The 52,061-nt window shown below is 63.0% G+C and carries 42 protein-coding genes and 5 pseudogenes; 28 read left to right on the plus strand and 19 right to left on the minus strand.

Annotated elements, in window-relative coordinates:
* Window positions 1-555: 555 nt before the first annotated feature.
* The 4 genes from AC1RMY_RS25425 to AC1RMY_RS25440 all read right to left on the minus strand — a co-directional run bounded on the left by AC1RMY_RS25425 (window position 556) and on the right by AC1RMY_RS25440 (window position 4,835).
* Complete coding sequence (locus AC1RMY_RS25425; protein WP_492869372.1) at window positions 556-1,827, minus strand: YeeE/YedE family protein; 1,272 nt, start codon at window positions 1,825-1,827, stop codon at window positions 556-558.
* Window positions 1,828-1,847: 20 nt separating this feature from the next.
* Window positions 1,848-2,783, minus strand: a complete 936-nt coding sequence (locus AC1RMY_RS25430; RefSeq protein WP_492869373.1) for a sulfurtransferase — start codon at window positions 2,781-2,783, stop codon at window positions 1,848-1,850.
* Window positions 2,784-3,064: 281 nt separating this feature from the next.
* Window positions 3,065-3,715 carry an SCO family protein gene (locus tag AC1RMY_RS25435; protein WP_492869375.1) on the minus strand — a complete coding sequence of 217 codons (651 nt, stop codon included), beginning with the start codon at window positions 3,713-3,715 and terminating at the stop codon, window positions 3,065-3,067.
* Window position 3,716: 1 nt separating this feature from the next.
* Window positions 3,717-4,835, minus strand: coding sequence for an MBL fold metallo-hydrolase (locus AC1RMY_RS25440; RefSeq protein ID WP_492869377.1), 1,119 nt, complete (start codon window positions 4,833-4,835; stop codon window positions 3,717-3,719).
* Window positions 4,836-5,279: 444 nt separating this feature from the next.
* On the opposite strand from AC1RMY_RS25440, the gene AC1RMY_RS25445 reads away from it, so the two are divergent.
* Genes AC1RMY_RS25445 through AC1RMY_RS25460 form a run of 4 tightly spaced genes read left to right on the plus strand, consistent with a single transcriptional unit; the run spans window position 5,280 to window position 9,331 of the window.
* Entirely contained in the window at window positions 5,280-6,323 is a 1,044-nt protein-coding gene (locus AC1RMY_RS25445) for a PhnD/SsuA/transferrin family substrate-binding protein (protein ID WP_492869379.1), read from the plus strand.
* 22 nt (window positions 6,324-6,345) lie between these two features.
* On the plus strand, window positions 6,346-7,212 hold the full coding sequence (locus tag AC1RMY_RS25450; protein WP_492869380.1) for an ABC transporter permease: 867 nt from the start codon (window positions 6,346-6,348) through the stop codon (window positions 7,210-7,212).
* Window positions 7,209-7,955: an ABC transporter ATP-binding protein gene (locus AC1RMY_RS25455; RefSeq protein WP_492869382.1), complete on the plus strand. Its 747-nt coding sequence runs from the start codon at window positions 7,209-7,211 to the stop codon at window positions 7,953-7,955. Before AC1RMY_RS25450 ends, AC1RMY_RS25455 begins: the two co-directional genes overlap by 4 nt.
* A 26-nt stretch (window positions 7,956-7,981) precedes the next feature.
* Entirely contained in the window at window positions 7,982-9,331 is a 1,350-nt protein-coding gene (locus AC1RMY_RS25460; RefSeq protein WP_492869384.1) for an LLM class flavin-dependent oxidoreductase, read from the plus strand.
* Between the two features lie 29 nt (window positions 9,332-9,360).
* Here the strand turns inward: AC1RMY_RS25460 and AC1RMY_RS25465 are convergent, their stop codons facing one another.
* The 3 genes and pseudogenes from AC1RMY_RS25465 to AC1RMY_RS25475 all read right to left on the minus strand — a co-directional run.
* On the minus strand, window positions 9,361-10,380 hold the full coding sequence (locus AC1RMY_RS25465) for a GlxA family transcriptional regulator (protein WP_492869385.1): 1,020 nt from the start codon (window positions 10,378-10,380) through the stop codon (window positions 9,361-9,363).
* Window positions 10,377-10,943, minus strand: a complete 567-nt coding sequence (locus AC1RMY_RS25470) for an isochorismatase family protein (protein WP_492869387.1) — start codon at window positions 10,941-10,943, stop codon at window positions 10,377-10,379. The genes AC1RMY_RS25465 and AC1RMY_RS25470 overlap by 4 nt, the downstream gene beginning before the upstream one ends.
* Before the next feature lie 213 nt (window positions 10,944-11,156).
* Window positions 11,157-11,486, minus strand: a pseudogene (locus tag AC1RMY_RS25475) (carboxymuconolactone decarboxylase family protein); the annotation flags it as partial.
* Here AC1RMY_RS25475 and AC1RMY_RS25480 point away from each other — a divergent pair.
* The 3 genes and pseudogenes from AC1RMY_RS25480 to AC1RMY_RS25490 all read left to right on the plus strand — a co-directional run.
* A pseudogene (locus tag AC1RMY_RS25480) lies at window positions 11,446-11,734 on the plus strand (transposase); the annotation flags it as partial. The pseudogenes AC1RMY_RS25475 and AC1RMY_RS25480 overlap by 41 nt on opposite strands.
* Before the next feature lie 224 nt (window positions 11,735-11,958).
* Complete coding sequence (locus tag AC1RMY_RS25485; protein WP_492869388.1) at window positions 11,959-13,086, plus strand: alpha/beta hydrolase; 1,128 nt, start codon at window positions 11,959-11,961, stop codon at window positions 13,084-13,086.
* Window positions 13,087-13,140: 54 nt separating this feature from the next.
* Complete coding sequence (locus AC1RMY_RS25490; RefSeq protein WP_492869390.1) at window positions 13,141-14,034, plus strand: LysR family transcriptional regulator; 894 nt, start codon at window positions 13,141-13,143, stop codon at window positions 14,032-14,034.
* Window positions 14,035-14,122: 88 nt separating this feature from the next.
* On the opposite strand, the gene AC1RMY_RS25495 is transcribed toward AC1RMY_RS25490, so the two are convergent.
* The 4 genes from AC1RMY_RS25495 to AC1RMY_RS25510 form a co-directional block, all read right to left on the minus strand.
* Window positions 14,123-14,884: a carboxymuconolactone decarboxylase family protein gene (locus AC1RMY_RS25495; protein WP_492869391.1), complete on the minus strand. Its 762-nt coding sequence runs from the start codon at window positions 14,882-14,884 to the stop codon at window positions 14,123-14,125.
* Between the two features lie 59 nt (window positions 14,885-14,943).
* Window positions 14,944-15,372, minus strand: coding sequence for a (R)-mandelonitrile lyase (locus tag AC1RMY_RS25500; protein ID WP_492869435.1), 429 nt, complete (start codon window positions 15,370-15,372; stop codon window positions 14,944-14,946).
* A gap of 219 nt (window positions 15,373-15,591) precedes the next feature.
* Entirely contained in the window at window positions 15,592-16,485 is an 894-nt protein-coding gene (locus tag AC1RMY_RS25505; protein WP_492869437.1) for a LysR family transcriptional regulator, read from the minus strand.
* A 178-nt stretch (window positions 16,486-16,663) separates the two neighbouring features.
* Window positions 16,664-17,377 carry a dihydrofolate reductase family protein gene (locus tag AC1RMY_RS25510; protein WP_492869392.1) on the minus strand — a complete coding sequence of 238 codons (714 nt, stop codon included), beginning with the start codon at window positions 17,375-17,377 and terminating at the stop codon, window positions 16,664-16,666.
* Window positions 17,378-17,710: 333 nt separating this feature from the next.
* Between AC1RMY_RS25510 and AC1RMY_RS25515 the strand changes: the two genes are divergently transcribed.
* From AC1RMY_RS25515 to AC1RMY_RS25530, 4 genes are all read left to right on the plus strand, one after another.
* Entirely contained in the window at window positions 17,711-18,760 is a 1,050-nt protein-coding gene (locus AC1RMY_RS25515; protein WP_492869439.1) for an NAD(P)-dependent alcohol dehydrogenase, read from the plus strand.
* Between the two features lie 262 nt (window positions 18,761-19,022).
* Window positions 19,023-19,484, plus strand: coding sequence for a (2Fe-2S)-binding protein (locus tag AC1RMY_RS25520; RefSeq protein ID WP_492869393.1), 462 nt, complete (start codon window positions 19,023-19,025; stop codon window positions 19,482-19,484).
* On the plus strand, window positions 19,481-21,742 hold the full coding sequence (locus tag AC1RMY_RS25525) for a xanthine dehydrogenase family protein molybdopterin-binding subunit (RefSeq protein WP_492869395.1): 2,262 nt from the start codon (window positions 19,481-19,483) through the stop codon (window positions 21,740-21,742). The genes AC1RMY_RS25520 and AC1RMY_RS25525 overlap by 4 nt, the downstream gene beginning before the upstream one ends.
* A 143-nt stretch (window positions 21,743-21,885) precedes the next feature.
* Window positions 21,886-23,214, plus strand: a complete 1,329-nt coding sequence (locus AC1RMY_RS25530) for a c-type cytochrome (protein WP_492869397.1) — start codon at window positions 21,886-21,888, stop codon at window positions 23,212-23,214.
* Window positions 23,215-23,638: 424 nt separating this feature from the next.
* On the opposite strand, the gene AC1RMY_RS25535 is transcribed toward AC1RMY_RS25530, so the two are convergent.
* Complete coding sequence (locus tag AC1RMY_RS25535) at window positions 23,639-24,463, minus strand: SDR family NAD(P)-dependent oxidoreductase (RefSeq protein WP_492869398.1); 825 nt, start codon at window positions 24,461-24,463, stop codon at window positions 23,639-23,641.
* Window positions 24,464-24,704: 241 nt separating this feature from the next.
* On the opposite strand from AC1RMY_RS25535, the gene AC1RMY_RS25540 reads away from it, so the two are divergent.
* A complete protein-coding gene (locus AC1RMY_RS25540; protein ID WP_492869400.1) occupies window positions 24,705-25,634 on the plus strand; it encodes an NAD(P)-dependent oxidoreductase in 930 nt (309 codons plus the stop codon).
* 544 nt (window positions 25,635-26,178) lie between these two features.
* Here the strand turns inward: AC1RMY_RS25540 and AC1RMY_RS25545 are convergent.
* Both AC1RMY_RS25545 and AC1RMY_RS25550 read right to left on the minus strand, forming a co-directional pair.
* Window positions 26,179-27,630: an aldehyde dehydrogenase family protein gene (locus AC1RMY_RS25545; protein ID WP_492869401.1), complete on the minus strand. Its 1,452-nt coding sequence runs from the start codon at window positions 27,628-27,630 to the stop codon at window positions 26,179-26,181.
* Window positions 27,631-27,650: 20 nt separating this feature from the next.
* Entirely contained in the window at window positions 27,651-28,439 is a 789-nt protein-coding gene (locus AC1RMY_RS25550) for an HpcH/HpaI aldolase family protein (protein WP_492869403.1), read from the minus strand.
* 239 nt (window positions 28,440-28,678) lie between these two features.
* Between AC1RMY_RS25550 and AC1RMY_RS25555 the strand changes: the two genes are divergently transcribed.
* A complete protein-coding gene (locus tag AC1RMY_RS25555; RefSeq protein WP_492869405.1) occupies window positions 28,679-29,518 on the plus strand; it encodes a hypothetical protein in 840 nt (279 codons plus the stop codon).
* Window positions 29,519-30,636: 1,118 nt separating this feature from the next.
* On the opposite strand, the pseudogene AC1RMY_RS25560 reads toward AC1RMY_RS25555, so the two are convergent.
* Together AC1RMY_RS25560 and AC1RMY_RS25565 are read right to left on the minus strand one after the other, a co-directional pair.
* Window positions 30,637-31,313, minus strand: a pseudogene (locus AC1RMY_RS25560) (IS3 family transposase); the annotation flags it as partial.
* Window positions 31,314-31,432: 119 nt separating this feature from the next.
* Window positions 31,433-32,941: an NAD-dependent succinate-semialdehyde dehydrogenase gene (locus AC1RMY_RS25565; protein ID WP_492869407.1), complete on the minus strand. Its 1,509-nt coding sequence runs from the start codon at window positions 32,939-32,941 to the stop codon at window positions 31,433-31,435.
* A gap of 595 nt (window positions 32,942-33,536) precedes the next feature.
* Between AC1RMY_RS25565 and AC1RMY_RS25570 the strand changes: the two genes are divergently transcribed.
* Window positions 33,537-34,481 carry a LysR family transcriptional regulator gene (locus tag AC1RMY_RS25570; RefSeq protein WP_492869408.1) on the plus strand — a complete coding sequence of 315 codons (945 nt, stop codon included), beginning with the start codon at window positions 33,537-33,539 and terminating at the stop codon, window positions 34,479-34,481.
* Between the two features lie 315 nt (window positions 34,482-34,796).
* On the opposite strand, the gene AC1RMY_RS25575 is transcribed toward AC1RMY_RS25570, so the two are convergent.
* Together AC1RMY_RS25575 and AC1RMY_RS25580 are read right to left on the minus strand one after the other, a co-directional pair.
* Window positions 34,797-35,576 carry an SDR family NAD(P)-dependent oxidoreductase gene (locus tag AC1RMY_RS25575; RefSeq protein WP_492869410.1) on the minus strand — a complete coding sequence of 260 codons (780 nt, stop codon included), beginning with the start codon at window positions 35,574-35,576 and terminating at the stop codon, window positions 34,797-34,799.
* 63 nt (window positions 35,577-35,639) lie between these two features.
* Complete coding sequence (locus tag AC1RMY_RS25580; RefSeq protein ID WP_492869412.1) at window positions 35,640-36,623, minus strand: Bug family tripartite tricarboxylate transporter substrate binding protein; 984 nt, start codon at window positions 36,621-36,623, stop codon at window positions 35,640-35,642.
* Window positions 36,624-36,950: 327 nt separating this feature from the next.
* Between AC1RMY_RS25580 and AC1RMY_RS25585 the strand changes: the two genes are divergently transcribed.
* The 7 genes and pseudogenes from AC1RMY_RS25585 to AC1RMY_RS25615 form a co-directional block, all read left to right on the plus strand.
* Window positions 36,951-37,250, plus strand: coding sequence for a YciI family protein (locus tag AC1RMY_RS25585; protein WP_492869414.1), 300 nt, complete (start codon window positions 36,951-36,953; stop codon window positions 37,248-37,250).
* A 416-nt stretch (window positions 37,251-37,666) separates the two neighbouring features.
* Complete coding sequence (locus AC1RMY_RS25590) at window positions 37,667-38,647, plus strand: tripartite tricarboxylate transporter substrate binding protein (protein WP_492869416.1); 981 nt, start codon at window positions 37,667-37,669, stop codon at window positions 38,645-38,647.
* Between the two features lie 236 nt (window positions 38,648-38,883).
* Complete coding sequence (locus AC1RMY_RS25595; RefSeq protein ID WP_492869417.1) at window positions 38,884-40,365, plus strand: aldehyde dehydrogenase; 1,482 nt, start codon at window positions 38,884-38,886, stop codon at window positions 40,363-40,365.
* A gap of 46 nt (window positions 40,366-40,411) precedes the next feature.
* A complete protein-coding gene (locus tag AC1RMY_RS25600) occupies window positions 40,412-41,128 on the plus strand; it encodes an SDR family NAD(P)-dependent oxidoreductase (protein ID WP_492869418.1) in 717 nt (238 codons plus the stop codon).
* A gap of 36 nt (window positions 41,129-41,164) precedes the next feature.
* Complete coding sequence (locus AC1RMY_RS25605; protein ID WP_492869420.1) at window positions 41,165-41,641, plus strand: tripartite tricarboxylate transporter TctB family protein; 477 nt, start codon at window positions 41,165-41,167, stop codon at window positions 41,639-41,641.
* Between the two features lie 10 nt (window positions 41,642-41,651).
* Complete coding sequence (locus AC1RMY_RS25610) at window positions 41,652-43,145, plus strand: tripartite tricarboxylate transporter permease (protein ID WP_492869421.1); 1,494 nt, start codon at window positions 41,652-41,654, stop codon at window positions 43,143-43,145.
* Window positions 43,146-43,302: 157 nt separating this feature from the next.
* Window positions 43,303-43,545 (plus strand): annotated as a pseudogene (locus AC1RMY_RS25615) (sugar phosphate isomerase/epimerase); the annotation flags it as partial.
* A 9-nt stretch (window positions 43,546-43,554) separates the two neighbouring features.
* Here AC1RMY_RS25615 and AC1RMY_RS25620 read toward each other — a convergent pair.
* Window positions 43,555-44,319, minus strand: a complete 765-nt coding sequence (locus tag AC1RMY_RS25620) for a peroxiredoxin (RefSeq protein ID WP_492869423.1) — start codon at window positions 44,317-44,319, stop codon at window positions 43,555-43,557.
* Between the two features lie 983 nt (window positions 44,320-45,302).
* Between AC1RMY_RS25620 and AC1RMY_RS25625 the strand changes: the two genes are divergently transcribed.
* From AC1RMY_RS25625 to AC1RMY_RS25655, 7 genes and pseudogenes are all read left to right on the plus strand, one after another.
* Window positions 45,303-46,508 carry an MFS transporter gene (locus AC1RMY_RS25625; protein WP_492869424.1) on the plus strand — a complete coding sequence of 402 codons (1,206 nt, stop codon included), beginning with the start codon at window positions 45,303-45,305 and terminating at the stop codon, window positions 46,506-46,508.
* A 244-nt stretch (window positions 46,509-46,752) separates the two neighbouring features.
* A complete protein-coding gene (locus tag AC1RMY_RS25630; protein WP_492869425.1) occupies window positions 46,753-47,094 on the plus strand; it encodes a cyclophilin-like fold protein in 342 nt (113 codons plus the stop codon).
* Between the two features lie 107 nt (window positions 47,095-47,201).
* Window positions 47,202-47,963 (plus strand): annotated as a pseudogene (locus AC1RMY_RS25635) (SDR family NAD(P)-dependent oxidoreductase).
* Between the two features lie 494 nt (window positions 47,964-48,457).
* On the plus strand, window positions 48,458-49,432 hold the full coding sequence (locus AC1RMY_RS25640; protein WP_492869427.1) for a Bug family tripartite tricarboxylate transporter substrate binding protein: 975 nt from the start codon (window positions 48,458-48,460) through the stop codon (window positions 49,430-49,432).
* A gap of 295 nt (window positions 49,433-49,727) precedes the next feature.
* Window positions 49,728-50,189 (plus strand): iron response transcriptional regulator IrrA, encoded by a 462-nt coding sequence (irrA, locus tag AC1RMY_RS25645; RefSeq protein WP_492869429.1) that lies wholly within the window; start codon window positions 49,728-49,730, stop codon window positions 50,187-50,189.
* Between the two features lie 645 nt (window positions 50,190-50,834).
* Window positions 50,835-51,374, plus strand: coding sequence for a hypothetical protein (locus AC1RMY_RS25650; RefSeq protein WP_492869431.1), 540 nt, complete (start codon window positions 50,835-50,837; stop codon window positions 51,372-51,374).
* Between the two features lie 8 nt (window positions 51,375-51,382).
* A complete protein-coding gene (locus tag AC1RMY_RS25655) occupies window positions 51,383-51,922 on the plus strand; it encodes a hypothetical protein (protein ID WP_492869433.1) in 540 nt (179 codons plus the stop codon).
* Window positions 51,923-52,061: the final 139 nt, after the last annotated feature.

The following is a 52,061-nucleotide window of genomic DNA, read 5'->3' on the forward strand; positions in this document are numbered from 1 at the left end:
GGCGCGAGCACCGGCGACAACGCCGAAGCACAACGAGAAGGCTCCGAGAACGAGGCCGGCTTGAACCAGGCGGCGAATTGCGGGGCGGGCCATCGTGCTCTCCGTGCAGTAAAATACAGCGATTACAATAGCTTGTGAGTGTCATTCCAGCAATCTTCAGCGAATAGGACGCAATGCCAAAGTCGGGTAGACAAAGAGAATTTCGTTCCATGTCGGCCCATCCACCACTGGTCCGATCGCGATCCTCGCCTGCCTCGAAGCCGCCGCGATATGTGCGATCGGCTCATGCCGAGCGGGCCGCCTGATGCGGTCTACCCACCCGAGCCATGGGGTGGAAACACAAGCCACAGGCCTGCGAGAAGCAGGACGACAATACGAAACACGAAATCAAACCACCATTCGCCCGTGGTCCTGGGGCGGTCGGAACCCGGGTCGTTCATGTCGTCACCGAAAAACGGCGTGAAGCAGGATGGTGGCCATCCTCGCGCGACGGTAGCCAATGACCACGGAAGGTCGATGCCGACCCGCCGCCCTTCTGCGGCCTCGCTAGCCGTTTCAAGGGAGCACTCCGACGCGGCGCCCGAACTTCAGGGTTGCCGTCGCACCCGTGATGATCGTCGCTGCAAAGACCCAACCTGAAGCCGCTCCCGCCGAAATGCCGGAGAGCAGCGTGCCGACCGTGCAGCCAAGCGCGATCACCGTCCCCCAGCCCAGCAGCGCTCCGCCGATCAGTCCGCGCACAACATGTCTGGCATCCGGCCGCCGTGGCTTGAACTCGCCGGCCGCCAATGCCGAGGCGAAGGCCGCCAGTACGATCCCTGCGATGAACAGGCCGTTGGGAGTCAGCAGTGCGTCCCGGACAATGGTGGCGCAGCCGCGGAAGCTATCGAGGCCTTCCAGCCGCGAAGGCAGGATGCCGAGGCCCGTCGCTAGTTGCCGTGAGCGCGAGCCAATTTCGGCGGTGACGCCGAGTGGAGACAGCCTCAGATAGGCCGCAACGCCGATAAGACCGACGAAGATTCCGCCGAGCCAGGCCGGCCAGCGCCGCGTGAAGATGACCGCCAACGGATCCACCGCCTCGGTCGATACTGGCGACGGTGTCTTGACTCCGGTCTTCAGCAGCAACCAGGCAATTGTCGCCAGCACCACCAGGCTCGCGACCAAAGCCCCGCCATAACCGAGATGGCGCGGTAGCCAGAGCACGGGTGCATCCGAGATCGTCCAGAGATAGAGCTCGTTCCAGCTCAGGAAGCCGAGGATGAAGCCGGCGACCGCGCCCATCAGCGCGAAAGGCGATGTCGGCGAGCCTTCGCCGAGGCGATAGAGATGGGCGCTGAGGCAGGAGCCCGAAATGGCCATACCCGCGCCGAAGGCGAGACCCGCGAACACGAGCGCGAGGCTCACGGGTCCGATATGCGCGGTCGGTGGCAGGCGCGTGCCAGAGGGCTCCGGCAGCCAGGCGCCATAGATCAGCGTGTAGCCGACGATCCCGACCGCGAGCGCTGTCAGAATGCCGAGCAGCCCGCGCGGATCGCGCCTGTCGAGCCAGTCGGTCCAGATGCAGAAGAAGCAGAAGCGCGAGCGCTGCAATACGAAGCCGAAGGCCGCGCCCAGGATGAGCGAGAGCTGCAACTGCGTTGCCGGTTCGCCATGAACGCCGACGAGATGGATAGCGGCGGCAAGCACGAGCGCCACCACAACGGCGACGACGATGCGCAAGGGCGGAAGCGCCACAGACGAAGCAGCCGCATCGGATGTGTCCGATGCGGCGGCTGCTTCGCGCGCCCGATGATAGTCGAGCGCGCCAGTGTCGTCGGAAATGCTCATGATCCTGACAGGGTATTGGCTTACTTGCCGCCCCAGACCGTACCGGCCGGGTTGTTGATCGGCAGGCCGACCACGTTCCCGTATTCGGTCCAGGAGCCGTCATAGTTGGCGACCTGGTAGCCCAGCACGCGCGACAGGATGAACCAGGTGTGGCTCGAGCGCTCGCCGATGCGGCAGGTGGTGATCACCGGCTTGGAGCCGTCGATGCCGACATTGGCGTAGAGCTTCTTCAGCTCTTCCGGTGACTTCAGGGTGCCGTCGGCCTGGTTGACGGCCTGCGCCCAGGGCACGTTCACCGAGCCGGGAATATGGCCGGCGCGGAGCGCGAGTTCCTGGAAGCCGGCCGGCGCGATGATCTTGCCGGAGAATTCGTCGACCGAGCGGATGTCGAGGATGCGCGCGTCCGATTTCTTCTCGACCGTCGCCACGACATCGGTCAGGCGGGCGCGCAGCTTGCGGTTGGGCTCAGGCGCAGTGAAGTTCGACGCCTTGGCCGCCTGCGGGTTGGTCGAGACCGGGCGCTTCTCCAGCTCCCACTTCTTGCGGCCGCCATCGAGCAACTTCACGTTGTCGCGCAGACCGTAGATGTCGAACACCCAGGCTCCCCACGCCGCGAACCAGTTGTTGCTGTCCCCGTAGAGAACGACGGTCACGTCCTTGTCGACGCCGAGCTTGCGGGCCAGCGCCTGGAATTTCTCGGGCTTGGCGATGTCGCGCTCGACGGTGTCGACGAGGTCGGTGTGCCAGACCACGTTCTGCGCGCCCTGGATATGGCCCCGCTCGAACAGGCCCGGCTCGACGCTGACCTCGACGATCCTGACCTTCGGGTTGTCCAGGTTCTTTTCGAGCCAGTCGGTCGAGACCAGCGCATCCGACTGGGCGAAGGCCGTGCCGGTAAGAGTAACGGAGGCTGCAAGCACTGCGACGCTGCGGCGCAGGAAGGTGAGGGCGGGCATGAACAGGCTCCGGTTCGTCGGACGCTCCCGGAAATGGGGGCGTGCGAATTGACGTAAGGGAGCAAGATCATTTCGCTGGGGGCCGCCTTAAGGAAGCCGCATAGGATTTTTTTGTTCACGAGCGCTGGGAAAGAATGCAGTCGCACGACTTCAGTGTCGGGGAAGGAATTCTGCCGGCATCGATCCGGGATGCGCGCTATCGCGCCGGCGAACCCATCCGGCGCGTGGGTTGACGAGGCTGCGTATGGCTCGTGCGACGCATCGGCTCGTGCCGGCGCAGCTCAATCCCGCGGCAGATGCGATCGGATGATGGTCAGCATCCGCTCGGCCGGTGTGTTCGGCGGAAAGAAGCCGAGATAGCGGCCTTCGGTGTCGAGCAGATAGATGTAGGCGCTGTGGTCGACAGTGTAGTCGCCGACGCCGGTCTCGACCTTCCGGTAGAAGACCTTGTAGGCGTCCGCGGCCTGCCGGATCGCCTCGGTGCTACCCGTCAGCCCGATCAGGCGCGGATGAAACAGCGGGACATACTCCGCCAGATGCGACGGCGTATCCCGCTCCGGGTCCAGCGTGACAAAGACCGGCTGGATGATCTCGCCGGCAGCTCCAAGCTGGTCGAGGGTGCGGCTGATCTCCACCAGGTCGGTAGGGCAGATGTCGGGGCAGTAGGTGAATCCGAAATAGACCAGCATCATCTTGCCGCGGAAATCCGTATCGCTGCGCGTCTTGCCGTTCTGGTCGGTCAAGGCGAAGGGTCCCCCGACCGGCTCGCGGTTCCACATCAGCACGTCCATCAGCTCCGAAGCCGAGCGCCGCGCCGGCTCCTGCGCCCGGACCAGCCCCGAGCCGACCACCCCGAACAGCAGCGCGAAGGCCAGCGCTAGCGCCAGATGCCACAGCGTGAGGGGCGAAGAGGGGCGGCTGCGTGTGCGCATCTCAGGACGAGAAGACGATACGACTGCCGGTCGTGGGCACGATGACGTTCTCGGGCAGTTGCGCCTGCGCTTCGAGGGCGAAGTTGAGCCCGCTGCAATGCATAGGGATGACGACGTCAGGCTTGAGCTTGCCGACCTCGGCGACGACCTGCTGGAGATACTCCTTCGGCGCCGGTCCGAGATGGAAGCCGCCGACGATGGCATGTACCTTCTCGACGCCCGACACCTCTTGGGCCTGCCGCACTGAATTGACGATACCGACATGGCCGCAGGAGCTGATGACGACGAGACCCTTGCCCTTGATGTTGAAGCAGGTGGCGTGCTCGTGGACATGCTCGTCCGGGATCGGCTTGCCGGCGAGTTCGGCGGCGCTGTAGTGGCCGGCGTCGCAGCCAAGCCCGTCCTTGATACCGCGCTCGACGAAAGTGTTGGGCAGGATACGCTCGATCGAGCGGCGCTGGATCTGGCCGGTGGTGAAGGCGTGGCCTGCGACGACGGTGGGCGTCTCGCAGAGCACGGTCGTCACCTTCTGCGCGACGAGGTCCCGCCGGTCGAGCTGGCCGAAATCGGTGAACTGGCCCTGCACCGCGGCGGGGCTGACGCGATGGCAGAAATTGTCCTCGCCGCCGGCATAGAGCTTGAGATCCGGCGCGAGCGCTCCGCGGTACTTCGCGAGGAAGCCGTTCAGCCCGCCGTAATGGTCGTGATGGCCATGGCTGACGATCAGCGCGTCGACCTTGGTCGGATCGACCTTGAGGATGCCGATGTTGTTCAGCAGCGCATCGGGGCTGTAGCCGAAATCGAGCAGGATGGTGCGCGCATCTGCGCCCTGCTGGGATTCGAGGAAGAGCGACAGGCCCCACTGGTTGTGCAGGACCTGGCGATAGTCGGCGCCGCGACCCGACCCCGGTGGGATATGCTGCACGCCCTGAACCGTGCTGGGCTTGAGGAACTGGTCATGTGCGGAGTCAATCAGCACGCGTAGCGACAGCCGGTCGATGGTCGGCACCTCGATCGGCGCGGCGCTTGCAATTTCCACGCAGGCGAAGGTCCCGGTGGCACTCGCCGCGAAAGCGGCAGAGGCTTTCAAGAACGAACGGCGTTCGATCCCGTTTGACATGTCGGGGCTCCCCAGCGTGCACCAAGCGGTGACTTCACCGCAATCTCGATGCTAGCCGCTCGCCGAGAGGGAGAGTTTTCTTAGTTCGCCCTCGGCTTGGCAGGTTTCTCCAAGTCGTCGTGATGCCTTGGATAGAAAGCGTCTCAGGACAGGCGCTGTTGATGTCGGGCGATCCGATCGTCGATCGGAGCGTGTGGGACGCTTTACCCTCCGGCCCGCGCGATGAAGACGGCTAGTGGGAATTGTGCGCGCAATCGCCGGCATGGCCGGCGCGAAACCAGTTCATATGCGCCATTGCACTTAGGGAGAACGATTTTCGCAATTCTTCCGTATATTAAAAAGGACGTTTGTTTGACTTAAAGAACGATCTTCTCGCAGACTCGGACAGGTTTCGGCGCGGCTTTGACCGCCAGCGGCTGGGACGGTGATGCGAGGAGGCGTGCAATGTTTGCGGGGTTCGATCTGTTCGGACGGCTTGGCGGTAGCCGCCGTCAGATGCTGGGGGCGTCTCTGGTGCTGCCCGTGCTTGGCTTGCTTTCGATCCGCGCCCACGCGCAGCCGGCGCTTCCAAAGGCTATCCCAGTCGGCACGAAGCTCGTCGTCGCCGACCAGAACGAGGCCCTGCAGACCTTGATCCAGGCGTCGGGCGAGCAGGCGAAGCTCTCCAGCACGGTGACCTACGCGAATTTTCTCGGTGGCCCGGCCATCCTCGAGGCCTTCCGGGCGGGGGCGCTCGACCTTGCGACGGTGGGCAATACGCCGCCGATCCAAGCGCATGCGGCCGGCGAGCGCATTCCGATCGTCGCGGCACGGACCTCCTCGGAAACGGACTACTTCCTCGCCGTTCGGCCGGGCCTCAAGATCAACAGCCTTGAAGAACTGCGCGGCAAGAGCATCGCCTATGGCGAGGGTACGGGCCGCCAGCCCTTCGTGCTCAACGCGCTGAAGCTCGCGGGGCTGACGCGCAAGGACGTGAAGCTCGTGCCGCTGCGCGCGGCCGATTTTCCCGATGCCGTCCGGTCTGGCCAGGTCGACGTCGCCGCGCTGAACGAGCCGCACTATTCGCGCTATCTGGCCGATTTTGCCGATCGCGGCGCCAGCGCCCTGCCAAAGGCGCAGAACGACCGGCTGCCGAAGAGCCTGACCTACCTCTACGCCAGCCAAAAGGCGCTCGACGATCCGGCGAAGGCCGCCGCCATCCGCGAGTTCGTCCTCGCCTGGATCGACGCCAGCCGCTGGTCGCAGGCGAACCCGGACGCCTGGGTCGATGCCTATTACGTCAAGCGCCAGAAACTGAAGCCCGCCGACGCGCGCAGGATCGTCGAATCCGAAGGGCGCTACGATTTTCCCTCTCTGTCGAGCCTGATCCCGGTCCAGCAGGCGCTGATCGACGTCATCCACGCGGCTGGCGACCTGCCCAGGCACCTCGATGCCCGCGCGGAGTTCGACCTGCGTTTCGATGACGTGATCGCTGGAAAGACCAACTGAAACCAGCGGATCGGGCTCCTTCATGACCCTCTACGATTTTGCTCTGGAAGCTCACGCGCATGAGCAGCTTTCCAAGCGTCCAGCTGTCGCCGTCGCGCCCAGCCAACGCCATGTGCCTGCGCTTGCACCCCGGCGCCTGCCTCCCGGCGCGATCCTGTTCGGCCCCGTGGCTTTCGTTGCGCTCTGGGAACTGGCCTCCGCCGTCGGCTGGATTTCGCCGAGGTTCCTCGCGGCGCCTTCGACGGCGCTGATCACTGGCTTCGAACTGCTGAGTTCGGGCACGCTCGCCGATCATTTCCTGGCATCGGCACAGCGGGCCTATCTGGGGCTCGGCATCGGTGTGGCGCTTGGGCTCGTTCTGGCGCTCGCCTCCGGTCTCAGCCGGGTCGGCGAGGCCTCGATCGACGGGCTGGTCCAGATCAAGCGCGCGGTCCCGACCCTGGCATTGATCCCGCTCGCCATCCTCTGGCTCGGCATTGGCGAGACGATGAAGGTCGCCTTGATCGCGTCGAGCGTGCTGGTACCCGTCTACATCAACACCCATGCAGCATTGCGCGGCATCGACATCCGCCATGTCGAGCTTGCCCGCAGCGTCGGCCTGACACGAGGCGCATTCCTTCGCGAGGTCGCGTTGCCGGGCGCTCTGCCTGGCTTCTTCACCGGCCTCAGGCTCGCCGTCACGACCTGCTGGACCGCACTCGTGGTGCTGGAGCAGATCAATACGAGCGAGGGCATCGGCTATCTGATGAACCGGGCCCGCGACTACGGCCAGACCGACATCATCGTCGTCGGCCTTGCGATCTATGCGGTGCTGGGGCTCGGCTCAGACTTCGCGGTCCGCGTCTGGGAGCGCAAGGCGCTGTCCTATCGCAAGGCGATGGCGTCATGACGCTTGCCCTCCATCCCTATCGTCCGGAGGGCCAGGCGCTCGCGCCGGCGGTTCGGCTGCGCGACGTGACCCGGAGCTTTTCCGGCCGCCGCGTGCTCGCCGAGGTCTCGCTCGACTTCGCACCCGGCGAATTCGTGGCGCTGATCGGCAAGAGCGGTTCGGGCAAGAGCACGCTGCTGCGCGCCATGGCCGGCCTCGACGACGGCGTCGAGGGGGAGGGCACGATCGACGTGCCGGCAGACCGCTCGGTGTTGTTCCAGGATTCGCGCCTGCTGCCCTGGAAGAACGTGCTGCAGAACGTCGTGTTCGGGTTGCGTTCGCCCGAGGCAGACGAACGCGGCCGCGCCGCGCTCGCAGACGTCGGACTGGCGGGCCGTGAGGGCACCTGGCCCAACACGCTCTCGGGCGGCGAGCAACAGCGCGTGGCGCTGGCGCGCTCGTTGGTCAGGGAACCGCGCCTGCTGCTGGCCGACGAACCCTTCGGCGCGCTCGACGCGCTGACGCGCATCCGGATGCACGAATTGCTGTTCCGGCTGATCAGGGATCGCCAGCCGACCGTGCTGCTCGTCACTCATGATGTCGATGAGGCGATCAAGCTCGCCGACCGCGTGCTGGTCATGGACGAGGGCCGCATCATCGTCGACCGCCCCGTGGCGCTCGCCCATCCGCGCGGCAAGGACGCCCGTTTCGACGCCCTGCGCGCCGAACTTCTGGCGTCGCTCGGCGTCGCCGACGCGATCTGATTTCATGTCTCGGGAAGGTCATCGCCATGACGCGTGAACTGCATCTCAACCTCTTCATCAACGGCCGTGGCCATCACGAGGCGGCCTGGCGCCACGACGGCTCGACGCGGCGCGCGCTGACCGATCTGCGCTACTATCAAGAGCTTGCGCTGGCTGCCGAGGCGGCGAAGCTGGATTCGATCTTCTTCGCCGATCATGTCGTACTGGGCGAGGATCTGGACCATTCGGCGCGTGGCGAGCTGGAGCCGCTGACGCTGCTCGGCGCGCTCGCGGCGCTGACCGACCGCATCGGCCTGATTGCGACGGCCTCGACCACCTATAGCGAGCCCTACAATCTCGCCCGGCAATTCGCCTCGCTCGATCATCTCAGCGGTGGGCGCGTCGGCTGGAATATCGTCACCTCCTGGGCGCCGGCCGCCGCCGCCAATTTCGGCCAGGACCGGCAGGCAGGGATCGACCAGCGCTATGCGCGCGCCAACGAGTTCGTCGAGGTGGTCTCGAAGCTCTGGGACAGCTGGGCGCGCGATGCCATCGTCGACGATAGGGCCGGCGGCGCCTACGCCCGCACCGATCGCATCGGCCGTGCCGACCATCGCGGGCCCTTCTTCAAGGTCGCGGGCCCATTGAACATTCCGCGCTCGCCGCAAGGCCGTCCGGTGTTCGTCCAGGCCGGCGCCTCGACCGACGGCCGCGCCTTCGCCGCCCGGTACGCCGAGGCGATCTTCACCGCGCATCTCCAGAAGGAGAGCGCGATCGCCTTCTATGCGGACATCAAGACCCAGGCGCAGGCCTTGGGCCGGAGGCCCGATCAGGTCGTCATCCTGCCGGGCATCAGCGCCGCGATTGGCTCGACCGAACGGGAGGCGCAGCGTGTCTGGGACGAACTGAACGCGTTGTCTCATCCGAGCGTCGGTCTTGCGCGGCTGTCCAACCGCTTCGGCGGGCATGATTTCTCGCATCTGAAGCTCGATCAAGTGCTCTCGGTCGACGACTTTCCCGATCCCTCGCTGGTGGAGGCTTCGCGTAGCCGGTCGCAGTCGATCACCGCCCTCGTCGCCCGGGAGCGCCCGACCCTGCGCGGGCTGCTCCACAGCCTGGCCGGTGCGCGCGGTCACTTCACCGCCACCGGAACGCCCGAACAGATCGCCACCGTGATCGAGGACTGGTTCGTCTCGGGGGCGGCCGACGGCTTCAACGTGATGCCGCCGATTCTGCCGACGCAGTTCGAGCTCTTCACCAGCGAAGTCGTGCCCTTGCTGCGCAAGCGAGGGTTGTTCCGCAGCGAGTATCGCGACGGCACGCTGCGCGACCGGCTCGGGCTCGATCCCGTGCCGAGCCGCTTCGATCCTGCCGAGCCGCTTCAGCGCAGGGCCTGACGGCCCGACACCTGAACACAACGGATGAACTACTGCCACGTCTCGGGTTGCTTCAGCCGCGAGCGGCTCGGTGGCAGGTCGTTGAAGCGGCCCCAGGCGCGGCGCAGTTGCCGAGGCGAGGCGAAGCCGGCGCGTTCGGCCACCGCCTCGATGTCGAGGCGCGACCCTGCCAGAAGCTCGCGGGCGAGCGCGACCCGCATCAGATTGACATAGGCCGTGACGCTCATGCCCGCATGGGCATTGAACAGCCGCGAGAGATGGCGCGGGCTCGTCGCCGACGCGTCTGCGAGGGTCTCGACGGACCAGCTGCGCGCCGGATCGGCCGTGACCGCATCCTGGGCGCGGTGAACGGCGGGGTGGATGTGATTGCGCCCCTCGAGCCAGGGCGAAAGCTGCGGATCGGAGCCCGCACGGCGGAGATAGACGACCAGGTAGCGCGCCACGGCAAGCGCGCAGCCAGGCCCGGCCATCTGCGCGACGATGTGCAGCATCAGGTCGATGCCGGCCGTGATGCCGGCACTGGTCAGGCGGTCGCCGTCCTCGACGAAGAGCCGATTCTCGCGAATGCGCGCCTTCGGCGCCAGCCGCGCCAGTGCGGCGACGCAGCCATGATGGGTGGTGCAGTCGTGATCGTCGAGAAGGCCGGCGCGCGCGGCCAGCAGGGCTCCCGAGCAGATCGACACCAGCTTGATGCCGGGACGGATTGCGCGCGCCAGCCAGGCGACGATCGCAGCCTCGTCGCGCTCATCGGCGCCCTGGCTTTCTGCGGGCGGCCCCATCGGCTCGTCGGCGCTGCCCGCGATCACGACGAGCGCGCCTCGCGGCAGGCTTTCGGGCAAGGGCGCGATCTCGGCCAGCGCCAGTCCGATCGAACTGGCGACGGCCGCGCTCGGCCCGACATAGGTTACGACGAAGCGCACGGCCTGTTGTTCGAGATTGGCCTTGCGCAGAACCTCGATCGGGCCGGCGGCGTCGAGCAGCAGCACGCGTGGCGGCACCACGACATAGACCGGCAGCACCGTCTGCTGGTCCTGCTGCGCCTGGGTCATGCGGCGATGGCCTGCGAGGGTTGCGCGAGCGCCTCTGCGACGGTCGTGATCCGCGCGAAACGACCGGCTAGAACAAGCTCCGTCCGCGCCCTGATCTCGGCTGCGCTCCAGGTGCGGCCGGCCGAATCCGTCATCGGAAAGGTCAAGGTCGCCTCGCCGACATAGTCGACGGCGTAACCCAGATCCGAGGCGTGCCGTGTCGTCGTCTCGCAGCACTGCTCGGTACGGATGCCGGAGATGATTAGCCGCCTGATGCCGTTGCGCGTCAACCAGACGTCGAGCCCGCTGCCGACGAGTGCGCTGTGGCGGCGTTTCCTGAACACCGCATCCGGCGTGATGGCGAGCGGCTCGAGCGGCCTGACGAGCCCGGAGCTCTCCGCGAACGGGCCGCTATCCTCGACATGGAAGATCTGAATGATCGCGATGCCGGCGGCCTTGGCGCCCTCAATCAGCGCCCGCTGCTTGGCAAGGAAGACGGGGACATCGGCCTCCGAGAAGTAGGGGCGATGGCGAAACGATTCCTGCACGTCGATGACGATGAGCGCGGTGTCGGAAATGGACATGGATGGTCTCCAGCGGGTGACTATGGAGACAGTCTAGGGCTTGCGATCAAGGGCGAAATGCCTGTGCCGGACCAAGAGCGGACATATCGCGCCATGAGCCGGGAGGATACACGAGCAGCAACGGCTCCCGACGGCTCCCGCTCGCTATCGTGACGGCCGGGCAGGTCGGAAGGGATGAAGCTACAGGCCTCCCGTGCCAAGACTGTTGGCGGATCAGGGCTGATACTCCGGTTCACCAAGTGACAGCATGAGCCGGTTCGCCCAGTTGAAGAACGAGGCGGAATGGATGAGGTCGGCGATCGCGAGGTCGTCCAGGCCGAGGCCGCGCAGCTTGGCGACATGCTGGGGACCGAAGGCGATGGGCGTCGCCGTCAGTGCAACGGATGCCTCGACGATGGCGTTCCAGAGCGGGTCGAGATCGGCGCCAACGCCCTCGTCGAGCATCCGCGGCACGTGTTCTCCGCGTGTTTCGTCGATGGGCGCTGCGTCCGGATCCTGCCGGGCTCTGTTCGACGAACTGCCCAAGGCGCAATGGCTGCTCGCTGATCGTGGCTATGATGCCGACTGGTTCCGCGACGCCTTGCGGGAAAAAGGGCATCAAACCGTGCTCGGAAATCCCGGGCGAAGCCTGTCAAATACGACAAGCGCCGCTACAAACGCCGTAACCGCATCGAGATCATGTTCGGCCGCCTCAAGGACTGGCGACGCGTTGCCACCCGCTACAATCGATGCCCAACCGCCTTCTTTTCCGCCATCGCCCTCGCGCTGCCACCGTCATCTTCTGGCTCTGATCCGTGAGTCCTGCCCCTAAGCTGGCTGCGTACCCCGTCGAGAGAGGAAGGCGTCACTCGACTAGGGGGCACCACACTGCGCATTCATGAGAATCGCTCATGAGAGTAAGCGTGCTTCACAAACTAATCCAGCAGCTAGGCAGACCTTATCTTGAGACCCGATCGGGTGCGATCGACCCTTAGGGAAATGAGCCCGCACCGCGAACCCAACCGGGAGACCGAGCATGACTTCTCACAGCGTGACATCTTGCCCTGAGACCGATGAGGACCGGGCCACCGTGCAGCATGTCATTGATCGCCGCGACGTGCTCAAGCTGACAGGCGCGGGCATGGCTGCGCTGGGCGCGATGCCGTTCGCAACGTCTCTTGCCACAGCGCAGGACATGTCCAACGGCGCCGCGAACTTTCACACCAGCGATAAGGTGCAGCTCCAGAAAGTCACCTTCCGTAATCAGTACCGCATGAACGTGGCGGGCAATCTCTTCGTCCCGAAAAACGCGGCCCCTAACGGGCGCTATCCGGCGATCGTGGTCGGACACCCAATGGGAGCCGTGAAGGAACAAAGCGCCAACCTGTACGCCACCAAGATGGCGGAACAGGGCTTTGTAGCCATGGCGATTGACCTGCCGTTTTGGGGCGGCAGCGAAGGGGAGCCTCGCAATCTCGTTTCGCCGGATCATTATGCGGAGGCCTTCAGCGCTGCGGTCGATTTCCTCGGAACCCGCACCTTCGTCGAGCGCGAGCGCATCGGTGCGATCGGCATCTGCGGCAGTGGCAGCTTCGTCATCAGCGCGGCCAAGATCGACCCGCGCCTCAAGGCCATAGCAACCGTGAGCATGTATGACATGGGCGCGGCCAATCGTGATGCGCTCAACAAGTCGCTGACGGTCGAGCAGCGGAAGGCGATCATCTCCGCCGCCGCTCAGAGGCGCTACGCCGAGTTCGAGGGAGCGCCGACGGAAGTTACCGGCGGTACGGATATCGAACTCACCGCGACGACCCATCCCATTCAGCGCGAGTTCTACGATTTCTATCGCACGTCCCGCGGCAAGGTCACGCCGGCGGGCGCGACTGACCAGACGACCACGAAGCCGACGCTGACCAGCAACACCCGGTTCATGAACTTCTATCCGTTTAACGATATCGAGACGATCTCGCCGCGTCCGATGCTGTTCATCACCGGCGATCAAGCGCACTCGCGAGAATTCAGCGAGGACGCCTACCGCCGAGCCGCCGAACCGAAGGAACTGGTCTGGGTGAAGGGCGCCGGCCACGTCGATCTCTACGACCGGGTGAACCTGATTCCATTCGACAAGCTCAATGCGTTTTTCAACCAGCATCTAACGGCGTGATCGGCCCAGCGTCTCGCGCTAAATTCGTGCCCCTGACCTAGGAAAGGGTTCCGAGTGGCTCGTGAGAACATCAACGACATCATGGCATTCCTGGCCGTCGCGCGGGAGCGGAGCTTCACCCGCGCGGCCGCCAGGATGGGAGTCTCGCAGTCGGCTCTGAGCCATACGATTCGGGGGCTCGAGGCACGGCTCGGCGTCCGCCTGTTGACACGAACGACCCGAGCCGTTTCGCCAACCGACGCCGGCGAGCGGTTACTACACGGCGTGGGGCCGCATTTCGACGAGATCGAAGCGCAAATCGATGCCCTCAACGCGCTCCGGGACAAGCCCGCTGGGACCATCCGTATCGTCGCCGCCGACTACGCGATCAAGCATGTCCTCTGGCCGAAGCTGCGGACCTTCCTGCCTCGCTATCCCGACATTAAGGTCGAGCTCATCCTCGACAACGGACTAACAGACATCGTCACCGAGCGGTACGACGGCGGCGTGCGCATGGGCGAACATCTCGCCAAAGACATGATCTCGGCTCGTATCGGCCCTGACTTCTGCCTAGCCGTTGTCGGCGCTCCGTCTTACTTCGCCGCTCACGGACAACCAGAGCATCCCAAGGACCTGCTCGGGCACACCTGCATCAATTTCAGACTAACCGGCTCTGGTGGTCTTTACGCCTGGGAGTTCGAGGAGAACGCCCGGGAGATCAAGATCCGCGTTGACGGCCAACTTGCCTTCAATAATACCTACGATATGTTGGACGCTACGCTCGATGGTTTTGGGTTGTCTTACATTCCGGAGGAAATCGTTTCACCTTACCTCGCCGATGGCCGGTTGAGGCGCGTTCTGCAGCCGTTCTCGCCTTACTGGGACGGCTATCACCTCTACTATCCGAGCCGGCGTCAATCCTCGCCCGCCTTCGTCGCTCTCGTCGATGCTCTTCGCCACCGGGCGTGAGTTGGAGTTCAACGTACGACATCGGGTTATAAGCGCTCTCCGACCCGGTTGGCATGCCTTCTGGGCCGGCGCTGCGCAATACATGGCTTCATTTCCTAGATTCGAACACGCCTTTGGCAACCGTCATGGCGCCGAAGGCATGAGGCAAGCCTGCGTAGAAGCCGCTATGCGAGATGATCTCGCCGATCTCCGCGCGTGTAAGGCCGTTGTTCATGCCGATGTTCATATGCGAGCCGAGTTGCGCCGACTGTCCGTTGGCAAGGAGTGAGCTGATGGTAACCAAGCTGCGATCGCGAGGGGCGAGATCGGGCCTCAGCCAGAGGTCGCGGAACAGGAAGTCGGTTGTGTCCTTCACCAGCCCGGGAGAGATCGTGCCGAAGTTCTCGTCGACGAACTTAACGCGTGCGGCCTCGGCGGCCTCGTTCAGCGGCAGAGGGTTGGGCGTAGCAGACGGCACCTGGTCGGCCCCGATCTTGCGGCTGGCGAAGGCCTGCTTGACGAAGGGAACGGCCGCGGTGGCGTTCGCCCACCCTGAATAGAATGCCAAGTGCGTGATCATCTCCGAAATCTCGGCCGGCTTCACGCCGTTCTCCAGCGCAAAATTGATATGAAATGGAAGTTCGACCGTCTGGCCGCGTCCGATCATGATCGAGAGCGTCACGAGGCTGCGGTCGCGCGGCGTCAGGCCCGGACGTTTCCAGACCGTGCCGAGCAAGCCCTGCTGCGTGTAACGAGACAGGGCGGGCGAGACGGATTCGAGATCGGCGAGCGTCGGTATATAGGTCTGCCCTTGAGCGAGACCGGGAGTCGACATTCCGAGCGCCAAGAGCGTGGCGGCAACGAACTTCATGGGTGGCTCCTTGTTCGACTGAATTGGCAGTGGAGATTAGTGAGCAGTGAAGCTGACGGTTACTTGGCGTACTGCTCGTCGGTGACCTTTTCTAACCAGTCGACGTTCTTACCCTCGGCGACTTCGGTGATGGCGGTGTGGCTCATCGCGGTGGTTGCGGTCGCGCCGTGCCAGTGCTTAACGCCCGGTGGGCACCAGACAACGTCGCCCGGCCTGATCTCGCGCCTCTCGCCGCCCCAATGCTGCGTCCAGCCCACGCCGGACGTAACGATGAGGACCTGGCCAGCCGGATGCGTGTGCCAAGCCGAACGGGAGCCGGGCTCGAAGGTGACATGGCCGACCGTGACGCGGCTTGCCTTATCGGCGAACTGCATGTCGATGCGGACTGGCCCGGTAAAGGTCGCCTCGGGCCCCTTTATTGAGGGACGAGAGCCGTTCGGGAAGATGCGGCTTTCCTCGGCAGCGGCGGGACCGGCCAATGCCGCCATGAGTGCGCCGGCCGGTGCGGAGATGCTGGTTTTCATGACTGTCCTCATTTCGACAACGGGTCCTCGCTCTCACGGCAACAGACCGCCTTGCGGCGATGGCGACGTGGGCGAATTCAATTGGCTCGAAAGGAGGATAGGGAGGGCAGGCCGCCGGAATTAGTGGCCGTCGGGCGCTATGGCCTATCAATCTCGCTCATGAATGCAGCGACCGGCCGCTGCTCACGCACGATAGCGGAGGGCATCTACTAAAAGCCCGAAAGCCGGCGAGGCTTGGCGGCGACTAGGGTAGTAGATGTGATAGCCCGGCCATGGCGGGCACCAGTCCTCGAGGACCGACACAAGCCGTCCTGCGGCGATATGCTCCGCTGCGATGGGCTCCGGCATATGCCCAAAGCCAAACCCCGCCAAAACGCCCTGCAGGACCTGGTAGATCGTGTTGAACACTAATTGACCGTCGACGCGGACACGTAGCTCCTGATCGCCTTTTTCGAACTCCCAGGCATACAAGCCGCCATGGGTCGGCAGCCTAAGGTTCACGCAGCGATGTGCCACGAGGTCGTTGGGGACCTGTGGCTTGGCTCGACCCTGGAGGTAATCACGCGAGGCGACGGCGACGAAGCGGAAGTCGGGACCGATCCGAACGGAGATCATGTCCTTGGCGACCTGATCGCCCATCCGCACGCCGGCGTCATATCGGTCGGCGACTATGTCGGCGAGACCGTAGTTCTCTACGAGTTCGACGTTGATGTCGGGGTATTCGCGGAGAAACGGCATGATGCGTGGCCAGAGCACATGCTGGATCGCGAAATCGGTCGCGGTGATGCGGATGGTACCAGCGGGCTTGTCGCGGAAATCACTCAGGCTCTCGATCTCGCTTTCAAGTTCGGCGAGCCGTGGTGCCAAACGTTCGAGCAAGCGTTCGCCAGCCTCGGTGGGCGATACGCTGCGTGTGGTCCGGGTCAGGAGACGGACGCCGAGCCGTTGTTCGAGATTGCGAACGGTGTGGCTCAACGCTGATTGTGAAACGCCGAGCTGAGCGGCCGCACGCGTAAAACTGCATTCGCGTGCGACAACGAGGAAAGCCAGCAGGTCGTTGATGTTCTGCCGGAGCATGGCACCCGTGGTTGAATGCATCGATTGATGAACCCGATCAATAAGCGAGTGCATCTCTCGGCGCATAATCACGGACGCGTCATACGGCGACACGGCTGCCTGGGGGGCGGCATTCCGCGTGACGTCATCATCGCCATGCGGTTGCCCGGCTCGATCCCGGTCTATGGTGTGCCCCCTCTCAAGGCAACTTCTCGACGGAATGGCGTAGCCAGACCATGCCGCCTTCGAGAACTTCGCAGGACGTGAGGCGGAGCGACTGGCCGGCGCCAGGCTTCTCTCCATCCGGCCCATGCCATGCCACGATCGTGTCCATGCTCGCTGCGCCATCGACCGCCGGATAAATCAGCGTGCTGAACTCGTCGATAAGGCCAGCCTTCAGAAAGGCTCCGTTGATCACGCCGCCACCTTCCAACATCAGCGTCTTCGCACTGAAGAGCTCGGCGATCATCGCTAGCGCCCCGGCGAGATCGTCGCCTTTCGGGCCCGCGAACAGGTAGGACACACCGTCCTCGCGAAGCTCTGCCAGATAGGCGTCACTTACCTGCGTCCCCAAGACTGCGACGATATGGTCGCCACCGATATTGTCCTTGCCGTAGTGCACGCGGCCGGCTGGATCGATGGCGATGGCGAGGTTTCGACCGCCGCGTTCACCGAGATGCGGCTCGCGCGGAACGCTCGTCACATCGACGATTTCACGCGCCGCACCTTTTGACATTTCCGCCATGGTCTTCCGACCGACGATCCAGCCATCTGCGCCAAAACTGTCGTGGACGCGCTCGTAATGTCCCCGAATGACGTCCAGAGCGACGCCGGATGGCAGCGCCGTGAAGCGGCTTGGATGGAGCTTGCCGTCGATCGACGTGCCCATATGGCAGATGATGAAAGGCTTCATGAGAGTTCTCGTGAGCAGGATGGGCCAGTACGGCTTTCAAGGCGGGAAACGGGACCGCCACACATTGGTGCGGCAGATCGCGGGACGCCTGCCGATTTGCGGCGCACCTTAGAACGCGTCGGAACAATCGATTAGCTCCACGGCGCGACATGCCGATATCACCGCCGCTCATTAGTCGAACGCGACACGACGCGCAGGTCGATCTGGGATATATGAATTCGGCTCAATAACTCATCAAACGGGAGGCGCCTAATCCGCGGGCGTCATTCAGACTATGTCAGGCCGTCCGCACGCAACCACTTTGCGATGTCGGGCAGAACATATCTGGAGCTGGTGATGACCATCAGAGCTTTCGGCAGCTATGCCGGGCACAAGCCCCTCGAACCCATGTCGATTACGCGTCGGGAGCCCGGTCCGAACGACGTTAAGATCGACATCGCCTATTGCGGCATTTGCCATTCGGACCTGCACCAAGTCCGGGCCGAATGGGCTGGGACGATCTTTCCCTGCGTGCCAGGGCACGAAATCGTCGGGCGCGTTTCGGCGGTCGGAGCCGATGTCGCAAACTTCAGGACGGGCGACCTCGTCGGCATCGGCTGCATCGTGGATAGTTGCCGTCATTGCTTTGAATGCGACGACGGTCTTGAGAACTATTGCGACCACATGGTCGGGACCTACAATGGCCTTACGCTGGACGCGCCCGGTCACACGCTCGGCGGCTACTCGCAGGAGATCGTCGTCCATCAACGCTACGTGCTCCGCATCCGGCACGCCGAGGAGCAGTTGGCCGCGGTCGCCCCGTTGCTCTGCGCCGGCATCACGACTTATTCGCCGCTAAAGCACTGGGGAGCCGGCCCGGGAAAGAAGGTCGGCATCGTCGGCATTGGCGGGCTCGGGCACATGGGCATCAAGATCGCGCATGCCTTGGGCGCTCAAGTCGTCGCCTTCACGACGTCGGAATCGAAGCGCGAGGATGCGAAGGCGCTGGGCGCGGACGAGGTTGTCGTCTCCAGGAACGCGGCCGAGATGGCCGCGCATGCCAAGAGCTTCGACCTAATCGTCAACACCGTTGCCGCCCCGCATGATCTCGACGCCTTTACCACTCTGCTCAAGCGCGACGGCACGCTGACGCTTGTCGGCGCGCCGGCATCGCCGCATCCATCCTCGAACGTGATGAACCTGATCATGAAGCGGCGCGCCATCGCCGGTTCGATGATCGGCGGCATCCCGGAGACCCAGGAGATGCTCGACTTCTGTGCCGAGCACGGGATTGTCTCCGACATCGAGCTGATCCGCGCCGACCAGATCAACGATGCCTATGAGCGCATGCTCAAGAGCGATGTGAAATATCGTTTTGTGATCGATAACGCGACCTTGCCGTGAACCGATTGGCGCGGGACGTCGCGCAGGCGGGGGCGCTCTCCCTCGAGGCCCCGGGCGAGCATCGGCCAATCGTACGCGCCCGGACGCTGTCGGGAGTTCACGCTGGGCGATTTAGCGATCTAGCTCATGACCGCTAGCAATGGGCAGCGATTATCAGGCTCGCTCTTTCGAGACAGAATAAGTTGCAGTTGTGGCCGTGCACGAGATGTCGCGCGCAGCCCGCTGACACGTCCTGACGACTGCATGGAGGCGGCGGACACCTATGAAGATCACCATCAATGGCGGCGTCGTCGACGTCACCTCTGATCCCGACACGCCCCTGCTGTGGGTCATCCGGGACGAACTCGGACTTACTGGAACGAAATACGGCTGCGGCCTCGCTCAGTGTGGCGCCTGCTCCGTACTGGTCGATGGGCAGGTCATGCGATCCTGCGTCACGCCGATCGAGAGCGTGGCAGACCGCCAAATCACGACCATCGAGGCGATTGAAGCTGACGAGGTCGGCAAGCGGGTGGTGTCCGCCTGGGTCGAGCATCAGGTTGCCCAGTGCGGCTACTGCCAATCCGGGCAGGTCATCGCCGCGACCGCGCTGCTCAAGCAAGCGCCGGCCCCCTCAGACGAGGACATCGCCGCCGCGATGATTAATCTGTGCCGGTGCGGAACGTACAATGCCATCAAGACGGCGGTAAACGACCTTGCCGGGCGCAAGGAGGCAAAGCTGTGAACGATCTCAGCCACACCTTCCTCGCCACAGGTGACATGCCCGATGGCGCCCCCGCAAATGTCTCACGGCGCGGTTTCCTGCTGTCTTCGCTCGGCCTGACAGCAGGCGGACTCGTTCTCGGCCTCGGCGTTCCGGTCCGCCCCGCCAAGGCTCAGCAAGCCGCAGCGGCCGCTCCAGGCACGCGCGTGCCCGCATTTCTAGAAATCCGCCCCGACAACAGCGTCCGGCTGTTCAGCCCCTTCGTGGAGGGCGGCCAGGGAATCTTCACCGCGATGGCTCAGATCGTTGGTGAGGAGCTGGACGTGGCACCGTCCTCCTTCGTCGTCCAGAACGCGCCGGCCGGCCGCGACTTCCAGATCATTCTCAACGGCATGCGCATTACCGGCGGCAGCATGTCGGTGCGCCTCAGCTACGACACCATGCGACGTCTTGGCGCGTCCGCGCGTCACATGATCCTGCAAGCGGCCGCAGCCCGCCTCGGCGTACCGGTCGGTGAACTGACCACGGAACCAGGGCGCGTTCTCCATGCGGCGTCTGGCCGCTCGCTGGCCTATGGTGAGGTTGCGAGCGAGGCGATGGATCTCCCGATCCCCGCGCCAGACCAGGTCAAGCTCAAAGACCGCAGTGCTTTCCGCTGGATCGGCAAGTCCGTCCCGCGCCTCGACGTCTACGACAAGTCGGTCGGTAAGGCTGTCTACTCCATCGACACGAAGGTCGAGGGCATGCTCCACGCCGCGGTCCAGCATGCGCCACGGCTGGGCCAGAGCGTCGGCTCGATCCGCAATGAAGGTCAGGTCAAGGCGATGGCGGGGGTCCACTCCGTCCATCGACTGCCTGGGGCGGTCGCGGTGGTGGCAGAACGGTGGTGGACCGCCAGGCGTGCTGCCGAGGCGCTTCAGGTCGATTGGCGTGAGGCCGGTTCGGAGCCGGTTATGCCAGGTGCTCGCACCATGCCGGCGGATTTCTCGTCCGCGTCTTTTAGCGATCGTCTGGCGAATGACACCGGGAAGGGCAAGGAGGCCGAAGCGGCGGGTAACGTCGAGCGGGCGCTCGCTTCAGCTGGAAAGGTGGTGTCCGCCACCTACAGGTCTCAGTATGTCAGTCACGCCCAACTGGAGCCGCCTTCGGCACTCGCGCGCTTCAACCCCGACGGAAGCCTCGAACTCTGGATGCCGAACCAGGCGCCGGAAATGTTCCAAGCCGACATCGCCAAGCGTACTGGCCTCGAACTGTCACAGGTCAAGGTTCACAGCCCGTTGCTCGGTGGCTTCTTCGGACGTCATTTCCTCTACGCGGCCGCAAGCCCATTCCCGCAGGCCATCCAACTGGCCAAGGAGGTCGGCCGCCCGATCAAGGTGATCTGGAGCCGCGAGGAGGAATTCCTGCGAGATCCGCTGAGACCGATGGCGGCAGTACGCTTCCGAGGCGCCGTTGACGCCAGCGGCATGCCGGTGGCACTGGAAGCGATCACCGTGACCGAAGGCCCGACGGAGGGCATCTCCGGACACAACCCCGCCAAGATCGACCCGACAGCGGTCGAAGGCCTTTCGGGCAAGGCCTATGCGATCCCGAACCACCGCATCGCGCAGGTCTACGTCCAGAACCCAACCATGCTCGCCTATTGGCGCTCGGTCGGGAACTCGATGAACGACTTTTTCTATGAGAGCTTCCTCGACGAGCTCGCCGATAGCGCTGGCCAGGATCCTTACGAAATGCGCCTCAAGCTGCTCCGGGATAACCAGCGTCTGACGACTTTGCTCAAGGCGGCCGCGGATCTTTCGGGAGGCTGGAAGCGAGGACCGTTCACCGCAGCCGATGGAACCCGTCGAGCGCGCGGTGTCGCCATGGCTTCGCCCTTTGGCAGTCATACGGCGGCGATCGCGGAGGTATCGATCCGCGCAGGTCAGGTCGTCGTGCATGACGTCTGGCAGGCAATCGACCCCGGAAGCATCGTCAATCCGGCTATTATTGAAGCGCAACTCAACTCTGCGACTGCGCTAGGGCTATCCCAGGTCCTCCTCGAGGAGACGGTCTACGAGAAGGGCCAGCCTGTCGCACGCAATTACGACATGTACCCCATCCTTCCGCCCGACCGGATGCCCCGCGTGCATTCGCGTATCGTAGAGAGTGGCGAGAAGATGGGCGGCATTGGCGAGCCAGGCCTGCCTGCCGTGCCGCCGGCGGTCGCTAACGCCGTGTCGACGCTCACCAATCAGCGCGTCCGGCGGATGCCGCTCTCGCATTACACCTTCGCTTGACCAAACGAAGGCATGATCGCTGAGCCTGCTGGCGCACCCGGTGATTTTCCGGTGGGTGCGCCATCGGCGTCCGCTCCGGTTCCGGGGACGTTCGCCGGCCGCCGACATCAGCCCGTCAAAATCCCCACGCGGTGGACCTGTCCGTGAAGAAAGCTCTTCTCTTCATCTTGCTGGTCTGCGTTGCGAGCGCCGCCGGACTGGCGTGGTTTGTCACGCGCATCCCGTCCTCACCCTTTGAGGGGTTGGCCGCGCTCCCCACTTCTTCCCCTGAACTGATCCGTCGCGGAGAGTACGTGGCGCGGCAGGCGGACTGCGTCGCTTGCCACAGCATCCCGGATGGCAAGCCATTCGCGGGTGGCCTGGAAATGGGAACGCCGCTCGGCTCCATTTTCGCTACGAACATCACGCCGGATCGGCGCACGGGCATCGGCTCCTATTCGCTGGCCGATTTTGATCGAGCCACGCGACACGGCGTAGCTCCGGGTGGTCGACGGCTCTACCCGGCGATGCCCTATCCGTCCTACGTCAAGATGAACGACGAGGACATCCGCGCCCTCTACGCCTTCTTCATGAATGGCGTCCCAGCGGTGGAACAGCTCAACCGTGAATCCGGCATAAAATGGCCGCTGAACATGCGCTGGCCGCTGGCACTATGGAATGCTGTTTTCACCGAGAGCGGCGTCTATTCGCCGAAACCCGATCGGGACGAACAGTGGAACAACGGTGCCTACCTCGTTCAGGCGGCCGGACATTGCGGCAGTTGCCACACTCCACGCGGCCTGGCGATGAACGAGAAGGCGCTAGACGAGAAGAGCCCGCTTTATCTTTCCGGCGCGCTGCTCGACGGTTGGTATGCGCCGAGCCTACGGCAAGACCACAACACCGGTCTGGGCCGCTGGAGCGAGGACGACATTTTTGGCTTCCTGAAGAATGGCCGTAACAGACATGCGGTGGTCTTCGGCTCTATGACCGAGGCCTACAACAACTCCCTGCAATTCCTGACCGACGCCGATCTTCGGGCAATGAGCGTCTATCTGAAATCGTTGCCCGGTGACCCCAGTCGTGACGGGGCGCCATGGCAGTACGTTGGCACTCCGATGGATCGCAGCCGGCCCGGCGCCCAGACCTACGCAGCCAAGTGCGCTTTCTGTCACGGTCAGGACGGCCGCGGGCAGAACCAGTGGATTCCGCCTTTGGCCGGGGCTGCCTCCTCTCTCGCTACCGAGAACGCATCCCAGATCAACGTGACTCTCAACGGCGCGTTGCGGGTGATCACGGCTGGCGTCCCGGACGCCTACCGCATGCCGCCTTATCGCTCGCAGCTGTCCGACCGCGAGATCGCGGACGTCCTGACCTACATCCGCTCCTCTTGGGGAAATCGCGGAGGAGCGATCAGTGTGGATGACGTGAGGGCGCTACGCGCCAATACCGATCCGGCGAGCAGTAATCCGATCGTCCTTCAGATGCGATGAATATTGCCTGACGTGGGAAACGCGCTCGTCAAAACGGCAATCCCCTACGCATAGCAATCTATCCCTGCCATCGCGCTTCGGTGCTCCAGACAACTTGCGCCCGCCACGTGCGGGGCGCCACTGCGGGATAAGCCTCGTAACCGCCTCAGTCGACAACTCTGACACCCACCCCTTTAAATACCGGGCTGTTGGTGCAGCTCAGCGCTCGCTGCTGGCGACGCGATGCAGCGCTTCCCTGGCAGCCCAGTAGCGCGCACGATTCAGGGGGGACGGCGATCCAGCATCAAGGTCCTGTCTTCGATGACAGCTTTGCTGACGTAGATCGGCCGCACCGAAGTGGCCACCTCACCGTTCGGCCGAGGCGTTGTCAAAGCGCCACGGTGCGCCTGCACCGTGGGTGAGCCGACTCTGCCAATGCGCCGGATCAAAAGCTGTGGGTCATGCCGCCGTCGCACGCGATCGTCTGACCCGTGATGAATCCCGATGCAGGGCTCGACAGGAACATCGCGAGCCCGACCAGATCCGGAGGCACCATGCCGCGCGGAATGCACTGCTCCTGCATCTGTGCGACGCGCCGCTCGGGAGTCGTATGAACCGCGCGCTCCACCTCGGTCGCGACCGCACCAGGGCGAATGCAATTTACGGTGATGCCGTGCGGTCCCAACTCGCGCGCCATCGCATTAGTCATGCCGATGATGGCGGACTTTGAAGCAACGTAGTGCAGGTAGTTCGGCACGCCCTTTTTTACGGCATTAGACGATATCGTGATGATGCGGCCCCATTTCGTAGCTTTCATCATCGGCAGCACCGCGCGAACGCTTAGGAACGTACCGGTCACGTTCACATGGAGGACCTTGTTCCACTCATCGAGCGGTAACTCGTCAAACGGACACTTCGTCAGAGTGGCAAAGATAGCTGCATTGTTGATCAGCACGTCGATTTTGCCATAGCGGGCGACGATGGCAGCTACCATGGCATCCAGCGATGAGGGATCCCCGATGTCTACGCGAAGCGCGTAGGCCCGACCGCCTGCGCCCTCGATTTCGCCTTGAACGCTTTTCGCTGCGTCGAGATTGAGGTCTGCGACGATCGCGATCGCCCCCGCCGCGGCGAACTGCCGGGCGAACTCGCGTCCGATACCTTGCCCGCCACCGGTAATCACCACGACGCGGTTCTTGACCGACAGGTCGCGCGCTTCCGATGGAACACCGGAATCCTGCGGGGCATAAATGGAGGTCTGAACTGTCATGGTGCCTCAATCCTTTTCCGCGCCAAGATGCCACGACGTGCTTGGGCATTCATCTATTTGCCGCCTGACTTGGGCCCCGGGTATAATCTTGCGTTATGCTCGGTTCTGAGAGGCCCTTTTCCATTGTTGCGCTTCTGAAAAGGCTGCTGCCAAATTTTACGTTGCACCTCCGTCTACAACTGCGCGCTTGGCGTAAGCGGTAGGGTGCGACGTATGGATTCAATCCGATTGGCAGGACACCATGACCCCACCGACCACCGGAATCGTGCTTTCCTATCCTGCCCTCGACGGCATGCGCTATCCGCGCATTGAGGAGGCATATGGGATAGTCACTGCCGCGGATGAGCACGCGGTGCTCACGCTTCCCGAGGACGTCAGGCGGAAGGTTCGGGTTTTCATGACCAGTGCCACTCGTGGCTGCTCCCTGGCCATGGCGGATGCGATGCCAAATCTTGGATTTGTCGTCTCGCAGGGTGCGGGCAAGGACAGGTTCGATCTCGATGGCCTCGCGGCGCGCGGTGTTCGGGTGCGCAACATCGGCGAAGGATTGACCGAGGATGTCGCGGACCTTGCCATGGCGTTGACGCAGATGCTGGCGCGCGACCTGCGGAACGCAGATCACTTTGCGCGGAGCGGCCAATGGCAGAAGGGCCGGTTCGGTCCAGGGGAGAGCCTCGTCGGCAAGACGATGGCTATCGCGGGTCTGAGCGGCCGGATTGGGCAGGCTATCGCACGCCGTGCGCGAGCCTCCCGGATGACCATCGCGACATTGCGACGGCCCTCCACCGAAGGGTTAGACGCCACGCTGTATGACGGCTTCCTCGAACTTGCCCGCGCAAGCGACGTGCTGGTCTTGGCCGTGCCCGGGGGCGGCGCGTTGCGTCATGCCATCGGTACAGCGGAGCTTGCGGCGCTTGGGCCAAAAGGATTGCTTGTCAACGTCGGCCGCGGCGATCTCGTGGACACGGATGCGCTCATCGATGCATTGGAACGCAAGACGATCGCAGGCGCGGCTCTCGATGTCGTCGAAGGCGAGCCCAAAATCCCTGAACGCCTCGCGGGTTTGTCGAATGTCATTCTGACACCCCATATCGGCGGCGCGACTCTGGGTGCGCGAGAGCGGGGAGCCGGTATCGCGGAGGACGAGGTGCTCTCCTTCCTGGCCCAATAGGGAAGCGGCGTTTCGACACCGCCTCGCCACTGATCTCGGCCGGCGGTTCCGGCGGCTGGGGGGCAGCTTGAGTTTGAGGTTGCATCGGCCGTCCTGCCCCGCCCGCCGGCAGGCAAACCGGACGCCGAAGTTGACGTCGTATCATCGGAGCCGCGCCTCGACGATGCGACGGGAGGTACTCCCCCCTCTACGCGCTTCCCAATTGGCAGGGGCCGAGCCTTACGGTCTTTCTCGGCGGCGGCCGCGTCTCAGATCGAGTCCAATGCGGCCTAGCACATCTTTCGAATGAAAGCGCTCGATCGCAAGATCGTGCTCTTGCGGCCGTCGGTGCCAGCGGACACCGGGCGGTCATCGCCTCGCTCATCGGAGGAGGCGTCTCTCCTGGATCGCCGGGACCAATCAGGTTTCGATGTAGACAGTTTTGCTGTGAGGGGAGGTGTCGAGGTTGTGGCGCCTGCGCTTCGAGCAATACTCGCTCTGCTTGGTGCCGCCGAAGCCGACGAGCGGACCGATCAGCCCGTAGCAATTCACCCAAACTACGCCGCTATGTCAGTTCCGGAAGCTTGTACGCCTCTTCCTCGAAGCCGTAGACCGATTTGATCTGCAGATACTCTTCCAAGCCGAACCGGCCCATTGAGCGTCCGATGCCCGACTGTTTGTACCCGCCCATCGGTGTGTGCGAGTTGGTGGCGGCGCCGTTGAAGCTGATCCGCCCGGCCTTTAGGCCGCGGCAGAATTCCTGCCCCTTGCCGCGGTCGGTCCCGAAGACATAGCCGCCGAGGCCGTAGACGCTGTCATTGGCGATTTCGAGCGCCTCGTCTTCCGTTCTGTAGGGGATGACGGCGAGTACAGGCCCGAAGATCTCTTCGCGTGCAACCGTCATGTCGGGAGAGACACCGGCGAAGACAGTCGGCTTGACGAAAAAGCCCTGGGTCAACCCGTCCGGCCTGCCAACGCCGCCGCAGGCAAGTTCCCCCCCTTCCTTGATACCGATGGCGATGTGCCGCTGGATGCTCTCGAACTGGGATTGATTGACCACCGGTCCCATAGTGGTGGCCGGATTGCGCGGATCACCGAGACGATATTTCCCAGCTTCGTCCACGAGGTAGGAAACGGCCTCGGCCATCTGGCTCTCGTGAACCAGCATGCGGCTCGGCGCGTGACAGGATTGACCAGTGTTGAAGAAGCAGCGCTGGATGTTCCAGCGCGCCGCCTGCTCGACATTGGCGTCCCGCAGAATGATGTTGGCGGACTTCCCCCCGAGTTCCAATGAAACCCGCTTGATCGTGTGCGACGCCGCCTCGCCGACTTTTGCGCCCGCCGCGGTCGAACCGGTAAAGGAGATCATGTCGACCTCAGGATGGCTCGACATCGCTGCCCCGACCACACTGCCGCGGCCCAACACCAGGTTGAACACTCCGGCAGGCACCCCGGCTTCCTCGAAAACCTCGGCCAGAACGATACCACTGACCGGCGACGCATCCGACGGCTTTAAGATCATCGTGCAACCGGCGGCGATGCCATAGATCGCCTTGATGACGGAGGTCTGGATCGGCCAGTTCCAGGGCGAGATCAGGGCGCAAACGCCAATGGGTTCTCGTCGAATGATCGTGTCGGCGAGTTGCGTCTCAAAGCGATAGTTTTCGAGGAGATCGCGCGCGACTTTCATATGGCCGACGGGACCGGTGACCTGTGCCCGCGACGAAACGGGTATGCCGACCTCCTGTGCGATAAGGTCGGCGAATTCATCCAGTCGTTTCTCGTAGGCCGCGATGATGCGATCGATCAGCGCTACGCGCTCGCCGACCGATGTCCTCGAGAAGGCTTCGAATGCCCTGCGCGCAGCCCTTGCCGCCAAATCGACATCTGCTGCCGTGCCACCGTTCACCACGGTAGCAAACGGGCGCTCGGTGAAGGGATCAACGAGCTCTTTCTGTCCCTGGGATCCGGGCGGACACCAAGCGCCGTCGATAAAATGATGCCTATAGTGCTTCATGGATATGTGTCCGATTGCGTCTAGCGGAAAGCCTTGGCAGCGGCCGTAGCGCCGCTCATCAAGAAGGCTGTGTCGCTGCCCGCTGACATGAATCGCGCGCCCAAGCCGATCAACGTCTTCACGATGTCTGGCCGCGAGGTAAGGCCGCCGATGCCTAGATGCTTGCCTTTGGCTCTGCAGGCCTTGGCGACATGCTCATAAGCTTCGCGGATGCTCGGATGGTCATAATCGCCCGGGACGCCGTAAGCGCCGCACAGGTCATTCGTGCCGAGGAAGAGCATGTCGAGCCCCTCCACCGAGGCGATATCTTCGGCGTTCTCCACCGCCTTGGCGGATTCGATCATGCTGACGACCAAGGTCGCGTCGTTCATCCTTCGCATCGTTTCCTTCGCTGGGCTGCTTCGGAAGAGCGTGGCGTGGTTCATGCCCAGCAGCGACCTGTTACCGATTGGTGCGAATTTGGCGGCCTCGACCACAGCCTCGATTTCGGCACGCCCCTCGATGTGAGGAACGATAATCCCTTGAGCGCCGATCGAAAGCGTCCGGCTGATCTCGGCCTGGTCGAGCCCTGGTAAGCGAACCAGCGGCGTAACGCCAAGCGCGGTGCTGGTGAGGCAAATCTGGCTAATGGTCTCAGCCGAAAAGCTGCAATGCTCAAGGTCTATGTAGAGGCTGTCGAAGCCTGCGCTCTTGGCGACGGCGGCTATCTCGGTCCCGCGCATGATGCGGACCACCATGCCAATTGCGAGCTCGCCGGCATCCATCTTGGCTTTCATCGTGTTCTTCAAAGGCACGTCGATCTCGGTCATCTGGAGCGCCATCTCGTGTCTCTAGGATCCGGCCGAGGCATGCGCGATCGAGCGAGGTCAGGCCGTTCATCCAGCTGTGCAATCAAACATTGGCCTAGAGCAAGGCGCCGGCCAGCAGAGTCAGTTGCGGCCATAACTCTGAATTATATCCGCCTCTCGGGCGGGGTTCCGATCCCACCATTTCTCAGCATAACTCATCTCCAACCAAACAACTCGCACCCTAGAGAGGAGCCGAAGACATGCGGATTACTGAAATCGCGAACGTGGAAGGCGGCAGCGTCGGCACCATGCGCGACGGCAAGCTCGACCAGAAGTTCCTCCTGACGGGCGAAGACAATTCGCCGAACAATTACCTGCTCAACGTCGGCCTGACCGGTGGCGGCGGATGGGGCACGCCGCGCCATCGCCACAACTTTGATCAGATCCGCTTCGTGCTGAAGGGCAGCTATCCTGTTTCGCCACACAAAGTGATGAAGGAAGGCTCGATCGCCTACTTCCCCGAGAGCGTCCACTACGGCCCGCAGGATCGCCCCGAAGGCCTCGAAATGATGGTGATTCAGTTCGGCGGCGCCAGCGGGCAGGGGTTCCTCAGTTCCACGATGCGTGAAGCCGCCAACGAGGCCTTGAAGTCCAAGGGCGAATTCAAGAACGGCATCTTCACTTGGGTCGACGAAAAGGGCCAGAAGCACAACCAGGACGGTTCTGCTGCCTGTTTCGAGGAGGCGACCGGCAAGAAGCTCGCTTTCTCCCCGCCTCGATACGACGATGTCGTGATGATGGACCCTGACGCGTATGAGTGGATTGGCACGGGCGCGCCCGGCGTCTACTCAAAGCTCCTTGGAACCTTCACTGAGCGTAACACGCAGATTGGTGTCCTGAAGATCGAGAAGGATGCCACCCACAACACGGGCACACGCTCGCAAATCGAGGTGCTGTTTCTGAGCAAGGGCAGCATCACCGTCAACGGCAAGACCTATGGCGAGAAGTCGGCCATCGAGCTTCTGCCGACGGACAAGCCGATCGACATCAAGGCCAACGAAGAAGCGCATTTCTTGCGCGTGACGCTGCCGAAGTTCTGATGTCAAAGCCGCCGCGCGGTTCTCGCGCGCCGGCTTTGACTATCTCAATCGACCGTCGATCGCTATGAGGACATGAAGACTATGGGCGTCGATCAGACCGGCGCCAATGTGAGCTAAGCTTTCAACCGAGATCACCGCGGGAGGTCTTTTGGCCTCGCGCATCCGTGCCCTCGAGGCTTGCTCGCGCGTGACCTGCATTCGGGTCGCAGTACACGCTACCACGGGGGCTCGGGGCCTAATCCGTTACGCCTTGGTGCTTACCCCCCACGGGCCGCCCGTCTCAAGCGGCTATGAGCAGCACATCCAAATGCTCAGTCGGCGAGGTGTTCGAAACCGTGTACCCGCCCGGAGACAGGGAAGCTACGTCTCCAGCTGTGAACATTTGCTCGGAGCCGGTCACCGGTTGGATCAGGCCCTGTCCCCGCTTCACAATAATAGTGTGCGTGGTTTCGAGTTGGTGTCGGCTGGCCGCTTCTTTTGGGCCAATCCTAACTGCAATGCCGCGCAAAGTGCTCTGAAGACCGCGCACCCTCTCATCTCCTTTCGTTGCCATTTTCGGGTATATAGAGAGACGGAAGGCGCGCGATTAGCCGCAAGGCGCCGAATGCGATTGTGAAACCTGCTCATAAATCGCGTGCGGGGCATTGTGGGTTTCGCGCCGCGAATAAGGTGATTCCACAGGCGGAGGCTGCGAGCAGATCGTAATTGCTTACGATTTGCACCAGGTCCTGCGACAAAGGTCGGCAGCGGCCCCGGTGTAAGAGGCCGCGTAGATCAGCGGAAAAATGCCAGTCCGTTGATCGGGCGATACTCCATGCACCAGGCACGTATGCTGCCGGTCAAAGTTAGAACTTGAGCCACCCCCGCCAGCGCGCTTGCTACCAGAAACGGAACAACTGCTCCGGCCCCTAGCGAAACCAGGACGCCTGCGACGGCCAAGGCAAAAGCCGCCATTCCCGCACGCTGGGCGCCGGCTGGCGAAAATCGTCCTGTGATTGGACCTCCCAGGGCGCTTGGCGCCATCATTGAAGAAAACACCGCGGCCGAAATGAGTGCGTTGGTCGATCCTAGCCCATCAGTCGCCATTGCTGGGCCGAATGCCTGGTAGAAGCCACCTAGACGAAACGCCGCGCCGTCGGGATGTAGGTGATGTCCATCGCCCAGACCTGGTTGGGACGCGTAGATAGGGGAAGATCAGCCCTGGCGCCGGCTTCGAGGTGTTCGGCCGGCGATAGAGCGCCTCGATCCCCATGCGCTTCATCAGCGTGGCGACGTGAAGACGTCCAGCCCTATGGCCATCGGCCCTGAGAAGCCCCTGCAACATGCGGCTACCCGCGAAGGGATATTCCAGATGCAGCGCGTCGATCGCGCATCAAAGCCAGATCGGCGGCCAGAACCGCTCGGGGCAAATAGTAGACGCTGCCCCGGCTGATCCCGACCACCTTCGCCTGCCGGATCAGTGGCAGATCATGCGCGCGGTCGATCATCGCTTGGCGCTCAGAAGGCCGGCCTTGCCGAGCGTGCCGGACAAAAAATCGTTTTCCAGCGCCAGCTCCCCGATCTTCGCATGCAGCGTCGTCACGTCGATCAGGGGCGCGGTGGCTTCCGACTTCGCATCCGACCCGAAGGCGCCAGCAGCTCCCTCAAGAAGCTGGCTGCGCCACTGCGTGATCTGGTTGGGGTGGATGTCGAACTGCTGCGCCAGGTCGGCCAGCGTCTTCTCGCCCTTGATCGCAGCCAGCGCGACCTTCGCCTTGAAAGCCGGGCTGTGGTTCCGGTGAACGCGTCTCGTCATACCCGCTCCTGTTCACGGCAATCATGCCGCGTTCAGACCGAAAATCCACCTACGCGCGTTGTCCAGATTTCCCGAGCCAGCTCTCTCTGCCAAGCGCCGCCAGAGATTGGTCCGGCGGGTCAGAGCCCACCCAAAGCCATGTATTTCAGTTCGAGATACTCATCGATGCCGTGACGGCTGCCTTCCCGTCCGAGCCCGCTTTCTTTGACGCCGCCAAAGGGCACCTCAGCGGTTGAGATCAGCCCCTCATTGATGCCAATGATCCCGAACTCCAACTGTTCGGCAACGCGGAAAATGCGTCCGACATCCCTGGCGTAGAAATAGCTTGCCAGCCCGAACGGAGTGTCATTTGCAAGCTTGATAGCCTCACTCTCCTCGTTAAACCGGAAGAGAGGGGCAACCGGACCGAAGGTCTCTTCCTGAAAGACCAAGGCATTCTGCGGCACGTTCGCCAACACAGTCGGCTGGAAGAAATTACCTCCGAGCGAGTGCCGCGAGCCGCCCAGGACAATCGTGGCGCCCTTCGAGACGGCATCCGCGATGTGTTCTTCGACCTTCCGCACTGCGCCTTGATTGATGAGAGGACCTTGGCTCACTCCGGGCTGTGTGCCGTCGCCCACCTCAAGCTTTGCTACCGCCGCGGTGAGCTTTTTCACGAATGCGTCGTAGATGCCGTCCTGGACCAGGATCCTATTGGCACAAACACAGGTCTGGCCCGAATTCCGGTACTTGGACATCATGACGCCCTTAACGGCCTCGTCCAGGTCCGCATCGTCAAAGACGATAAAGGGGGCATTGCCGCCAAGCTCCATCGAGGTCTTCTTTATGGTTGTGGCGCATTGCTGCAGAAGCGTGCGGCCCACCTCCGTCGACCCCGTGAACGAAAGTTTCCTAACGATTGGATTGCTCGTCAGCTCGCCACCGGTAACGCCCGCCGGACCGGTAATGACGTTGCAAACTCCCGCAGGCATGCCCGCACGCTCAGCGAGAACGGCAATGGCCAACGCCGAATACGGCGTCTGACTTGCAGGGCGCACCACGCCCGTGCAACCCGCAGCCCAGGCGGGGCCGGCTTTGCGAGTGATCATTGCCGCGGGGAAATTCCATGGAGTGATGGCCGCAAAAACGCCGATCGGCTCCTTCGTGACGAGCACGCGGCGACTATGGACATGAGGCGGAATCGTCTCTCCATAGATGCGCCGCGCTTCCTCGGCGAACCATTCAAAAAAGCCCGCAGCGTACGCGATCTCGCCTTTGGCCTCGGCAAGCGGTTTGCCCTGCTCCGCCGTTAGAATTGTGGCGAGGTCGTCCGCATTCTCCAGCATCAGGTCGGACAGCTTGCGGAGGATTTTGCCTCGCTCGCTGGCGAGCATGGCGCGCCATTTGGGAAATGCGGCCTCCGCGGCTTCGATGGCACGCCGCGTCTCTGCGGCGCCCATCGCCGGAACGGTTCCGATCTGCTGGCCGGTTGCGGGGTTCACGACGCGGGTCAGGCCTAAATCGTCGGCGCCGACCCATTCCCCGTTGATGTAGTTCAAGCTGCGAAGCAGCGATGGATCACGGAGAGAAGGGCGGGATGGGGTGCCGACGGCTTCGTTATCGGTGGAATCAGCCTTGGCAATCCGCATGCCAAACTCCCAGTCAAAAAGAGATAGACGGCCAGACAATTTCGGCCTCGCTTGTAGTCAGCCTAAGGGTCTGTTCCTTTCCTTCAAGTCCCTCAGTCTCGTGCATATAAAATTTGGTTATATGCCTCCCGGCGACCGACAATAGTTATAAGTAGCAGCCTAGAATATTTGCGGTCGATTTGGCCTTTATAGCTCAATTGCCATTGAATATTTGGGATCGAATTTCGCTGGTTTCTCGAATTTTCTCTTCTTCGACTTTTATATAAATGGCCTGCCCGAATATTGCTTCGGCGTTGAAGCCTTCGCGATCTAGCCATCCCGAGTTTGCAGCGCTGGGTGGCCGATAACACATGGTTATACCGTCAGATGCGTCGTCCGCCGCCTGCAGCGTGCGATAACGTTGAGCTAAGGGGGGATATAGTCTAGATATTATCGGGTCCGCTGAGCGGCTGACTGGTCGTTCGATCTCAAGGCTGTCTTAATCGATTGCCTTTCTTTCATGCGAGTTGAGGCGAGGCGATTGTCTACTGCTAGATCTCAATTGAGGGATAGCAAGAAAAAATAGCCGAAAACGGCTTATGTGGGAGGATTATATATGGACCCGAGGAAACTTATCTATCTGGCCTCGATCGTCGAACACGGTAGTTTCAAGAAGGCGGCAAAGAGCTTGGAAATTTCGCAGCCCGCATTGTCGACTTCGATGGATCGACTTGAGCAAAGCGTCGGGTGCAAGCTGTTGGATCGAAGCCCTGTCGGAGTCGCGCCGACACCGATGGGGGAGTTGCTGTATGCTCATGCACGGCTGATCCGTGATGAGGTCCAGCTAGCTTCGGCTCGCGTATGTGGCCGCGATATTAGAGGCGACAATGTCGTCGCAGTCGGAACGCTGCCGAGTCTGATGGCTGCAATCATGCCCCAGGCGATCTGCCAATGGCGGAAAGCCAATCCGGACCCGTCCTTGCGGATCACCGAGAAAATCCAGCTTGAGTTGATCCTAAGTCTCATCCGCGGTGATCTGGATTTCATTATTGCAGCAACGGAGAACTACGGATTCATCGAGGGACTGAAGCAGAGAGTGCTGTTCCGCGATCGCCTCTATGTCATCGCCAACCCCGATCACCCGGCGCATGAGATTCAGGGGGTTTCGTTCGCCAATCTGACGGAATTTCCGTGGGTGATTCAAATGGTTGGACGCCATCGGACTTTGCTCGAAAAGGCGATGAGCGCGGAAGGTGTTGAGGTGCCGGAACGCTTGACGGAATGTGGCTCGGTCACATGCATTAAAACACTCGTTGCCGGGACTGATAGCCTGGCCATGCTGCCAGCATCGGCGATCGCGAGCGATGTTAGGGCGGGCCATCTCAAATGCCTCGATATTCATGGCCCGCTCTTGCACCGCGACATTGCAGTAATTTTTCGGGACCAGATCCCGATTTCGGATGCAGGCAGAGCGCTGGTCGATGAAGTCACGGCGGTTGGCCTGTCCGTCGGCTCGTCGGGAAACGAGGACGAGCTCGTCGGGCGCGACATCGCGGCGTGACGCAGCCACGCCGGCGATGGCCTGCAGATCCGACGCGGGCTCGATCGGCGTTGCCGAGACGGCCAAAACCTCTCCTTCGGCGCTTGCCTGGCTAGATTTTTGATCCCGGGCTTTGATGGAGCAATCTCGGCGCCTGAATCGAGGGATGCGCTATGGGGCAGGTTCACCACGGGAGCGCCGCGACGACAGCGGCGTTCCGTCGAGCGGTACAGGTCGACTGACTTCACGCCGCCGTCGCCGCGGCTTGGCCAGAGGACGAGGCAGGTGCGGCGGGGCCGTTCGACACCCGCGGCCACGGGTCCTCGGAATGCGACGTCAGTGGGAGGGGATGCAGGCCGTGCTGCCGCCGTCGACCGGGACGACGGCCCCCGTCATGAAGCTCGCGTCGTCGCTCAGGAGGAAGACGATGGCCGCCGCGATCTCCTCGGGATCGGCTTCGCGCCCGATCGGATGGCTCGCGCGAATGCGCTTCACAGCCTCCGGATCCTTGAACATGTAGGCGGTGAACGAGGTGCGGGTCATCCCCGGCGCGACCGCGTTGACCCTGATCTTGTGAGGCGCGAGCTCGACGCACATGGTCCGCGTCATCCCCGATACGGCGAATTTCGACGCGACATAGCTGAGCCGATTGGGTACGCCCATCAGCCCGGCTCCGGAGGAGATGTTGACGATAGAGCGGGTCGCCTTCTCCTCGGCATAGGGGGCGGCCATGGCCAGCCGGGCGAAGGCCTGGCACATGTTCACGGTCCCCTCGACATTAACCGCCATGACGCGGCGCCAGTCTTCGCTTTCGACGTCGAGCACATTGCCCACGCCGCGGATGCCGGCGCAGTTGACGAGGCCGTGCAGCCCGCCGAAGCGCTGCCAGGCCCGCTCAGCGAAGCTTGCCACCGCACCACGGTCGGTCACATCGAGGGATTCCGCGTGGCTGCCCGCGGCTTCGGGGGCGCCTGCGAGGACGCCCTCGATCGCCTCGCGGTTCAGATCCGCGGCGGCGACCGCGCAGCCCTCGGCGAGTAGCCGCTGAACGACGGCGGCGCCAATCCCGCTGCCGGCCCCGGTGACGAGGATCGCCTTGCCCTCCAAGCCCCTCATGATGGCTCTTCCTGTCGCTGATGTGTCTGGGCCGATCGGACGTCCGGCGCGCGTGCGGTCGTCTCAGCCGTCGAGCTTGATGCCGAGACTCCTGATCAGCGGATGCCATATCTGCTGATCGTCCTTCCATTGCCGCACGAAATTCGCGGTGTCGCTCGCCGGCATGTCGAGGCCGAGTTCGGCATAGCGCGTCTTCACCTGCGGCTGGGCCAGCGCATAGGCCAGTGCTTCGCTGAGCTTAGCGACCACGTCGTCGGGCGTCTGCTTGGGCACGATCAGGCCCTGCCAGGCGCCGGCGCTGAAGCCCGCGATCCCGCTTTCGACGAAGGTCGGGACGTCGGGCAGAGGCGCGAGGCGCTGTGCCGCGAAGGTCGCAAGCGCTCGGAGCTTGCCGCCCTTGATGAGTTCGGCGGCACTGCCGTAGTCGACGACGACGAAGGGGACCGCGCCGCCAATCACGTCGTTGAGCGCCGGTGCCATGCCGCGATAGGGGATGTGGCTCAGCTTGATCTTGGCGGCGACGCCGAGCCGCTCCATGGCGAGGTGCAGCGGGCTGCCGATGCCGGGGCTGGCGAACGTCACCGGGTCTTTGGCCGCCCGACCCTGGTCGAGGAAGTCGGCTGCGCTGCGAACGGGACTGTCCTGTCGCACGGCCAGGACGATGTTGATTCCGGCATAGAGGCCGACCGGCTTGAAGTCTCGGTCGGGATCGTATTGCAGGCTGCGGTAGGCCACCGGGTTGATGACGAGCGTCCCGTTGTCGGCGCCCATCATCGTGTAGCCGTCGGCCGGCGCCTGTGCGAGGACGGTGGCGGCGAGCGCGCTGCCCGCGCCGGGCCGGTTGTCGACGACGACCGGCTGTCCCAGCCTAGCCGAGACATGCTGGCCAAGAAGCCGCGCGAGGGTATCCGTCGCTCCGCCCGGCGGATATCCCACGATCCAGCGGATCGGCTTGTCGGGATAGGCAGCCCAGGCAGCTGTGGGCATCAGGCTCGCAGCCAGGCCGGCCGCTAAGGCCTGTCGCCGGGTCAGAGGATTCGATTGCATGGTCGGTTCTCCCCAAGGACGGCGGTTGGCCCCGCCGATATATCGCTCGTGATCCGAAGGTGATGGGCGTCGGTCGATCGTGTTCTACATGACGCCCGCAAGCTTCGCCGTTCGCGATGACGTCGCCTTGTCTAAAAGGCGACCCGATGTGACGGAAGGGAGCGCTCCAGCTGGCTATAGGACGATGTTATAGCGTGCCGACCATGAGGCGGGCCGGTGGCGCGCCGCGCGGGTCGTCTCGGCCTATACGTTTGCGCGCGGCCCATACAACCGTCTGCCCAGCGGAAGGCCGGGCGGCGGCGCGTTACGATCTCGGGAGGAGCCCCAATGCCGTATGTCATCACATTCGTCGACGATCCTGGCGTGACCGAAAGGAAGCGAGAGGTCCGTCCGGCGCATCTCGAATACGTCATCGCCAATGCCGAGCGCATCATTGCCAGCGGCGGGTTCTTCCCCGACGACGACGACTTCCCCAATGGCGGGCTCATCATCCTCGACGTAGAAACCCGTGCCGAGGCCGAGCAATACATCACTAGCGACCCGTTTTACGGCGCTGGGATCTTCAGCACTTACACGATCCGGCGTTGGAAGAAGGCGATCTTCGACCATCGGCGCGTCGGAATCTGACGGCACGGCCCTTCGAGATTGTCGACGGCTCGCCCTCGGAGTCGCCGACAGTCTCACCGCCGATCGCAAAGCGCCGCTCCGCCGCCCCCGATCTAAGAAAACCGAGGCTCCCGAGCAGCGCCCCCGCCCACAGGCGCTTACCTTTGGATGGATACCAGCGATCGGGCACGGTCGCGGGTGTCTTTCGTCTCGAAGATTATCCAGAGACAAAAGCGACTTTCCAAGCGAAGACCAAGTTCGGCGCGCTGGCGACCTACGCTTTTCGACGGCTTCTCCGAGCAGCGAGTAGAACTCGGGAATGCCTATAACGTAGTATTATAGGTCATTTGTCGCGCGTCTGGTGAGCGTTGCCGGCTCGGCCTAGAACCATCGGGAGAACGCACCAACAACAGACGTTCACCTGGGGAGAAACGACGATGGTCAATCGTAGAGAATTCGTGACTGGAGCTGCCGGTCTCGCAGGCGCAGCCCTGCTGGGAAATGGCCCTGCGAAGGCCCAATCGAACTGGCCGGCCCGGCCGATCAGAATCGTCGTCGCCAATCCGCCCGGCGGCGACGACGACGCTCTTACCCGTTTCATCGCGACGGTCATTTCCGAGGATCTCGGACAGCCGGTCGTGGTCGAGAACCGCGGCGGCGGCGCGACCACCGTCGGGGGCACCTTCGTCGCCCAGTCCGCGCCGGACGGCCATACGCTTCTCTGCGTGCACATGGCTAGCATCATCCAGACGGTGCTGCGCGACAAGCTCGCCTACAATGTCAAGAGCTTCGTCCCGATCATCGGCATCGGCGGCTATCCGATGGCGCTCGTGGTCTCGCCGAAATCGGGTATCAAGACGCTCGACGACCTGAAGGCTGCGGGCAACAAGGGCGACGGTGTCACCTTCGCCAGCGGAGGCGCCGGCACGCTCGGCCATCTGACGGCCGTCCGCTTCCTCAAGGCGGCCCAGGCGCGCGGCGTCCACGTCGGCTACAAGAACAATCCAGAGGGCTTGCAGGCGCTCGCCGGCGGCTTCACCGACATGATGTTCCCTTCAGCGCGCGAGGCCGCGAACCTCAGCAAGGACGGGCTCGTCCGGGTGATCGCGGTGACTGCCAAGGAGCGCGTGAGCAATCTGCCGGATACCCCGACGATGACCGAGCTCGGGCTCCCGCAGATCGATGCGCGCCTCTGGTACAGCTATGTCGCGCCCGCCGGCACGCCGACCGAGGTCGTGACCCGGCTCGGCGACGTGATCGAGAAGACGGTTCGTTCGCCTGCGATGGCCGAGCGCTTCGGGCCCGCCTCCTTCCAGGCCGATCCTCTGCGGGGGCAGGCGCTCGTCGACTTCATCGACACGACCGCGGCCCGCTTCCGCGACCTCATCGTCGAGAACAACGTCAAGTTCACCGACTGAGGCCGCCTCCGGTCTTCCGGACGGAGCGATCCGTCACTGCAGCGGCGCGAGGCGGATCGCGCACGTCGCAGAAGGGCACGCTTGTAATCCGCTAGAGCATTTTCGAGCGAAGTGGACACCAGTTCGCGTGAAGAAGTTCGATGAAACAATAGGTTAGAGCATATCCGCGATGCGAAGCAACCCGGAACTGCTCTAACCGCCACATCGCCGCAGAGGCGTCCAGGACGAGGTCACGAATGCAACAGCACGGCCACTTCATCGCCGGAACCTTCGTCGACCCCGCTGGCGGGGAATGGCTCGACAGCACCGATCCATTCTCGGGGCGTGTCTGGGCCCGAATCGCGCGCGGCGACGCGCGCGACGTCGATCTGGCCGTGAAGGCGGCGCGGGAGGCGATGACGACCGGGCCCTGGAGTCGGTTCACCGCCTCACAGCGGGGCGGCGCTATGCGCCGGCTGGCCGACATCATCGCTGAGAACCGCGATCTCCTCGCGCGGACCGAAGTGACCGACAACGGTAAGCTTCTGGCCGAGATGCGGGGCCAGATCGACGGCCTGATCGCCTATTGGCATTACTTCGCCGGCCTCGCCGACAAGATCCAAGGCAACACCATGCAGATCGAGAAGGCCGACATGGTCGCCTTCACCACGCGCGAACCCATCGGCGTCGTCGCCGCCCTCACCGCGTGGAACTCCCCGCTCGGCTTCCTCACGATGAAATGCGCGCCGGCGCTCGCCGCCGGCTGCTCCGCGGTGGTCAAGCCCTCGGAATTCGCCTCCGTCAGCACGCTCAAATTCGCCGAACTGACCCGTCTGGCGGGGCTTCCGGACGGCGTCTTCAACGTCGTGACCGGCCTCGGCCAGGAAGCCGGCGCCGCTCTCGTCGAGCATCCCGACATCGCGCTCGTGTCGTTCACGGGCTCGGATGAAACCGGCGCCCGGATTTACGCCAAGGCGGCCGCGGGCCTGAAGCGGGTCGCGCTGGAACTCGGCGGCAAGTCGCCCAACATCGTGTTCGAGGATGCCGATCTCGAACTGGCCGCCGCCGGGGTCGTCTCGGGAATCTTCGGAGCCGCGGGACAAATGTGTACCGCCGGATCGCGGCTGCTGGTCCAGTCCTCCATTCGCGAGCGCTTCGTCGCGGCGGTGCTCGACCGCGCTCGCCAGATCAGACTCGGCGATCCCATGGATCCCGAGACGAATGTCGGCCCGATCGCGACCGCTCCCCAGCTCGAAAAGGTGCTGCGCTACATCGACGTCGCGCGCGAGGACGGCGCGACCTGTCTTCTCGGCGGGCGCAGGGCAACGGGAGAGGGGCTCGGAGCCGGACAGTTCGTCGAGCCAACCGTCTTCGACGGAGTCACTCCGGACATGCGGATCGCGCGCGAGGAGGTCTTCGGCCCGATCCTCTCGATCCTCGATTTCGAGACCGAGGCCGATGCGATCCGGATCGCCAACGACGCGGCGTTCGGGCTCGTCGCCGGAGTATGGACGACGAATGTCTCGCGCGCGATGCGAATGACCAAGGCCCTCGAGGTCGGGACGGTTTGGGTCAATACCTACCGAACTTATAGCTACATGGTGCCCTTCGGCGGGGTGAAGCGCTCCGGTCTCGGTCGGGAGAGCGGGATCGAGACGCTCAATGAATACCTCGAGACCAAGAGCGTCTTCATTTCAACAGCGGACCGCATTCCCGACAACGTCTTCGTCATGCGCTGAGCGCGTGAACAGGAAGGAGCAGTTGGGCTGAGCAACGGAGAAGGGAATGGCCAACCTAGAAGGACGACGTATCGTCGTAACGGGCGCCGCTTCGGGCATCGGGGCCCGGACGTCGCAGATCCTGGCGGAAAACGGCGCCTCGCTAACGCTCGTGGACCGCGACCGGGACCGGGTCGTCGCGGCGGCGCGGGAGCTCGGCGCACATGCCTGCCCGGTCGACGTCACCGACGAAGCGGCCGTGCTCGCCGGCATTGCGACGGCAGCGGTCGCGATGGGCGGCGTCGATGGTCTCGTCAACGCGGCGGGCATTATGGCGACGGGTCCCGTAGAGGAGACGCCTGCCGAGATCTTCCGCCGCGTCGTGGAGATCAACCTGACAGGGATCTACATCGTCACCCGGGCTTGCCTGTCGCATCTGCGCCAGAGCGAAGGCGCGAGCGTCGTCCATGTCGCCTCCGCCCAGGGGCTTCTGCCGAATGCGCCCGGCCACACGGCCTACGCGGCTTCGAAGGGCGGCGTCGTCAACCTGTCACGTGCGATGGCCGCGGAATTCGCGCCGCAGATCCGGGTCAATTGCGTCTGCCCCGGAATGGTCGATACGCCGATGGCCGATGGGCATCGCGGCAATGTCGGCAACTATGCGCTCCGGCGGATCGCCGATCCGGCCGAGATCGCAAGGGCAATCCTGTTTCTGCTCTCGGCCGACGCATCCTACGTCACGGGGGCCACGCTCGCCGTCGATGGCGGCCGATCCTTTCACTAGAGGCCGGGCTTCATCGAACCGGCGACGGAGGCTTAGATGGCTGTCAGAACGGTGTCCCGCGACATCAATGTCCGCGAGATCAGTCTCGGCTTGATTCTGCTCGCGATCGCGCTTGGCGGGCTCTACCTCAACGCCGAATACGAGACCGGCACCGCCAGCCGCATGGGTCCAGGCTATCTGCCCATGCTGGTCTTCGGGCTCATCGGCGCTTTCGGGTTCGGTATGCTGGTGACCGCGCTCCGGAGTGGGCGCGATCCCCTCGACGGGTTCGCATGGCGTGAGATGGCGCTGGTACTGGGCGGGCTCACCGCCTTCGGAGCCTTTCTCGGCACGCTGGGGCTTGGAGCATCGCTCGTGCTTCTGATTGTGATCAGCAGTCTCGCCGACAGGACGCAGACGCTGCGCGGCACGATCGGCATGGTGATCGTGCTCGTGAGCATGTGCTGGTTGATCTTCGATCGAGGGCTGAAAATGGGCATTCCCTTCCTGCCGCCTGTCCTCGGCTTCAACTGAGCGCACGCTAATGATCGACAATCTGCTCCTCGGCTTTTCAGTCGCGCTCACGCTGAAGAATCTCAGCTTCGCCTTCTTTGGCTGCCTGCTCGGCACGGCGATCGGCGTCCTGCCCGGCATCGGGCCTCTCGCCACCATTGCTCTGCTGCTGCCCATCACCGTCGGCCTCGACCCGACCACCGCGATCATCATGCTCGCGGGGATCTACTATGGGGCACAGTATGGCGGCTCGACTTCGGCCATACTGCTGAATCTGCCGGGCGAGATCACCGCAGTCGTCACCACCCTCGAAGGCAATAAGATGGCCCTGCAGGGCCGAGCGGGACCCGCCTTGGCGATCGCGGCGATCGGCTCCTTCTTCGGCGGGACGGTCGCGACGCTGATCGTCGCCGCGTCCGGACCGCTCCTGACAGCGCTCGCCCTTTCCTTCGGGCCGGCGGAATACTTCTCGCTGATCCTGCTCGGGCTCATCATCACGACCGTCCTCGCTCAAGGAAACATACTGAAGCCGCTCGCTATGATCGCGCTGGGAGTCGCGCTCGGTCTTGTCGGGACAGACGTGCAGAGCGGCCAGGTACGCTTCACCTTCGGCTTTAGCCAGCTCTTCGAGGGCATCAGCTTCGTCGCGCTGGCTATGGGTTTGTTCGGCATCTCCGACATCATCCGTGACCTTGAGAAGCCGGAGCAGCGACAGACCGTCGCCGCCAGGGTCGGCAGCCTCATGCTGACCCGCGAGGATGTCAGGCGCAGCACCCCTTCGGTCCTGCGCGGCACGGCGGTCGGGACGGTCCTCGGGATCCTGCCCGGCGGCGGCCTCGCCCTCTCGACCTTCGCCTCCTACCTGCTGGAGAGAAAGGTCTCGAAGCATCGGCACGAATTCGGCAAAGGCGCGATTGAGGGCGTTGCCGGGCCGGAGAGCGCCAACAACGCCGCCTCGCAGACCTCGTTCATCCCGATGCTGACTCTCGGCATCCCCGCCAACGCCGTCATGGCGCTGATGGCGGGCGCGCTAATGATCCAGGGCATCCAGCCGGGTCCGCGCATGGTCGAGACCCAGCCTCAGCTCTTCTGGGGGCTGATCGCTTCGATGTGGATCGGCAACCTGATGCTGCTGATCATCAACCTGCCGCTGATCGGCTTGTGGGTCTCGCTGCTGCGCGTACCCTACCGCTTTTTGTATCCATCGATCCTCGTCTTCTGTGCGATTGGTGCCTATTCGGTGAACAACACCGTATTCGACATCTACCAGACGGTTCTCTTCGGCTTCGTGGGCTACGTTCTCATCAAGCTGCGCTGCGAGCCGGCGCCGCTGCTGATCGGTTTCGTGCTCGGGCCGATGCTGGAGGAATATCTGCGTCGCGCGCTCGTCCTGTCGCGCGGCAGTCCGATGATCCTGATCGAGCGGCCGGTCAGCGCCGTCCTGCTGGGCATCGGTGCCATGGCACTGCTCGCGATGCTGATGCCGCAGATCCGCCGCCGCAAGGACGAAGCTCTGGCCGAATAGCGGGCGGGTACCCGAGACCAGGAGGCGACCGGCAGGAGCCGGGCTGCCGCACAATGCGCAGGCCGCATTGCGGATTTCATCACGACTCCTCGCCGTCGGTCGGCTCGGAATTGGCGACTGCCGGCGTCGCCGATGGCGACTCGATCCACGACGCGCCTTCGCCCGCTGGAAAGAGAGAGCGGGACGCTTCCGCCGGCTCGGCGACGGATAGGTCGATCTCCGGGCGGTATTCTCGAAGCTCCCGCAGTACGACTTCGAGGGCTGGCTGGTGCTCGAATGGGAATGTGCGCCGTCCTCAGGCGACCACATCATACGCGTCACCGACAGCACCTTCGACGCCTTCGCCTGCGGCGGCGATCAGGGCCTAGCGCGGCGGATGCTCGGTCTCGATTGGGCCTGAGCCCGGGCCTCAGCCGCTACGCCCGGAGCTCGCGAGATGACCGAGCATGGTCCCGGCATCGGACACATCGAGCCCGACGCCTTGCTCATCGCCGAAGCCGGGCTCGGCGAAGATCTTCTCGATCCGACGGTCGCGGACGAGCATGGAGTAGCGCCAGCTGCGCAGGCCCATACCGTGCTTGTAGCGCTGAGTGAGCATGCCCATCAGCCGCGTGAACTCGCCATTGCCGTCGGGCAGCATCTTAACGTGCTGGATCTCCCGGCTGCGCGCGAACTGGAACATTACGAAGGCGTCGTTGACCGACAGGCAATAGATCTCGTCGACACCGGCCGCTCGGAATTCCTCGAAGCGCTGTTCGTAGCCGGGAAGGTGGCTATCCGAACAAGCCGGCGTGAAGGCACCGGGAAGGGCGAAGAGCACGATCGTCTTGCCGGCGAAGAGTTCTTCGGTCGTAACGTCCTTCCACTCGAACGGATTCGGCCCCCCGAGCGCGTCGTTCCGCACTCGCATGTGGAAGACAATGTCTGGAACGGTCTGCGGCATAAAAGGCTCCCCCCGGTTGGGAGAGCGGCCCGCAGGCCGCCCTCGGCGATCAGGCACGCGTCGTTGTCTTGGCCTGGAGAAGGCCCAGAGGTTCGACGCCTCGATGTTGCGCGCCAACGCGTACTGCTCAGCGATTTTGCCCCCGATCTCGGCGAAGGAGAGGATCAGCGCGAGGACCGCGATCAGCAGCGCGACGCGCTTATTGGCTAACGATCTGCTTTCACCATTCAAGGCTGCCCTTCTCGTGCATATAAAGGTTTCTTATAGGGTGCCGATCCCAGGTATGACGCTTGCCGACAGCCAGTTTCTGTTTCGTTGTCTATGATTGTGACGATTCTGGTCGTGACTAGCTGCAAAGCCATGGTATCGGCAGGACTCGCATGCACCTTACATGCGAGGCGGCGCCCAGGGCACGATTGCTCTTCAGGGCACTCCTCACTGGTCGGGCATTGTCGCAGCCTTCGAGAGAAGTTCGGCTAACGGCGGACCGGAGCAGTCGGCGTTCGTCATGCCGGCCGATTCGCGAATTGCCCCGGCTCAATGCCCGTTGATCGCCGCGATAAAGCAGCGCCACCCAATCCACACCTTTGCCGGTCGCGGGGTGTGGTCGGACACGAGACAAATCGAGCAAATCTCGGGGAACTACGATCACCAGACGATCGTGCGGGTTAGGGCTCTGGCCGTTTCGGCATCCTCGATTTTCCCAGCCGCGTCGAGATCCGACGACTATCCCTCGCAGTCATCAAGGTCATCATTCCCAATCCGCCGGGGGGCTCGGCGACGCCATCGCTGGGGTTTTCGCTGAAAGGGCGGCCACGTCGATAGGCAAGCAATTTGCCTTCGAGTGCCGAGCGGGCGCAAGGCGGCTCGTCACGCGTTCTAACTGCGTGATCGAAGCCGCTGCGTCGAACTCGGCGCGAAGCCAGCTGTCATGGTCCTGGAGCTTGAAGCCCACAAAACTCATGAGGCGGCCTCATAATCGCATGCCATCCGTCTCGGGTAGTTGCTGCTAATCCGCGTGCGTATATTCCGGCTCAATCGATCGGCACGGCGTCCAATCGGCGGCTTACCTAGTTTAACCAGGTCCTCCCGTCGATGACAGTCGGGCCGTCGCGGGAAGCCATTTCCCCACCGCCATTCCAATCCTAACGGCATGAACCATGCCGCCCGTAGGCGGCCGACCGCTTGCGCCGACATCCGAGGTCAAGGTCCCGATGCAGTCAAACGTCCCCGCTTCGAGCGATATCGATACGAACAGTGCAGCCGCTTGGGGAGGGGTCTTCGCGCTATCGCTCGGCGCATTTGCCCTGATCGCCTCGGAGTTCATGCCGGTCAGCTTGTTGACGCCCATCGCTACCGACCTTCAGATTACAGAAGGGCAGGCGGGACAGGCGATCTCGGTGTCGGGCGCGTTCGCCGTTCTGACAAGCCTTTTCATTTCCGCTCTTGCCGGCGGGCTTGATCGCAAGGTGCTGCTGCTTGCGCTGACCGCGGTGATGATCGTCTCCGGCACGATCGTCGCGTTTGCGCCAAACTACGAGATCTTCATGGTCGGCCGGGCCTTCATCGGCGTCGTTATCGGCGGCTTCTGGTCGATGTCCGCCGCGACTGCCATGCGGCTCGTTCCCAAGAACCAGGTACCCAAGGCGCTATCGATCCTGAATGGCGGCAACGCGTTGGCCACTGTCGTCGCCGCTCCCCTCGGCAGCTTTCTGGGCGGTTTCATTGGCTGGCGAGGGGCGTTCTTCTTCGTAGTGCCGATCGGTGTAATCGTGTTCGTCTGGCAACTGGTCAGCTTGCCTTCGATGAAGGCTACATCCCGCACAAGCGCGGCAGGCGTATTCAAAGTGCTCGGGCGCCCGGTCGTCGCATTAGGAATGGCCGCCGTCAGCATTTTTTTCATGGGTCAGTTCGCGCTGTTCACCTATCTGCGCCCGTTCCTGGAAACGGTGGCGCATGTGGATGTCTCCACGCTGTCGCTGCTGCTTCTAACGATGGGCGTGACCGGCTTCATCGGCACCTCGCTGATTGGCCGGTTCGTTAACGAGGGGCTCTACCGCACGCTGATCATCATCCCGCTCCTGATGGCACTCATCGCTTCGACGCTCATCCTGGTGGGCGGCGGTGTTGCTGTCATCGCGGTGCTGCTGGGGCTCTGGGGCTTGTTCGCCACTTCGGCCCCTGTCGGCTGGTGGACCTGGGTGGCGCGGACGCTGCCGGACAATGCCGAGGCGGGCGGCGGCTTGATGGTCGCCGTAGTCCAGCTTGCCATCACTTTCGGAGCGGTCGTCGGAGGGGTTCTGTTCGACACCAGCGGCTATGTCGCGACCTTCGGCACCAGCGCAGTTCTGTTGCTCATCGCAGCGCTGTTGGCGGTCCTGACCGCACGGCGGGTCCAGCCTGCTCCCAAGGCGGCGTGATCCAGGTGAATTGGACGCGCAAATGATTGAATGTCATCGGCAGCGAACAGGGAGACACCAAGTGACCGAGAGATCCATAATTCCCCGCCATCGACGACGACTATTGGCACCATTCAACCGATTTTGCTGTGTGCGAGCCTTTATCGCGCTGAGCCTGCTTTGCGCGCCATTGGTGCTCGCGGAAAATGTAGCGGCTCAAACTGGATCGCCTGGCTTGGCGATTGCTCAACAGCAGGACTCTCGCATGTGGATGACCGTCGGCGAACGCCGCTTCGCCATCACCTTGGCTGACACGGAAGCCGCTCGCGCCTTCGCAGCCATGTTGCCGCTGACCCTCGATATGCCTGACCTCAACGGCAACGAGAAGCACGTCGACTTGCCGAAGTCCCTTCCGACGAACCAAATCCGGCCGGGAACGATCCGCAACGGTGACCTGATGCTATATGGCTCGAGGACGCTCGTCCTGTTCTACCTGACCTTCGAATCGTCATACTCCTACACGCCTCTCGGACGTGTGGACGATCCTACAGCTCTGGCGCAGGTGCTCGGTACCGGATCGGCGCGTATCGCATTCTCGAAGAACTAGGGCCTCGGCCCTCGCGAGTGAACCGCAATATCGGCGGCGTTCGCACCTCACGATAGAACCGTGCGAGCCTGGCGCAGAGATCACCGAATGCTCGGATGGAGCGAGCTATGTCCACTGTGCAGGGGAGTGCCGGCCACAAGGCCCGTGTCTTCATAACCGGTTCGGCCGACGGGCTCGGCCATCGCGCGGCCAAGTCGCTCCTCGCCGAGGGGCACCACGTGGTCGTCCATGTCCTCTCAGAATCCCGAATCTCAGCCTGAACGGAACTCCTAGACCACGGCGCAGTCGCTACTGTAGGCGACTTGGCGGACCCCGCGCAGATCCGGGATCTTGCCAGGCAGGTCAACGCCATCGGCCAGATGGATGCGGTCATTCACAACGCCGGCGTCGTTTCCGATTCGCGGTTGCTCGTTGTCAACGTCATCGCTCCGTATTTGCTCACCTGCCTGATCCGGCGTCCGAAGCGCCTCATCTACCTGAGCAGCAGCATGCACAGAGGCGGAGAGACCGATTTAAGCGCGATCGACTGGTCAGGACGAACCTCGACGAGGAGCTATTCGGACAGCAAGTTGTTTGTCACAACCCTAGCCGCGGCAGTGGCCCGCCAATGGCCAGACATCTTGAGTAATGCCGTCGATCCGGGATGGGTGCCGACAAGGATGGGTGGCCCTGGCGCTCCCGATGATCTGAGCTTGGGACATCTGACCCAGGAGTGGCTGGCCGTCAGCAACGAGCCAGAAGCACTGATCAGCGGCGGATACTGGCACCATCAGCGACGCCAGCAACCCCATCTGGCCGTCAACGATCCCCAGTTCCAGGACCTTCTCCTCGCCGAGCTCGGGAGCGCCACGGGCACAATAATGGCGTGATAGCCCTGCTCGAAGAGCGGGAGCCTTCCGGCCAACCGCCCTTAAGTGCCTGAGGTCCCCGGTGACGGCCTGTAGCCCGCGGACTAGCTGGCCGCCAACGCATTCTGGCGCGTGCCGTCATTAGAAGTGGACTCCAGAACCAACGGCTCGAAGCTGCGAGGGGTATAACCAAGATCAATATCCCGCCAGGGCCGGGCGTTGACCGCAGTGGCCTCCAATCAGAACAATCAAAGAAAAGAATTGGGAGGAACAGAAGCGCCAGCTCCGGCAGCATGGACGCAGTGCGAACACGGAGCGTGACGGTGGCCGATCCGATTTAAGCGACGGGTTTCTCAGTCGAGGGCGCTCGCTGTCGTTCGAGGCTGAGGCGCCGCCCTGCTGGCCGAAGGGCGCTCGCGGCTTCTGAAGCAGGCTGCCTTCCATGGAAATTGAGAGTCCCTGTCAGATGACCGCGGTAACAGATTCAACGACAAAAAAGCCTTCGGGAGGAATCAATGATAACGAGAAGAACATTCGGATCAGGCGCTCTGGCAGCCTTGGGATCTGCTATAATTTCACCGGGTTCGCGAGCAGATGACTACCCCTCGCAGCACATCAAAGTCATCATTCCGAACCCTCCCGGTGGTCCCGGTGATGTGATCGCGCGGGTTTTTGCTGAAAGGGCGACCAGTTCGGTCGGAAAGCAGTTCGTTTTCGAGTATCGAGCGGGCGCAAGCACAACGATTGGTGTTCAGGCGGCCAACTTGTCCGCACCGGATGGATACACCATCCTGGGGTTCCCTTCTTCCGGCCTTGGGGTGACGCTGCTACGGAGAAAGCTGCCTTATAACCTGGAGACCGATTTCCAGCCTATCATCGGGCTGGGCAATGTACCCTTGGCGCTCATAGTCCGCTCCAGCCTTGGCCTCAAATCCGTTGCCGACTTCGAAGCTGCCTTGAAGAAGGGCGGATTGTTTTATGGATCGGGCGGCTTAGGCACGATCGGGCATCTGACAGGCGCTTTGATGGTCAGTAAGGTCAAGGGATCCGCCACCCACATCCCTTACAAAGGAAACCCGGATGTCCTTCAGGGCATCATGGGCGGCACTTGCGATTTCACCTTCTCCTCGGTCGCAGACGCGGCAGCTATGGTGGGCAGCCCGCTGCTCCAGGTAATGGCGGTGACTTCTGACAATCGCTTCCCGGGGTTGCCGAACGTCCCCACAATGGCAGAGTCGGGTTATCCGGAGATCAATGCGAAGCTTTGGTATGCGTTTCTAGCTCCGGCTAAAGTGCCGGCTGATCGCATCCAAAAGCTGTATGATGGGTTTGCCAATGTCGCGAAAGACCCAGCGGTGCAGGCACAACTGGCCAATCTTGGTTTCATCATTGAGCCTCTGGATGGTGAATCACTGAAGCGCTCCATGCAGGCCGAAGCCGCCAGATGGCGCCAGGTCATTGAGGAAAATAAGATCGCTCCGATCGACTGATACATTCGGTGGACCGGCCGCGCGCACCACGGAGCAACCGGCGGTTGACCTCATCCCAGCTGCGCTCGCAAGGCATCGATTTGAGCTGACCGCCACCTGATGAAAAATGAGCATCAGTGACGAAGCGTTGAGGTGGAGCGAGATCCTGCTCCGATAGCTCGGTGTTATCGCTGCCGTTCGGCTCCGCTAGTCGGACGGCGAGCAACTTGGCTAAACTGATCAGCATCAAATGCATGTCGATAGCTGGACTTCGAAAGCTCAGGCATTTGATCGCACCAGAAGGATCGACAACGACATGAGCGATATGATTGTCGGAAAGCCCGGATATGGAGGTGCCGCGCGAGAGGGCTGCCCTTTTAGCAATGTGACTCAAAGGCTTCGTCAGGCTGGTCTGAGGCCGACCCGCCAGCGTGTTTCTCTTGGGTGGATGCTTTTTGCCAAAGGCCAGCGTCACGTCAGTGCGGAGATCTTGTACGAAGAGGCAATGAAGGAGCGGATCCCGGTCTCGCTTGCGACGATCTACAACACACTGCGTCAGTTCACCGAAGCGGGCCTGCTTCGCGAGATGACCTTGGACGGGACCAAGGCATATTTCGATACGGCGGACCACAACCACCATCATTTCGTTGTCGAGAACGAAGGGCGAGTGATCGATATCCCGGCGGAAGAGATCGAGCTCGCCAAGATGCCCGTGCCACCTGAGGGGTACCAAATCTCCCACGTCGATATCGTGGTTCGATTGCGCAAGATCGGCTAGCACTTCCTCCGCAGCGTTCCCACGCTGTCTCCAAACTGGCCGCCCTTTGGGCGGCCGTTTTTGCGATGAGCGCTCGCACGGTGAAGGTGCCGCTGCTCAGCCCCTGACATTGCCCCCTGGAGCTGCCCGATACGGCAATCATTGACCGGCCGTGGACGTATTGGCTGCGCTCGTCGAAAAGCCGGAGCTTCGGGGTTGCTGAGCAAGGCCGAGAGCCGCCTGCTGTACAGGCCGTGGCGTCATGTGCGGCGTTCGTCGGCCCCTTCGGGCGTTTTTGCCGTCGCAGTCGAGCGGAGTGCTCAGAGCAGCTTCGATCGGGGTGATGTGGGCCAGGAACTCGTCGATGCCCTCGCTGGCGAAACCGCAGATCATGAAGCGCTCGACCGGCCGCCGAACAGCTGCGAATATCGTGCATGCTCCAGATCAGACTAGGCTGTATCGCCGAGATATGCCATGCGTGTGGGCGCGTCGTCGGTCAACTTGGACAACCGCGCTCGCCAATTCATGAACTACACTTCTAGGTTCATGTGATTTGCCCCCGATAATCCCGCGCATCGCGTCATGGTAGCCTGCTCTCTGGAAGATGGGGTGGGTCCGCAGCGCCGCGGCCCGTCCCGCGACAGATCCATTAAAGCGGGAAGAAGAATGACCGAAACCGTATCGCTTAGCCGCCGACACATGATCCTCAGCGCTGCCGGACTGGCGGCGACACCTGTGACGTCGATTGTTATGGCTCTGCCTGCGGTCGCGCATCACGGGTGGCCGGGCTTCAACACCGATCGCCTCCTTTACATCGCGGGATCGGTCTCCTCGGACGGTGTCTGGGGTAACCCGCACTCGCTCTTCGAGGTGGCGTTGGATAGCAGCCTGCCGGCCCGCACTCCCAAGCTGGCGCTTCCTGAGCAATTGCAGGGTCCAGAAGACAGTATCCGGGTCAATGCCGCTCCCTCGTACAAGGGGCGCCACAAGGGATTGGAGATCATCATCGCACCTCCTGCCTGGTCGGGCAGGTGGGGTTTGGGCCGCGCGCTGAAGATCGGGGAGCGCTTCCAGGCCGTGGGCTACATCAACAGGACCGATGATCACCTGTTTCGCCCAGTCGTCTTCTGGTACGGGCCCGACGCGGTGCCGGTAAATCAGGTGCTCGGTAACACGCTGCCGGTACGCGCGCCGCTGCCGAAATAGTCTCGCGGATGGATCACTGTACCGTCCTCGTGCCGCACGGCATTCAGCGGAGTATTCTTCTTTTGCTCAATTCGTTATTGGAGATGCTCCAGGCCTCCGCGCTCGGCGAGGCTGTTCGGAGCGCCGAGTACCTTTATCCGGTGCTCGAAGCCACTCACATCCTAGGGATCGCTATCCTCGTCGGCCCGGCTTTCACCTTCGATCTCCGCTTGCTGGGAGCGGGAAAGCGCGTGGTTTCTGTGACCACAGTCGCGCGCTATCTGCTTCCCGTCTCGCACATCGGCATGGCCCTCGCCGTTGCCACGGGCATCGCACTCCTCAGCGCGCAAGCTACAGTGGTCGCTGGTACTGGAGCCGCGCCTTGGAAGTTCGGCCTATTGCTCATAGCTTGCCTCAACGTGCCAGTGTTTCACCTGGGCATCTATCGCCGCGTTGATGAGTGGACGGATGTCGCTGTAACTCCGGTCACCGCCCGCATCGCGGCCGGGGTGTCGCTGATCGCATGGACAGGGGTAATATTCGCCGGCCGGCTGCTCGCGTACACCTGAATTCGAAGCTCCGAGCCTCGATTCGCGTACAGCTGTAGAAAGGCACGCAGTTTGACCCCCGATTGGAGTGCGCCCCTGCGGGCAGACAGGATCAGGCTGCGGATTTGACCGTGAGCCGGGCGTGTTGATCCTCGAACTG

Source organism: Allobosea sp. GW822-FHT03F07 (assembly GCF_058801345.1).

Bases quoted from the DNA above. Each gene is read 5' to 3' on its own strand.
- AC1RMY_RS25425 (WP_492869372.1), bottom strand. From the start codon at position 1,827: ATGAGCATTTCCGACGACACTGGCGCGCTCGACTATCATCGGGCGCGC.
- AC1RMY_RS25430 (WP_492869373.1), bottom strand. From the start codon at position 2,783: ATGCCCGCCCTCACCTTCCTGCGCCGCAGCGTCGCAGTGCTTGCAGCC.
- AC1RMY_RS25435 (WP_492869375.1), bottom strand. From the start codon at position 3,715: ATGCGCACACGCAGCCGCCCCTCTTCGCCCCTCACGCTGTGGCATCTG.
- AC1RMY_RS25440 (WP_492869377.1), bottom strand. From the start codon at position 4,835: ATGTCAAACGGGATCGAACGCCGTTCGTTCTTGAAAGCCTCTGCCGCT.
- AC1RMY_RS25445 (WP_492869379.1), top strand. From the start codon at position 5,280: ATGTTTGCGGGGTTCGATCTGTTCGGACGGCTTGGCGGTAGCCGCCGT.
- AC1RMY_RS25450 (WP_492869380.1), top strand. From the start codon at position 6,346: ATGACCCTCTACGATTTTGCTCTGGAAGCTCACGCGCATGAGCAGCTT.
- AC1RMY_RS25455 (WP_492869382.1), top strand. From the start codon at position 7,209: ATGACGCTTGCCCTCCATCCCTATCGTCCGGAGGGCCAGGCGCTCGCG.
- AC1RMY_RS25460 (WP_492869384.1), top strand. From the start codon at position 7,982: ATGACGCGTGAACTGCATCTCAACCTCTTCATCAACGGCCGTGGCCAT.
- AC1RMY_RS25465 (WP_492869385.1), bottom strand. From the start codon at position 10,380: ATGACCCAGGCGCAGCAGGACCAGCAGACGGTGCTGCCGGTCTATGTC.
- AC1RMY_RS25470 (WP_492869387.1), bottom strand. From the start codon at position 10,943: ATGTCCATTTCCGACACCGCGCTCATCGTCATCGACGTGCAGGAATCG.
- AC1RMY_RS25485 (WP_492869388.1), top strand. From the start codon at position 11,959: ATGACTTCTCACAGCGTGACATCTTGCCCTGAGACCGATGAGGACCGG.
- AC1RMY_RS25495 (WP_492869391.1), bottom strand. From the start codon at position 14,884: ATGAAGTTCGTTGCCGCCACGCTCTTGGCGCTCGGAATGTCGACTCCC.
- AC1RMY_RS25500 (WP_492869435.1), bottom strand. From the start codon at position 15,372: ATGGCGGCATTGGCCGGTCCCGCCGCTGCCGAGGAAAGCCGCATCTTC.
- AC1RMY_RS25505 (WP_492869437.1), bottom strand. From the start codon at position 16,485: ATGCTCCGGCAGAACATCAACGACCTGCTGGCTTTCCTCGTTGTCGCA.
- AC1RMY_RS25510 (WP_492869392.1), bottom strand. From the start codon at position 17,377: ATGAAGCCTTTCATCATCTGCCATATGGGCACGTCGATCGACGGCAAG.
- AC1RMY_RS25520 (WP_492869393.1), top strand. From the start codon at position 19,023: ATGAAGATCACCATCAATGGCGGCGTCGTCGACGTCACCTCTGATCCC.
- AC1RMY_RS25535 (WP_492869398.1), bottom strand. From the start codon at position 24,463: ATGACAGTTCAGACCTCCATTTATGCCCCGCAGGATTCCGGTGTTCCA.
- AC1RMY_RS25540 (WP_492869400.1), top strand. From the start codon at position 24,705: ATGACCCCACCGACCACCGGAATCGTGCTTTCCTATCCTGCCCTCGAC.
- AC1RMY_RS25545 (WP_492869401.1), bottom strand. From the start codon at position 27,630: ATGAAGCACTATAGGCATCATTTTATCGACGGCGCTTGGTGTCCGCCC.
- AC1RMY_RS25550 (WP_492869403.1), bottom strand. From the start codon at position 28,439: ATGACCGAGATCGACGTGCCTTTGAAGAACACGATGAAAGCCAAGATG.
- AC1RMY_RS25555 (WP_492869405.1), top strand. From the start codon at position 28,679: ATGCGGATTACTGAAATCGCGAACGTGGAAGGCGGCAGCGTCGGCACC.
- AC1RMY_RS25565 (WP_492869407.1), bottom strand. From the start codon at position 32,941: ATGCGGATTGCCAAGGCTGATTCCACCGATAACGAAGCCGTCGGCACC.
- AC1RMY_RS25570 (WP_492869408.1), top strand. From the start codon at position 33,537: ATGGACCCGAGGAAACTTATCTATCTGGCCTCGATCGTCGAACACGGT.
- AC1RMY_RS25575 (WP_492869410.1), bottom strand. From the start codon at position 35,576: ATGAGGGGCTTGGAGGGCAAGGCGATCCTCGTCACCGGGGCCGGCAGC.
- AC1RMY_RS25580 (WP_492869412.1), bottom strand. From the start codon at position 36,623: ATGCAATCGAATCCTCTGACCCGGCGACAGGCCTTAGCGGCCGGCCTG.
- AC1RMY_RS25585 (WP_492869414.1), top strand. From the start codon at position 36,951: ATGCCGTATGTCATCACATTCGTCGACGATCCTGGCGTGACCGAAAGG.
- AC1RMY_RS25590 (WP_492869416.1), top strand. From the start codon at position 37,667: ATGGTCAATCGTAGAGAATTCGTGACTGGAGCTGCCGGTCTCGCAGGC.
- AC1RMY_RS25595 (WP_492869417.1), top strand. From the start codon at position 38,884: ATGCAACAGCACGGCCACTTCATCGCCGGAACCTTCGTCGACCCCGCT.
- AC1RMY_RS25600 (WP_492869418.1), top strand. From the start codon at position 40,412: ATGGCCAACCTAGAAGGACGACGTATCGTCGTAACGGGCGCCGCTTCG.
- AC1RMY_RS25605 (WP_492869420.1), top strand. From the start codon at position 41,165: ATGGCTGTCAGAACGGTGTCCCGCGACATCAATGTCCGCGAGATCAGT.
- AC1RMY_RS25610 (WP_492869421.1), top strand. From the start codon at position 41,652: ATGATCGACAATCTGCTCCTCGGCTTTTCAGTCGCGCTCACGCTGAAG.
- AC1RMY_RS25625 (WP_492869424.1), top strand. From the start codon at position 45,303: ATGCAGTCAAACGTCCCCGCTTCGAGCGATATCGATACGAACAGTGCA.
- AC1RMY_RS25630 (WP_492869425.1), top strand. From the start codon at position 46,753: ATGTGGATGACCGTCGGCGAACGCCGCTTCGCCATCACCTTGGCTGAC.
- AC1RMY_RS25640 (WP_492869427.1), top strand. From the start codon at position 48,458: ATGATAACGAGAAGAACATTCGGATCAGGCGCTCTGGCAGCCTTGGGA.
- irrA (WP_492869429.1), top strand. From the start codon at position 49,728: ATGAGCGATATGATTGTCGGAAAGCCCGGATATGGAGGTGCCGCGCGA.
- AC1RMY_RS25650 (WP_492869431.1), top strand. From the start codon at position 50,835: ATGACCGAAACCGTATCGCTTAGCCGCCGACACATGATCCTCAGCGCT.
- AC1RMY_RS25655 (WP_492869433.1), top strand. From the start codon at position 51,383: ATGGATCACTGTACCGTCCTCGTGCCGCACGGCATTCAGCGGAGTATT.